The organism is Vitiosangium sp. GDMCC 1.1324, assembly GCF_003044305.1.
In the GTDB taxonomy this organism is placed as follows: Bacteria; Myxococcota; Myxococcia; order Myxococcales; family Myxococcaceae; genus Archangium.
In genome coordinates, this window is sequence record NZ_PZOX01000029.1 from 115344 (window position 1) to 173014 (window position 57671).

The following is a 57671-nucleotide window of genomic DNA, read 5'->3' on the forward strand; positions in this document are numbered from 1 at the left end:
CCTCCACGCCCGGTGTGCACGTCTTCCAGCGCGTCATGACAAGCTCGGGGGCGGGGTTCGGTCAGGCCACTCCGCCCGTGCAGATCAACATCACGCCGTAATCCGGCACCATGCGCCTCGGCAGGCCGGGCACCGAGCCCGGCCTCCGTTACAGAAAGGCGGGCGGCTCTTCACATGAGGCCTCCTGTCCTCCCTATACTTCGAGTGAAATCCGGGAGGATGCATGACGACGGGGTCTCACCCCCTGGTTCCCTACGACCAGGGGTTCCACTGGAAGGCCCACGCCGCCTACTTCGAGAGCCGGGGCATCGAGGCATGGACCGAGGGCGACATCCCCCACCGGGCCACCAACAACTATACCTTCGCCCGCCAGCACGGCCTCCTCCTCATCGAGCTCGTCCAGTCACTCATGGCAGAGGGCCGATGCGGCCCGGTCGAGCGCATCCAGGTGCTCGAGCTCGCCGGCGGGCTGGGAGACTTCGCCGCCAGGCTCCTGCTCGCGCTGAAGGACGATCTGGGCGAGGCGGGGCGCGCCCTGTTCAACCGCTTGAGCTACGTCTTCACGGACGTCTCCCGCACGTCGCTCGAGCAGGCCATCCGGCGGCCCGCGCTGGCCGGGCTCGTCGCCTCCGGTCACGTCATCCCCGCCTTCCTGGACGCCCGCGCTCCCACCTCTGCTCGCACGCTCGAGGGCGAGGCCCTGGCGCTGACGCCGAGGATCGTGGTGGCGAACTACGCCTGCTGCGTCCTGCCCACCAAGGTGTTCCGCAAGAGGGCCGAGGCGTGGCTCGAGCTCCACACGCGGGAGACCGCGGCTCCGGCCGAGTCCCCCTCTATCGAGGAGCCGGAAGCGCAGGAGGGTGCGGAGACGGACCCGTGGTGGCAGCTCGTGGGCGAGCACGCGTGGCTGCCCGTGCGCCTGGAAGAGACCCTCCGCGGCCCGCTGCATCCCCGCCTCCTCACGCAGGTGCTCGCCCACAGCCCCGAAGCGGAGGTGGCCTACCCGTACGTCTTCGTGGAGCTGCTGGACACCCTCCTCGAGCGGATGCCCGCGGGCGGCGCCTTCCTCTTCAGTGACTTCGAGGACAGCTCGTACGAAGGCCGCATCGGCTCGGGCAGCCGCATCCCGATCCTCTATGGGGATAGCCTCAACCACCCCGTCTGCTTCCCGCTCTTCGAGCCGCTGGCTCGCATGCGCGGAGATGATCTGCTCGTCAGCCCAGGGTGGCACGGCACGACCCGCACGGCGCTCTGGCGCCGCGGCGCCCCCCTCCCCTCTTCCGTGCGCGAAGTCTTCGCCCGCGGCTTCTGTCAGGGACATGTCGGCCAGGACCGGCTCGACTTCGAGGTGGCGGCACTGAAGCTGTCCGAGGCGGGCGACTACAAACGCGCCCTGCGCTTCTACGACCGCTGCCTCGCGCTGGATCCCCATGCCCTCACGCTCTACGAGCAGGCGGGAGCGACGGCGTTGGCGCTCGGCGACCTCGACCTGGCGCTGCGCTACTTCAGCGAGGGCGCCGCCCGAGACTCCCTCCGCGAGCACGACTTCGGGCTCCGGATGAGCGAGGTGTACTGCCGCCAGGGGGAGCTGCGCCGGGCCAGCGAGCTGCTCGAGACGTCCCTCCAGACGGACGAGGAGCCCATGACGTACCTCGCCCTCGGACAGGTGTACCTGGAGCTTGGGGAGTACGCGCGCGCCTTTCGGGCCTACACCCGCGCCCTGGAGCTCGACCCGCACCTCGAGGAGGCCAGACAGGCCCTCGCCGCGTTGCAGGTGGCCTGGTGCGAGGCGGAGCTGGGGCTGCGCGCCACGGCGGAGCGGTGGTGGGAGGACAAGGTCCGAGCACTCACGGAAGCAACCAAGAAGGAGCCGTCATGAGCAGGCGAGACAAGCGGGCGACCGGCACGCGCGTGGAACCCGAGCCCTCCGCCGGAGAGCCGCTGCCCGCGCTCCTGCGGAGCAGGATGGAGGCGTTCTGGAGAGAGGATCTCTCGGACGTGCGCCTCCACGTCCGGCCCGAGGTGGCCGCGCTGGGCGCCGCCGCGCTGGCCGTGGGCCCGGACATCTGGTTCGCGCCCGGGATGTGCGATCCGTCCAGCCCGCGGGGCCTCCAGGTGCTGGGGCATGAACTGGCGCACGTGCTGCAGCAGCGCGCCGGCCGGGTCCGGCCCCCACCGGGAGCGGGAGTCGCGATCGTCCACGACACCGCACTGGAAGCGGAGGCGGACCGGATGGGAGCCCACGCGGCCTCCTTCGTCATCCGCGGGCCCGATGCCCCTGAGGCTCCACCCCTCCCTCGCAGACGGGCGCGCCCTGCGCCAGCCAGCCCCCGGGTCGCGCAGTGCATGCCCTTCGGGGTGGAGCTGGAGTGCTCGAAACTCGAAATCGTGGAGCGCAGGGCCAAGAAGGGCACGGTCATCGTCGAGGACGGGAAGACGTTCAAGGCCGTCTACGAGGCGACCAGCGAGCAGCAGCCCGTCGTCGAGTTCGTGACCCAGCCCCCGGCCAACTCGGAGAAGGAGTTGGTGGAGAGCGTGGGCAACATGGTGGCCCTGGCACGGAAGTGGGACCAACAGATGAAGGCGAACGACGGATGGTTCACCTCTTCCGCCAGGCGCAAGACGGTCGTCGTGCAGACCGGGAACGCGCAGTGGGTCATCCGCAAGCAAGGGCCCATGGAAGTTCCCATCACGGGCATGCTCCAGATCACCATCGGCGTGCCCCTGCGCGCCATGCCGCTCATGTATCGGACGTTCGCGAGCGGAGACCAGCACCTCCACAACAACATCCGCCGGCACTGGGAGAACCTCCGGAAGGCGGCGCACGAGAACAAGGCCGCGGGCCCGGACGGGAGGCCGCTCTCCACGCTGCATGAAGACACCTGGGGATTCCTGCTGCTGGTGATGGACTACATCAACCGGGCGAACTCTCCCTACGGCAAGCCCTACGTCAAGGCGGTGTTCGACACCCTGGCCCGCACGGACTTCGCCACCATCTTCGGCCTCCTCCCTCCCGCCGAACAGCAACGACTGGCCACGGGGGATGGCAAAGACAAGGTCATGCGGGATGTGTGGATCAGGTGGCTCCTGGGGCTGCTGGTGAGGGATTTGAACGAGAGGGAAAAGCTGGCCGACAGGAAGATGGTCCGCTGGATAAACGTCTCCGATAAACCCAACGCCGCCATCAGAACCAACAGATTGCCGACACTCTGGAAGTGGCTGGAGAGCATGCCTCATGAGGATCTGTTCACGGAGAAGCACAGCAGCCACTTCCTCGGGCTCGGAGCGATGGGGAAGAAGGTGGACACCTTGAAGATCCTCGGGCGCGAGGAGAAGGCACCCATCATCGAGCTCAGGGCTCCCCTGGGCTCGGGCATCTCCCTGGATGAGTGGGTGCCCAAGGTGAGCGATTTCTGGCATCTGTACCAGCAGCTCCTCATCCCACCGCGCCCACAGCGCCCACTCCCTCCACGCCCTCCTCGTCCGCCGGCCGAGGCCGTGGCGGCCGCCATCCGGGCCCGAGAGGCGCTCGAGGCACGGGCCGACGCGAAGGCCGAGCAGGCCGCGAGGAACAGTCCGCAGCCGACACCCAAGGCCACTCCAGCGCCCCTCGGGTACACGACCCGCGTGGACGAAGAGCGCGAGCCCTCACGCCCGCCCGAGGCTCCCAAGCCCTTCGTCCGGACGCACTACCCCTCCGACAGGCCCCGCAGCTACTACGACCAGAAAGACCGCGAGAACTACGATTAGCACGACGGGTTCCACACACGGGTCCAGGTGAAGCCCGGCAGCGGCGGGAGGTTTCCCCTGGCCTGGGAGCTGGCTCTCGAGGAGCGGGCTCAGAGGCTCGTCTGGTGCGAGGAGGCCAACGCCAGGGCGGCGGCCCTCAGGTCCTCCAGCCCGGAGGCGGGGTCGAGGATGAAGGCACCGCCAATCCGCGCCATCCGCTCGCGCAGCTTCGGGCTGGTGAAGGCGCTGTAGAGGATGACGGGCACATCCGGGAGGCGCTCGCACAGCCGTGAGAGTGCCTCCAGGCCAGCATCGCCCAGCATGCTCGTGTTGCAGATGATGAGCTCCGGCACCTTCGCCTGCTCGGAGAAGAAGCTCTCGGAGAGCAACTGGACGGCATCCCGCGCGTCCTCGACCACGCCCACCTCGAAGCGCTCCTGCACGAGCATGTCGTTCATCAGCTGGCACCGCGCCCGCAGGTTCTCGATGAGCAGCACCTGCCCCTGGAACACCACCGTGCGCCTCCGGGACTCGCCCCGGAACGCTGCCCGGCCCATCCGCGACGATCCCCTGTTCTGGCTCACCACCGCGTTGGCTCCCATCACGGCCACTCCTTCCGTCCGATTGGCCGCGCCTATGAGCAGGAGTCGTGCCGCTCCCGTACTCCGCGCCATACCACGAACATCCCGGAATGACTAAGCATCCCTGATCAGTCTGACCAGTGCGTGGCGGGGAGAAACGCTACATGTGGCTTTCCGCTACAGCTCGTGACACCCCCGTAACGGCTCCAGGAGGGCCCGTCCCACGGCGGCGGAGTCCCCCCGCCACCGCACCGGCCCGGGCGGGACCTTCACGGGCTGGAGCCACTCCGTCCCGTTGCCACCAGCAACGGCTTCGGCCGCATCAGTTTCGCCGACAGTCGTGCGGTGAACTCCCGCGTCGCCCAGCGTGACATCAGGGCTGTGAAGTAATTGCCGAACCCGTGCACCACGTGCGACCGGTTCGCGTCGAAGGCCGCGAGGCCCACGCGCACCACGTCCTCCGCCGACGCCTTCCTTCCGAACGCCGCCGCTTCCCCTGCCCGGGCGAAGAACGGCGTGTCCGTCGCGCCCGGGCACAGCGCGAGCACTCGCACCCCGCGCTCGCGATACTCCGCCCACAGCGCCTCGCTGAACGAGAGCACGAAGGCCTTGCTCGCGGCGTACACCGCCATGAATGGCACCGGTTGAAACGCCGCCGTCGACGCGACCTGGATCACTCCGCCCTGCCTCCGCTCGAGATCGGGCAGGAAGACGTGGGTCAGCTCGACCAGCGCGCCGATGTTGAGATCGATCTCCTCGCGCTGCGTCTCGAGCGGCAGCTCCTCGAACGGGCCGTACATCCCGAAGCCCGCGTTGTTGATGAGCACGTCGATCACGAGCCCCTTCGCGCGCACGGCCTCCAACACCCGCTTCGCCGCGCCGGGCCTGGCGAGATCTTCCGCCACCACGTCGACACGAACGCCGTGAGTCTTCGTCAGGTCCTCCGCCAGCGTCCGGAGCCGCTCGGCACTGCGCGCCACCAGCACCAGCCGCGCCCGGCGCCGCGCCAACTCCTGCGCGAAAGCCGCTCCGATGCCCATGGAGCCCCCCGTCACCATCACTGTCTTCTCCGCGAAGTCGTACATGAGTCCTACCTCCTACGCCCATGATGCAAAGCGGCTTGATTCCCAGGAACGGGCACCCTTGCTAAGCTGTTTTCCAACCATGCAAAACGCCGTGCCGACCTGGGATGATCTCCGCGTCCTGCTCGCGCTCCATCGTCACCGGAGCTTCCTCGCCGCGGGCCGTTCACTCGGCGTCTCGACCTCCACCGCGGCTCGGCGCATCGAGGCCTTGGAAGCGGCGCTCGGGCGCACGCTGGTGCACCGCAGCAGCGCCGGCACGTCGGTGGAACCCGATGCCCTCGAGCTCGTTGCCCTCGCCGAGCAGCTCGAACACGGCCTCGAAGCCGCGCGACGCGACGAAGGCGACACCGAGCTCTCGGGCACGGTGCGCATCTCGCTCGGCGAAGGCTTCGTGCGTCCGGCGACGCAGGTGCTCTCGGAGCTACGCCGCAAGCATCAAGAGATCCACATCGAGCTCGTCTCGGAATCGCGCACGTCCGATCTCGCGAGACGCGAGGCTGACATCGGTATCCGCAAGGTGCGCTCTTCGTCGCCGGTGCTGATCGAGCGGGCGGTGGGTCGGCTGCGCTTCGCGCTCTACGCGTCGCAGAGCTACATCGAGCGGAGACTGCGCGGTGGGCAACTGCGCGCGGGCGACTTCGAGCGCCACGACTTCGTCGGCTACGACGGCACGATGCGCAAGCTGCCGCAGGAACAGTGGCTCCTCGCACAGGGTGCGAAGCGTTTCCCCTTCCGCTCGAACTCCGACTTCGCATTGCAGGAAGCGGCCGAGCGCGGTCAGGGCATCTGTCTGATGGCCGAGGCGCACGGCCGCACCGTCGACGGGCTGGTGCGGCTCGACGTCGATGTGGCGTTGCCTTCGGTGCCGGTGTTCCTGGTGTTCCACCGCGAGCTGCGGAACGTGCCGCGCGTGCGCGTGGTGGTGAACACGCTCGAAGCGGCGCTCCGTCACGGGCTGAGCTGAGCGCAGAACCGCGGGCGCTCCACTACAGCTCGTGACGCTCTCGCAGCGGCTCCAGGATGGCCCGCCCCACGGCGGCGTAGTCCCCTCCGAAGTGGTGGCCTCCCTTGAGCATCACGGACGTCGCGCCGGGTACGTCCGAGAGCAGCGGGCACAGGCTCTCGTCGGCCTCGTCACTCCCATAGACGCAGACGAGGGGAAGCCCGCCCAGGGCCTTCACCTCGGGGAGGATGGGGTCTCCCCCGCCGCCGCCCACCAGGTCCATCACATGCACCTCGAGCTCCGCCTCGCGGCCCGGGGCGATGAGGGCCAGGGAACGCACCGCCTGGCGCTGCTCGGGGTCGAGCCGGGCCACCACGGACGGAAGCACATCCGCCCCGCGCGAGTACCCCACCAGCACCACGTGCCGTTTGTTCAAGGCCGGCAGGTAGTGCGCGAGGACACGGCCCAGATCCTTCGCCGTCTGCTCGGGCGTGCGCCGAGTCCAGAAGTAGCGCAGCGAGTCCAGGCCCACCACCGGCACGCCCTCCGCGGCCAGCGTCGAGGCCACCTCGCCATCGATTCCCGCCCAGCCCCCATCCCCGGACAGCAGCACCGCCATCGCCTCGCCCGAATCCTTCTGTGCGGGCACTTCGACCAGCGGCAGATCCGACACGTCCACCAGGGTGCCTCCATCCGGAGCCTGGGTGGAGGAGACCACCGGACGCGGAGGCTCCGAGAGGCGGACCACCTCCGCCACGGCTCGCAGGAGCGCCACCTTCCAGGCCACCGGAGCCGACAGCTCATGCCCCACGCCCGGCACGGCATCCACCTCCGCGCCCTGCATGCCCTCGGTGAAGGCACGCACCCGCGCGGGAGCGAACACCTTGTCCCTCGCCCCCACCAGCCACCGCACGGGCCCGGGCAGGACCTTCACGGGCTGGAGCCGCTCCGCCCCGCCGTCCGGCGTGCGCTGACGCACGAGGCCACTCCCCTTACAGAGAGTGGCCGTCATCCGCACCTCCGGGACGAAGCCCAGCGCCACCACGCCTCGGAAGGTGCCCACGGGCGCCTCCACGAGGCTGGCGTACGCCAGCGCGGCCCCCAATGACTGACCCACCACCACCGGGTGCAGGTAGGCGGGCAGCCCCAGCTTCTTCTGGGCGAACTGGCTCAGCGCCTCCAGGTCTCCCGCGGGGTACCCACACCGCTTTCCCGCGCCCAATGACTTCACATACGCGGCCGTGTCCACGCCCAGCACCAGCGTCCCCTCCGACGCCAACATCCGGGCCAGCTCCTGCTCTCCCGCCGCCCAGCCGCCCTCGCCCGACAGGAAGAGGACGACACCGCTCGGCGCCCCCTCGGGCCTCACCACCGCCACCTTGCCGAAGCCGCCGAAGGACAACTTCTCTCCTCCTCCGGCCGCAGCATGGGCGCAGGATGCGAGCAACATGCACACCACGACGGCCAGGCTTCCGAGCTTCATCGCACCAACACTCCCGTGATGCCGCGCGACACCAACGCGGCCGTGCCCGCCAACACCCGCGGGAGTGCCAGCCCCCCAGGCGCCGCCAGGTAGCGCGGCGTCCACACGGGGTGGAACTTCTCCTTGAACTGCCGCAGCCCCTGGAAGTTGTAGAAGTGCTCGCCGTGGCCGAAGACGAAGGAGCCCATCCGGTGCCAGAGCGGCGCCAGGCTGTGTGACTCGAAGCCGGAGAAGGGCGCCATGCCCAGGTTGAAGTGCTGGTAGCCCTGTGCGTGCCCCCACAGCATCAGCGAGGTGAAGAGGTACTCCATGGCCCCGCCCGGAGCCCCCGGCCGGTAGCGCATCAGGTCCACCGACAGCTCCGCCTTCGACTCGGGCGCCCACAGGTTGGCGAAGCCCAGCAGCTCGCCCTGGTGGCGCACCACCGCCACCGGCCCCTCCTTCATGTAGCGCTCGGAGAAGTAGCCCAGCGAGAACCCCTTCTCCCGCGTGTTCTTCTCCCCGAGCCACGCCTCGGAGATGTCCCTCAGCCGGGGCAGGAGCTCCGGCACGCCCTCGCGCGGCACCACCTCGAAGCTCAAGCCCTCCTTCTCCATCTTGCGATGGCTGTGACGCAGCCCCCGGCGCTCGGGGACGTCCAGACGGAAGTCGCCCAGCGGCACCGTGGCCTCCTCGCCCAGCTTGAGCAGCGCCAGCCCCAGGTCCAGGTAGCGCGGCAGCGACGAGGGCCCCACCTGGTAGAAGCACGTCCAGCCGTGGTGCGCATCCACGAGCTCGCGGAAGCGCCAGGCCAGCTCCGTCCCCTCCTCCGGCGGACCCACGGGGTCTCCCATGGCCACCCACGTCCGTCCGGACACGCCGTACATGAGGACGGCCGTGCTCCGCTCGTTGAAGAGCAGCGCCTTGTCACCCACCAGGGCCAGGTGGCTCGTGGACTCGGGCGAGCGCTTCACCAGCGGACGGGCCCGCTCCAGCTCCTCCTCGGTGGGCGGCTGGAGGCGCGGGGACGAGGGTGCGAGCAACCGGCCCACGCCGTACACCAGCGCGACTCCCACCGCCCCCACGGAGGCACGCAGGAAGCGCGGCGCGTCCCCGTCGAAGGTGAAGCGCCACCAGAGATCGTTGCTGTAGTCCACGTGCCGGTAGGAGAAGAACCCGAGCCACACCGAGGCCCCCACCACGGAGCCGATGGCCATCAACCACGGAGGGCTGAAGCGCTCGGAGAAGAGCGAGGTGCGCCGGTAGAACTGCTCGCGGAAGGGGCCGAGCGAGAGCGCCAGCGCGAAGAGCAGCGAGGCCTCCTCGTAGTCGAAGCCCTTCACCAGCGACAGCACGCCGCCGCACAGCAGCAGCCCGAGCGCCAGCACATACGCCGCGTCGAGCCTCCGCTGAAGGCCCCGCCCGAGCAGCAACAGCGACACGCCCACGAGGCTCCCCAGCAGGTGGGACAGCTCCACGAGCGGCAGGGGCAGCAGCCGCTTGAGCACGAGGAGCCGCTCCTCCACGGTGGGAGTCGCGCCCGAGAAGAGCAGGATGGATCCCGCCAGCACGGCGCCCGTGGCGGCCACCGGCGGAACCACCGTCCCGAAGGAGGTCCGGGCGCCCTTCAACAGACGGGTCACCTGCTGCCGGCGCTGCGCCAGCTCGTTGCCCGCCAGCAGCAGCGACGCCATGACGAAGGGCGCGAGGTAGTAGATGGCCCTGTAGGCCACGAGCATGCCGAGCACCGTCGGCGTGGGGACGCGCGGCGTGAGGGCCGCGAGGATGATGGACTCGAACACGCCGAGACCTCCTGGCACCTGGCTGATCAGCCCCGCCACCTGGCCGAGCATGAAGAGCGCGATGAACACCGGCAGCGGCAGGCCGGCATCCGGGGGGAGCAGCAAGAACAGCACCAGGGCCGCGAGCAGCCAGTCCGAGCCCGACACGAAGAGCTGCGCCACGGCCATGCGGGGCGTGGGCAGCACCAGCGAGAGCCCGCGCACGGTGAGCGGCTGACGCCACCGGGCACAGACGCCGACGTAGCCCACCGCGAGCAGCAGCAGCACGAGCCCCAGCGCACGCAGCGCGCCCACGGACAGCAGGGGCAGGCCGTGCACCTCCACCGGAGCGACGGCGAAGGCGAGGCCTCCGGTGGCGAGCAGCCCCAGCCAGAGGGTGAGGCCACAGAAGACAGCCACCCGGGTGATGTCCCGCGCGGACATGCCCCAGGCGGAATACAGGCGATAGCGCACCGAAGCCGAGCTCAGCATCGCCACCCCGACGTTGTTGCCGAAGGCGTAGGCGATGAAGGACGCCAGGCCCACCTGCGGATAGGGAAGCCGCTGCTCCACGTACCCGAGCGCCAGGACGTCATACAGCGTCAGCAGCGCGTAGTTGAGGGCCGTGACGAGCACCGCGAGCGCGAGGCGCGAGCCGGGCAGGGCCGCGACACCGTCCGACACGTCGCGCCAATGGAAGGCCGCCAACTCCCGGTGAAGCACCCACGCCGCCGCGCCCAGCAGCACCGCGGGCAACATCGCGGAGAGAACGCCTTTGAGCTTCATTCCTGTCCCCCCTGCTTCCTGGCGTGCACTCAGTGCGGCGCGATCATCTCCCGCGCCATGTCCCGCAGCACCTCGAGCTCGAAGGGCTTGTCGAGCACCCGAGCAGCCCCCAAGCGCTCCACCTGCTCGCGCAGCTCGTCATCTCCAAACGCGGTGATGAGCAGCACGGGCGTGGTCCACGACTCGCGGCGCAAGCGGGCGAGCACCTCCACGCCCGAGAAACCCGGCATCCGCACATCGGAGATGATGAGGTCCGGAATCCACGCGTCCGACTCGTCCGTCAGCCCGGCGATGAGGGTCTCGATGAGCCCCGGCCCATCCTGGGCGACCACCACTTCGTACCCTTCGCGGGCCAGCATGCCGCACAGGAGCGCGCGCATCTCCGCCTGATCCTCGGCGAGCAGCACCTTCAGCGGACTCTTCACCAGACGCAACTCCCACCTCCTTCTTGGTCCTGGTTCGCGGATCATCTAGAGCAGGGTCCGTGCCATGGCCCTCTTCGAAGGGGAGATGAGAGGAAGACGCGCCGTTGCTCGGGCCTGGACAGGGCGGAATGCCCCAAACAGAGCCTCTTCTGGGGCATTCCGCCCCGAGCCCCGCCCTCATTTCAGACAGGACGCGGCGGCTCCACGAGCCTGCCCTCCGAGAGAACCAGGGCCTCTCGCCCGCCTGGAGAGAAAGCCGCCGCGGGCCGGAAAATCGGCCCTGGCGCGGCATCTGCAAACGGCTCGGAACGAATCCCAGCCGGGCGCTCGTGCCCGGCGGAAAGGAGCAACCGTGTCCTCACCCCTCTGTTCTCGCACTCCGGTTCGCGGCTTCCTCCTCCTGTCCTGCATGGCGTTGGCAGCCTGTGGACAGGCGAATGGCGCGCCCCTGGCCGCTCCCTCCACGCCCCGGACGGCGAATGCCCCCGTGAGCACCGCTCCCGCCTCCGTCCCCGAGGTGTCGGTGCCCTCACCCGGCTCGCTCGCGCCGCTCGTCGAGGCCGTGAAGGGAGCCGTCGTCAACGTCGAGGTGCAGTCACGCCCCCGCGTGGCGTCCCGGGAAGACCTTCCCTTCCCTCCCGGTCTGGCCGAGCGCTTCGGCTTCCCGGGCATGCCCCGAGGCCAGACGCAGGGGCCCGTGCAGCAGGGCCTCGGCTCGGGCTTCCTCATCGATGACAAGGGCACCGTCCTCACCAACAACCACGTGGTGGAGGGAGCCGACCACGTGCGCGTGAAGCTCGAGGATGGGCGCGCCTTCGACGCCGAGGTGCTCGGGAGGGATCCACTCACCGACGTGGCGCTGCTGCACCTCAAGGGCGCGCCGAACGGACTGCCCTTCGTGGCGCTCGGCGATTCGGACACGACGCGCGTGGGTGACTTCCTCGTGGCCATTGGCAATCCATTCGGCCTGGCCTCCAGCGTGAGCTCGGGCATCCTCTCGGCGCGCGCCCGCGACATCCACTCCGGCCCCTATGACGACTTCCTCCAGACGGACGCCGCCATCAACCCGGGCAACTCGGGCGGCCCGCTCTTCAACCTGAAGGGCGAGGTCATCGGCATGAACACCGCCATCATCCGCGACGCCACGGGCATCGGCTTCGCGGTGCCGAGCAACCTCATCCGCTCGCTCCTGCCGCAACTGGAGAAGGCCGGCGCGGTGCGCCGCGGCTGGCTGGGCCTCTCGGTGCAGGATCTCACGCCGGAGCTCGGCCGCGCCCTGGGGCTGAACGTGGACAAGGGCGCCATCGTCGCGAACGTCAACCCGGGCAGCCCCGGAGCGAAGGCCGGCCTGCACGACGACGACGTCATCACCGAGGTGGAGGGCAAGCCCATCACCTCCGCGGGCACCCTCACCCGCACCGTGGGCCTGCTGCAACCGGACAGCCGGGTGAAGCTCCACGTGCTGCGCGAGGGCAAGCCCCTGGACGTGCAGGTGACGCTCGGCACGCGGCCGGCGCTCGACGGCGAGCCCGAGGTCACTCCCCGCGACGGGAGCGCGGCCCCGGCACAGCAGCGGCTGGGATTGCGGCTCATGGAGGATCCCGAGGGCAATGGCGCACGCGTGGCGGCGGTCGAACCGGGCAGCCCCGCGGACAGGGCGGACATTCCGGCGGGCGCGCTGCTGCGGCAGGTGGGCAACCACAAGGTGGCGAGCGCCGCCGAGGCGGCCGACCTGCTGCGTTCGGCGAGCTCGGGCACCACGCTGCTGCTGCGCATCCAGCCGCCCAACGCGGATGTGACGCTGCTGCGCGCGCTGACGGTGCCGTAGCCCGGGGAGTCGGCGGGTGGACATCGGGGCATGACGCCTGGGAGCAGGCGCGAGGAGAGACTATACACGTCACCCCCCGCATGCTACTGGCCAGGTCATGCTCAGCCTTTCCCTCTTCGAGCCTCTCTCCATCCAGCCCGCTGATGAAGTGGCGGGCTGGCGGGTCGTCCGAACCTGGAGCCAGGACGCCTTCAGCATCACCTGGGTGGTCGAGCGATCCGGGGAGCAACGCCTGCTGCGAATGGCGCTGGGTTCGCCCATCACACCCGAGGGCCTGGAGATGGAGAAGTACCTGGAGCGCGAGGCGGGGGCGCTGCGGCTCGTGCAACACCCCAACATCATCCGCCTCTACGACGACGGGCGCTGGCCAGAGCCCGAGCACGGCTTCCGCTACCTGCTGCTGGAGTACGTGGAGGGCGTGAAACTCCAGAGCGCGAGGAACCAGGGCATGACGGCCCGGGACGCGGGCAACATCTTCTTGCGGCTCGCCAAAGCCATGGGCGCCATGCAGAACGTGGGCGTCAGCCACGGCGCCATCGGGCCGAGAAGCATCCTGCTGCGCGGCAACGGTGAGCCCGTCATCATCGACTTCACCTCCTCGGACTGGCCGGGCAATCCGCATCCCCTACCGTCCCGTCCCCTGGCCGGATTCGAGGGCACCGAGGGGGTCTTCCCGCGCGGCCCCACGGGCCCCGGCTTCGGGATGCCCATCATCCGCGGCAAGAAGTACCGCTCCTGAGCCCACCCACCCGGCTCTGGAGCACGAACCCCGCCGTGCCCTCAACGCCGCCAGACGTCCAAGGCGACGATGGGGGCCATGCGCCCCAGGACGACGGCCCCGGGCTTGGACTCCGGATCGTCCTGGGGCCAGATGTCATCGGCATTTCCCACCCACAGGCAGACGGGGCCCTCGCGGCCATCCGGCAGCAGGGCCTTGGTGTAGATGGCGATGACCCCATTCACCGTGTCGGTTTCATCCCGGAAGCCCTCCCAGAGGTAGCCGTAGAGCAGCGTTCCCACGGGCAGCTCCTGCGGGGTGTTCTCGCTCATCCAATCGCCCCGCTCCACCCGGCCGAGCAGGGGCCCCTCGCGGTAGACGCCGGTCTGCATGCGCTCTCCGGGCTGATGGATGTCGAGCGTGACCAGGTAGTGGCCGTATTTCATCTTCATCACGTCGAACATGAAGTGCTGGGCCTCCTCGGGGCAGCGTTCCCTGTACGCGGGGGGCTGGGGCTTGACCGGGGCGGCCGGACAACCGAAGCCGGTGAGGGCGCACAGCAGCGCGGTGAGCAGGGAGGAGCGCGGCGTATCGGGGGTGGAGGTGGAGGAGTCCTGCGGGGTGGAGGGCACGGGTTGGCTTCCTTTCGAAGAAGAGGCGGGCGCGGAAGGCGCCACCTCGGGTGCATGCTCGCGCGAAAGGAGCCCGGAGCGCGCGCCCCACGACAGCAGGGTCAGGAGCACCAGCCCCACCATCAGGGCCAGCAGCCACTTCATGCGCCTCGACGGGCGTAGAGGAGGTGAATCCGCGTCCCGACGCTCGGGAGGAGGCGGGGAGTCCACCGGAGGCGGGGGCTCGCCGGGCCCGGCGACCACCTCGGGTGCCTGGGACGACTCCTCTTCTTCCCGCTGCTCCAGCATCGCCTCTTCCGGAGGGATTTCCTCCGGCAGCAACAGGGATACCTGCCAGGCCTGGGACCTCCGCTCGCCCTCCGTCGTCTCCAGCGCATGCAGCAAGAGGTCGGCGGCCACGCCTCCCTCGAAGGGCACCTCCTTCTTCCAGGCCTCGGTGCGCGTGTACTCCATGAGCTCGGGGGGCAACAGGTGGAGGGCACCGTAGGGCACGCCCAGCGTCTGCGCGAGCGTCCCTGGCAGGCGCACGTTGCCGAAGTCGATGAGGAAGGGCCTGCCATCCTCGCGGCGGATGAGGAGGTTCTCCGCCTTCAAGTCCCGGTGGTACACGCCGCGCTCGTGCAGCACGCCCACGGTGCGCACCACCTCACCGAAGGTGCCCACCAACAGGGCGGCACCCGGGTTCGTCCTCCAGCGCCAGTGGTGCCAGTCATCGCCCTCCACCAGATCCGTGACGAAGTAGGGGTAGCCCTGCTCCGGGTGGGGCCAACAGTCCAGCGCATACACGCGCAGCAGGTTGGGATGGGGCGAGTACGTCAGCAGCGCCGCCACTTCCCGCGACATCCTCCAATTCCCGAGGCTTATGGAGAGGGGCCGCAAGGACATCTTCAGGGCGTAGAACATGCCGCCGCGCTCCACCTTGAAGACGCGCCCCGCGCCGCCCACGCCCAATCGCTTCACGATGCGCCAGGGCCCAATCATGTCACCAGGCCGGAGATGATCGGGGTGCAGGGCTTCCAGTCTCATGGCCGGACCTCCCGGAGCGCGACTCTGCCCACGCGGAGCAGCCGCCCGCCTTGCGCGTCCACCAACTCCAACAGGAAGAAGCGCTGACCACGCCCGGGCGCCTCCGTCTCCACCACGACGGCCGCCACCTCCCCGGGTTCGAGCAGGGGCTTGTCCATCCACACCCGACGCACGGGCACCTCGTCCCCCTTCACGCTGACGAGGCGCGCCGCACCGGGCGCCCAGGGCTTACGGCCCGGGAGATTCCGCACCTCGAGGAACACGAACGCCCCGTCCTTGGTCCGGGAGCCTCTGCTCTTGCGAACGTCGAGACCGCTGGCATCGCCCGGGAGTATCTGCGCCCGGAAGTCCGAGAACCGGATGCCGTTCACATCCACCTGCTCCGGCGGCACGGCGGCGGTCCCGTTCGTGCCACCTTCCAACGCCACGGCCGGCGCCGGGCGGCGCGCCACGTCCACCGCCTTGTCCACCTGGGTGGGCTGCGAGACGAGGGCGAGCACGGAGCGCACCGGCGCGGCACCGTCCTGGGAGCGCACCGGCACGCTCAGCTTCTGGCCGGGCTCGAGCGCCTGGGGCTCGTGGGTGGGGGACTCGGGCTGCGCCACCGCAGACGTCCCCATCAGAAGAAGCCAGAGTGAGCACCACGGTAGGAGTCGTGTCAGGGCGGATTACCTCCGCGGTCCACCCTAGCAGAGTCCTCGCTCGTGGCGACCGCTCCGGCAGCACGCCCTCACACCGCTCCAGACCGGGCACTCGTCATCATGACGAGCGAAGACAATGGAATATGTCGAATAATTCAATCTTCACTCGTCATCACGACAAGTGCTCCACACGGAATTGGATTTTCGCCGACCCGGCCGCCCATGCTGATGCCCCGAGCGCAGGAGGCAGCATGGCACAACCCTTCCGTATGGCATTGCTGCTCGTTCCGTTGGCGCTGGGGTGCGGCTCAACCTGGGACCGGCAGAGTGCTGTCGAGGTCCCCTTGCACCAGAGCGTGTGGGGGCTGCAGCCAAAGGGTCCTCCGTGCACACTCAAGAGAGAGGAGTGGGAGAAAAGCTGCAACCGCGTGAACTTCGGCAACCCGGAGATTTGCCCTCCGGGGTGTCCTCCTTCGGAACCAGCCAAGGGCCCCTAACGGAAGTGACCCCTTTCATGAGATGGCGCGTACTTTTCATCACCCTGGGCTGTGCGCTTCTCCCCTTCCCCGTGGTGGGGCTGGTCTTCATGGCCCTGCGCCAACCCCCTCCGCCCAAGCAGATGGGGACGAGGGCGAACCTCATTCCCGTGCTCTCTCTTCATGTATCGAGGTCTCTGCCAACCTACGGGCGACTCTGCAACACGGATGCGGACTGCGATCCGCAGCTCGGGTGCCTGTACATCCAGAGCGAGTTTTATTCCGAATGCACGGACAGCAGGTGCATGGATGATAAGGACTGCCCGGACGAATTCGCTTGCCTCGCCTTCAAGACCCGGGACGGGAAGGGCCTGGTCAACAGGTGCTCGCTCATCGGAGAGCGCAAAGAGGGGGAGCTGTGTGTACCCCTCGCGCGCAGCGTTCGTCTCGGTTGCGTGCGAGGATTGCTGTGTCAGGAGGGGTGGTGCGGCCGACCCTGCCAGATAGATGCTCCCTCGAGCTGCCCCACCGGTTCCTTCTGCTCGGAGGGAAGCGAAGGACTCCCCTCCTGCCTCCCCACCTGCGAGGGGCGCGCCTGTCCCGAAGGCCAGCAATGCACCCCGGATACAGGGGGGGCTTCTTTCTGCTCGCAAGTGTATGGCCCGGACTGCCGGAAGACGCCATGTCCCAAGGACCAGAGGTGCAGGCTCTCGTCACCTCCACAGCACCCCTGGGAAATACGGACGGAATGCAGGCAGCTCTGCGACTTCAAGAGCCCCTGTCCCGAGGGCTTCGTCTGCCTGCGTTACGAGTGCCGCAAGGCGTGCGACCCCCAGGGCCCCCCCACCTGTGGACCCGGTCTGGTCTGTGGCCAGTACAAGCCCTCGGACCCCTGGTTCTGCATGGGCGGCTGATCAGCCGTCTCTGGCACGGGCGGATAGGCTCGCGGTCTGGCCATCACACCCATCCGCCATAAATCGTCACAATACCCCCCCGCCGTATCACCCCGTGTGGGACCTGCCACGGGGAGATTTGGGAATGCGTCGTTGGGTGCGGATGACGGCAGTGGGTTGGGGACTGGCTTGTCTGGGGAGCGTGGGGGCTTCGGCGCCCGCTCTCGCGAACCCTGATGTGAGTGGGAACGGCCCTCCGCCCGCCCCGGTGGTGGACGGAGGAGCCGTCTCCCGGCCGGGCACCGAGGAGCCCTTCCTCGGCGTCATCATCCCCAATGACTCCGTGAATGTGAGCTCCCGCTTCGACTCACGTCTGGACAGGCTCGAGGTCGAGGTCGGTCAGTCCGTCCACGCGGGCCAGGTGCTCGCGAGGCTCGACACGCGCTCGCTGCAACAGCAGCTGTCCGCCGCCGAGGCCACCCTCCAGGGCTCTCGCGCCGAGGAGCAGGCCGCCTCGCTCGCCCTCTCCGAGGCCCGTGCGAAGAAAGGCCGCTACTTCACCCCCCGCTCGCTGGAGCTCGGTGTCTATTCCCAGGAGGAGCTGGACAAGGTCCGCTACGAGGAGAGCACCGCCAACGCCCGCCTGCAGGCGGCCCGGGCCACCACGCTGGAGCGCCAGGCCCAGGCGGCCGAGCTGCGGCAGAACCTCGGCGATGCCACGCTCGTGGCGCCCTTCGATGGGGTGGTGGCCGCGAAGCTCTCCAGCCCCGGCTCGCGGCTCCCCGCGGGAGCGCCCGTGCTCAAGCTGCTCGGCACCGGCGGCTGGAAGGTGCGCTTCGCCGTCCCCGAGGAGCAGGCACGGGAGCTTCAGCCAGGCTCATCCCTGGAGGTGAACGTCCTCCAGAGGGATCTCTCGCTCCAGGGCCAGGTGGAGAGCGTCGCGCCCGAGGTGGACTCCGCGGCCCGCCTGGTCTTCGCCACCGCCACCTTCAACCAGCCACCACCGCCCGAGGTCTCCTCCGGCATGGTCGTCCACGTCCGTCCGGGGCCCACGCAACAGCTCGGCGCGCAGGGCAAGGGTGGCTCCGCGCCGACGGGGGCAACGCCGTAACATGGAAGCCACTCAACGAACCACGGAAGCCACGCAGCGCAGCCGCATCTTCCGTGAGGAAGCGCTCCGCCACCACGAAGGCGCTCAGGACGAGGGAGACATCCTCCGCATCTCCCCCAAGTGGACCCGGTGGACATACTGGTTGCTGCTCGCCCTGGTCGTCTCCGCGGGTCTCTATTCCATCCTCGGCACCATTCCCGAGTACGCCTCTGGCCCCGCGGTGGTGAAGGTCGAGGGCCGCAGCGATCTCACCACCCAGCAGCCGGGCATCGTCGCCTCGGTGGAGGTGAAGCCCGGACAGCGGGTGGAGGCGGGGCAGCCGCTGGTGAGCTTCCTCTCCCAGGAGGAGACCTCCACCCTGGAGCGGATCGAGCGCGAGTTCGAGCTGCAGCTCGTCCGGGTGCTGCAGGATCCATCGGACGAGGCCGCGCGTCAGGCCCTCACGTCGTTGCGAGCCGAGCGCGAGCTGGCCCAGGCCCGGCAACAGGCGCGAACGCTGCGGGCACCGCAGGCGGGAGTCGTGAGTGCCCTGCGCGTGCGACAGGGCCAGTACGTCAACCCGGGAGAGAGCGTGGTGTCCGTGGTGGGTGACGACGTGCACGTGACGCTGGTGGCGCTGCTGCCGGGCGGGTACCGGCCGAGGCTCGAGCCGGGCAAGCCACTGCGCGTGGAGCTCAACGGCTTCAGCCATGAATACCAGACGTTCAACATCGAGTCCGTGGGAGATCAGGTCATCGGCCCCGCCGAGGTCCGCCGCTACCTCGGAGCGGACAGCGCGGATGCCGTCCAGCTCTCGGGCCCCATGGTGCTGGTGAGGGCGCGCATCGACTCGCCGACCTTCACCCTCAAGGGCAAGACGTTCAACTACTTCGACGGGATGCTGGCCCAGGCCGACGCACGCGTGCGCTCGGAGCGCATCCTCGTCACGCTCATTCCGGGCCTGAAGGGAGCACTGGGACATGAGGACTGAGGCCGTTCGGCATCCGGGGCTCACGGAGCGATTCCCCGCGTTCCGCAACCTGCGCGTGAAGGGCCGTGAGCGCCGGATTCCCCTCGTGCGTCAGCTCTCGGAGATCGAGTGTGGCGCCGCGTGTCTCTCCATGGTGCTCGGCTACCACGGCAAGCCCGTGCGCCTGGAGGAGGTCCGCCAGGCGATGGGCGCTGCGCGGGATGGGGTGTCGGCGCTCGACATCCTGCGCACGGCGCGCAGCTTCGGGTTGCGAGGGCGCGGAGTCTCCGTGGACGACGAGGTACTCACCTATCTGCCCGCGGGCACCATCCTCCACTGGCAGTTCTCGCACTTCGTCGTCTTCGAGAGGCTGGGGCGGGACGGCGTCCACCTGTTGGATCCAGGCCATGGCCGGCGCAAGGTGTCGCTGGAGCGCTTCCGCCAGTCCTTCACGGGCGTGGCCCTGCTCCTGGAGCCCGGGGAGAACTTCGAGACGGGCAAGAAGCCCCAGGCCCGCTCCGCCGCGAAGTACGCGATGCAGGTGCTCCAGCAGTCCCACGTCCTCCAGCGCATCATCATCGTCTCGCTCATCCTCCAGCTCTTCGCACTGGCGGTGCCGGCGCTGACGGGGCTCATCATCGACCGGGTGGTGCCCCGGGGAGACACGCACCTGCTCATGGTGGTGAGCCTGGGATTCCTCTCCCTGGCCGGCTTCCAGCTCCTCACCTCGCTCATCCGCAGCCACCTGTTGCTCGAGTTGCGCACGCGCATGGACTCGAACATGACGCTCGGCTTCCTGGAGCACCTGGTCGGCCTGTCCTACGCCTTCTTCCAGGTACGCGCCGCGGGCGATCTGATGCAGCGGCTCAACAGCAACGCCACCGTGCGGGAGATCCTCTCCTCCAGCACGCTCTCCGCCCTGCTCGATGGCGCGCTGGTGATCATCTACCTCGTGCTGCTGTTCGTGGTGAGTCCCTCCATGGGGGTCATCGTCCTGGGACTGGGCGCCCTGCAGATCCTCGTCCTCCTGCTCTCCACGCACCGTCAGCGCGCACTGATGTCGGAGAACCTGGAGGTCGAGGCGAAGAACCAGAGCTACCAGATCGAGATGCTCACGGGCATCCAGACGCTGAAGGCCTTCGGCGTGGAGCACCAGGCGGTGCAACGCTTCTCGGAGAGCTTCGTCAACGTGCTCAACGTGTCGCTGAAGCGGGGCCGACTGACGGCATGGGTGGACGCGCTCACCGGAACGCTGCGGCTGGTAGCGCCGCTGGTGCTACTCACCTTTGGAGCGCTCCAGGTGTTGGCGGGGAAGATGACGCTGGGCACCATGATGGGACTCAATGCGCTGGCCGGGGCGCTGCTCGTGCCGCTGGGCAACCTGGTCACCACCGGCTCCCAGCTCCAACTGCTGCGCAGCTACATCGAGCGCATCGACGACGTGTTGGACGCCGCGCCCGAGAGGGACGCCTCGCGCCCGGGCCGTCAGGTGAAGCTGAAGGGGGGCATCGAGCTGGAGCGGGTGTCCTTCCGCTACGCGTCCACCTCCCCGCTCGTCGTGCAGGATGTGTCGCTGCACATCGAGCCCGGCCAGTCCGTGGCGATCGTCGGCCGCTCGGGTGCTGGGAAGACGACGCTGGCCAACCTGTTGCTCGGTCTGTACCTGCCCTCCTCCGGGCGCGTGCTCTTCGATGGAGAGGACCTGACGGAGCTGGATCTGCACTCGGTCCGCGGCCAGGTGGGTGTGGTGCCCCAGGAGCCGACCTTCTTCAGCTCCACGCTGCGCGGCAACATCGCCATCACCGACACGTCCGCCCCGATGGAGCCCATCATCGAGGCGTCCCAGCTGGCCCAGCTCCACAACGACATCATGGCCATGCCCATGGGCTACGACACGCCGCTGGTGGACCGGGGCGCATCACTGTCGGGAGGACAGCGGCAGCGGCTGGCGTTGGCCCGAGCGCTGATGCAGAAGCCGGCGGTGCTGCTGCTGGACGAGGCCACCAGCTCGCTCGACGCCATCACCGAGAGCCGGGTGCAGCAATCGCTGACCTCGCTCCAGTGCACCCGCGTCATCATCGCCCACCGACTGAGCACCGTGGTGGACGCGGACCTCATCCTGGTCATGGACGAGGGCCGGCTGGTGGAGTCCGGCAAGCACCAGGAGCTGCTCCTGCGCGGTGGCATCTACTCGGAGCTGGTGCGCGCCCAGGTGCACAAGTAGGGCTCGCGGCCAGACAATCCCAGACAAGGACTCGGTTGTTGGCATCGCCACCGGTGAGCACTCCGCACCGGTGGCGATGTGCTTTTTCGTCACGAAATACGTCCCGCCGACTCCACCCAGGAGAACCGCGCCCGAACGGGCGCCCTACCCTGGAGCCGACACCATGAAGAAGGAAATGATCATCAGGGCCTGGAAGGATCCGTCCTTCCGCGCCAGCCTCTCCGACGAGGAGCGTGCGACGATCCCCGAGAGCCCCTCCGGCAGGGCGTTGACCGAGCTCGACGAAGGGGAGCTGAACGCAATCGTTGGTGGCAAGGCCGTGGACCTGCAGCCCTCCACGGGGTGTACCGGTCCCGTCCGGGCGACGTGCGGAATCGTGCTGTGTTCACCCGCTGAATAGCCGTGAATCCCCTCCCCTGGCGGCTGCTCCATCCGGAGCAGTCCCGCCAGGGGTTTTTCTTTTACAGACATCAGGCTCCAGTCCGCGACACCAGTGGTGCCGCCATTTTCGTCACAAGCCGCCCCCACCGAGTCCATCCAGGCGGACCACGCTCCGGCCCTAGGTGACATCCATGCAAGTGATTGCTCCTGTCTTTCCCTGGAAGAAGGCGACGTTCCTCCATGAGCGGGCCACCACGAAGGGAGGGGACTCCCTCTCCCCTCCAGGGAGCAACCCGGCGCTCGAGGAGGCCGAGCGCCGTGTGAGCGCCTGGCGTCAGCTCATGTCCGGAGATGATGAGACCCTCGACGAGCGGCTGAAGAGCGTCGGGCTCGACCGGGAGGAGTTCCTCCAGTTGTTGCTCCGCGCAGAGGGTCCGGAGGAAGGTCCCGAAGACAGTGGCCCCTGGGTCTCCCTCATCGAGGAGGTCATCGAGCAGCGGCATGCCAGGGAACCGCTCCCTCCCTCGCTCCAGGCCCCCGCGGGTCCGGGGCAGCCTGGACTGTCCTTCTCCGGAGTCCTCCACCCCTTCATCCGGATCGCCGCCGCGAAGCTGCGCACCGTCGTGGCCGCGCTTCAGGCCCGCCATGGATGGGAGCAGTCCCTGCTCTCACCCGAGGCCGAGGCCACCTTGCTCGAGGGGCTCGCGCGGCGGCTCCAATTCCTATCCACCCGGACCCTCATCCTCGAGCTCAACGTGGCCCGGGTGCTGGAGTTTCTCCCGGGCCACACTCCGCAGGAGCGCTTCCACCATTTCTCCACCGTCCACTTCCAGGATCCCCGGGTGCTCGTGGCCCTGCTGGAGGAGTATCCGGTGCTCGCCCGGCTCCTGGCCACCAGCACCGAGCGCTGGCTCGCCGTGAGCCTGGAGCTCCTCGAGCGCATCGCCACGGATCGCGAGCAGCTCGGCCAGGCCTTCCTCGGGGGCGAGGACATTGGATTCCTGGCGAGTCTCCAGACGGGTGTGTCGGACCTCCACCGCGAGGGCCGCAGCGTCGTCCTGCTCCGGTTCAGCTCCGGCCTGCGGCTCGTCTACAAGCCCAAGTCGCTCGCGGTGGACGTCCATTTCCAGCAGCTCCTCCAGTCCTTGAATGCCTGGGGGGCACGCCACCCGCACCGTGTGCTCACCGTGGTGGACCGTGGCGCCTATGGCTGGGTCGAGTTCGTGGACACCTCGGGCTGTGACTCGCGCGAGGCCCTCCAGCGCTTCTACTGGCGCCAGGGCAGCTCGCTGTCCCTGCTCCACCTGCTCGCGGCGGTGGACTTCCATCTGGAGAACCTCATCGCCGCTGGCGAGTACCCCGTGCTCGTGGACCTGGAGGCGCTCTTCCATCAGCGGCTTCCCCTGGAGATGGGGGAGTCCGCCTTCCAGCAGGCCTGGGCCCAGCTCGATCGCTCCATCATCTCCGTCGGCATGCTGCCCATGCTCATCTTCGGCCGAGGTGGACGTGCCGGTGTCGACATGAGCGGACTGGGAGGCGAGGCCGGGCAGCTCTCGCCCACGGCCGTGCCCATGGTGGAGGACGCGTTCAGCGACACCATGCGCATGGTCCGCCGCCAGGGCCGCACCTCCGGCTCCAGCAACCGACCCCAGCTCCAGGGCCAGCCGGTGGACGCCGCGGACTTCACCGAGGACATCGTCCAGGGCTTCGAGGAGACCTACCGGCTCCTCCAGCACCACCGCGAGGCGTTCGGGGCGGCCCTCCAGTCCTTCGCCGGCGTGGAGGTCCGCCACATCGTGCGCGCCACCCAGCGCTACACCCTCCTCCTCCAGGAGAGCGTCCACCCCGACTTCCTGCGCGACGGCCTCGAGCGCGATAAGGTGCTGGACAACCTCTGGGCCGAGGCCTCCTTCGTGCCCACGCTGCGGCAGCTCGTCCCCTACGAGCATGCGGACCTGCGGCTCGGGGACATTCCCCTGTTCACCACGCGCCCCGGCCAGCACCACCTGTGGAGCAGCACCGGCGAGTGCATCCGCGACTACTTCGCGCGGGACTGCCTGTCGGAGGTGCGGGAGCGGCTCTCCCAGATGGATGAGAGGGATTGTGCCTGGCAGGTCTCCCTCATCCGCAAGTCCATGGTCTCCCTCGACAAGAGCCGGGACTCCGCGCGTCCCATCGCCCGCGCCGAGCGCCCGCCTTCCCTTCCACCCGCCACGCGCGAGGACTGCCTCGCCGCCGCGACCGCCATCGGTGAGGACCTCACGGCCAAGGCCATCCGGGGAAGCACGGACGTGTCGTGGATCGGCATGAGCCTGGAGGACCTCGGGAGATGGCGCTGGAGCCTCGCGCCCATCGGGGGCGATCTGTACGAGGGCATCGGCGGGCTCGCCCTGTTCCTCGCGTTCCTCGCCCGGGAGACCGGGCGCGCGGACTTCGAGGAGCTCGCCCGCTCCACGATGGAGACGGTGCGGGAGGACTGGCGCAACTTGGGCCTGAACGAGGCCGGCGTAGGCGCCTTCGTAGGCCGGGCCTCTTCCGCGTATGTGCTCGGCCACCTGGCCTCCCTCTGGAAGGAGCCGGCACTGATGGACGAGGTGCTCACCGGCCTTCCCGCCCTGGAGTCGCTCATCGACACCGACACGCGGTTGGATCTGCTCAGCGGCTCGGCGGGGTGCGCGCTCGTCCTGCTCGGGCTCCACGCCCGGACGGGGGACTCGCGGCTGCTGGACGCCGCGAAACGCTGCGGCGAGCGGCTCCTCGTCACCGCCCAACCCATCTCAGAGGGCGGCGTCGGCTGGAAGGGCTCCGCGGGAGCGCGGCCCCTGGCGGGTTTCTCCCACGGAGCGGCGGGCATCGCGTACGCGCTCCTGGAGCTGGCCTCCGCCACGGGCGATGGACGCTACCGTGAGCTCGCGATCCAGGCGCTCACCTACGAGCGCTCGCTGTTCGTTCCGGAGCGCGGCAACTGGAGGGATCTGCGCGAGCAGGAGGAGGGCCAGCAGGGCGCCGACACCGGCTTCATGCTGACGTGGTGCCATGGGGCCCCGGGCATCGCGCTGGGGAGGCTGTGCTCGCTGCGGCACCTGGACGGAGTGGAGGTGCGCGCGGAGCTCGAGACGGCTCTCACCACGACCCTGCGCGAGGGCTTCGGCGGCAGCCACTGCCTGTGCCACGGAGACCTGGGCAATGTGGAGCCGCTGTACCTTGCGGGAGAGGTGCTTGGAGAGCCTCGGTGGATTCGCGCGGCCCTGGAGCGCGCGGCCCGAGTCATCCACCGGGGACGCGAGCGCGGCTGGCTCTGCGGACTGCCCCGGGGCACGGAGACGCCGGGGCTGATGATGGGCCTGGCTGGCATCGGTTATGGACTGCTGAGGCTCGCGGCCCCGGAGCGCGTGCCCTCCGTGCTCACGCTCGCGAGGCCCTGAAGAAGTATCGAACGAGCGTTCGCTCCCCGCTTCACTGGAGAACAGCCAGGCAGCGGAGGGAGTGCCGCACCGTCGCACGTCACCCGCATCCCTTTCGCGCTTTTCCCTGCACCCTGTGGCCCGAGGACCACACGCCCCCTGTTTTCGAGGGAACTCCTCCTGGCACGGGGATCGCAATGAAAGACGGGCAGGAGACCATCATGAAGAAGCCCCTCAAGTCCCTCGCCTCGATACGTCACGCCATCAAAGGAAGCCTCTGCGTTCTTGTCCTCGCGGCGGCCAGTTCATCAGCCGCCGAGAAGCCCACCTCATGCGGGGACCTCGAGAGCCGGATATACCGCATCACAGGGCGCGGGCTGGCGTGTGAGAAAGCCAAGGAGGTGGCCCAGGCCTATGACCAGATGCTGAGGGACAAATCGAGCTTCCCCAGCACAAGTGACCCCATGAAAGTGCAGGGGTTTTCCTGCCGGACTCAATCGCGCGGGTATGAGAGTTTCGGGGTGCGGTGCACCAAGGGCAGCAAGGTCATCACGTTCGACTGGGGCGTGTAAGACGCTCGCGAGGCCCTGACTCAGCGCCGCGCCGCCACGAGGGCCCGGAGGAACGCCAAGCTCCGGCGCACCCACCGGGCCCGAGACTTCCGGCGCCCGTCCAGCAGCGACTCCAGCGCCGTCCCCAGGCCCACCAGCACCGCCGGCTGCAACCTCGCGGCGGCGTGCTGGCAGAACAGCTCCTGCTTCGGCGTGTCCAGGGACACCAGCACCAGGTCCGGCCGCGTCAGGGCAATGCGCTCGAGCAGCCTGTCCACCCACGGGCCCCGCCCATCTCCGGGCACGCCCGGCGCGGCCACGCCCACCGCGAGCAGCCCGTGCCGCTCCCTCAGCGCGCACGCCGCCCACTCCGCGACTCCCGGCCGCTCCGCCACCACGAGCACCCGCCAGGCCCTCGCGCTCGCCAGTCCGGCCAGCGCCCGCAGCCACTCCGCGCCCGGCATCGCCTCCTTCAGCGGTGAGCCGATCACCCGGGCCACGCGCACCAGCGCCGGACCCCCGGCAAGCGACAGCTCCGCCCGGGCGAGCGACTCGCGCAAGGCCGCATCGTGCTCCGCCCGCGCCACCTGCTCCACGTCCGGCGTGAGGACGTACCCGCCCTGGCCACCGGACACGAGTCCCTCGATGGACCGCAGCACCTCGTCCAGGCGCCCCAGGTCCACCGGCACGTGGCCGATGCGCACACGCGGGAAGGCCCGTCCCGGCTCCCGCTCAACAAGCTTCCTCGGTGCTGGAAGCAACAGCCCGCTTCGCGGCGTCTCCAGCCCCACAACCCCGTTCATCACCCGCCTCCTCCTGGCGCCCTCGATGGGCCGAGACAGTGGTGTCACGCACCACGATCTGCCAGGGGGGTCTGACGCATCCGCTGCCCAGGGGCTGACGACGGGTCACGCCCGCCCCCGGGGCTCTACCGCTAGAGATCTGGCGGTGGTCGGACACCCAGGTGGCACGCGCGCAGCGCCAGCTGGGTCCGGTTCTCCGCTCCCAGCTTCCGGTACAGCTGGGTCACGTGCGACTTCACTGTCCGCTCGGCGATCTGCAGGTGCGCGGCGATCTTCAGGTTGTCCGCGCCGCCGGCCACGTACGCCAACACCTCGCGCTCCCGCTGCGTGAGGGTGAGCAGGACGCTCGCCGTGGACGTGGCCACCGGCGGGTGCTCGAAGTCGTTGCGCAGCAACTGGACGGGGAAGAGCTTCTCCCCTCGCACCAGGGCGTTGACCGCCGTGCACACCGCGTTCGTCGTCAGGCTCTGCCGGAAGAGGTAGCCCGAGGCCCCCTCATCGAAGCATTGCGAGATGAAGTCCTGGGCGTTCGCCGAGGACAGCACCAGCATCCGGACCTCCAGCCGGCGCTTGCGCGCCTCGCGCAGGAGGTTCAGCCCTTCGGTGGCCGAGCACCCCATGTCCGTGTCGCCATCCGGCTCCACGTCCAGGATGGCCACCTGAGGTGGATCCGTGCCGATCCCGTCAAGGAGCGTCCTGACGTCCCGGGTCACCCACAGGACGTGCAGTCCTTCTCCTCGCAGCCCATCGGCCAGGCCCTGCCAGGCCGCCCACGGTCCTTCCAGCAATCCAATACGAACTTCCGCTTGATTCGATGCCATGCGAGGGCCCCCCAGCCGTCATGGCGCACTTATTTTTCTGAGACGAATTGCATCCGGTCTCGGCAACACCCGGCGGCTCGAGATGTGGGTCGGGCACGTAGTGCCACAAGGGTGTTCGTCCTACCGGCCAGCACCAACCACAACCAGTTGACGTTTTTGCTCTTCTGAGCCGCACCTCCACCGTCTACTGGAAAGATTTGACCCAACAATACCACCGGCACACCCACCGTGCGACCGGGGCTGCCCACGAATGTCCATGGGAATGGCACACGTCCAGTCCCAATCCACGCCAATTTGCCGCTGATTGTGCACGGTCATACCCAAGGCCTCGGGAGCTGTTGGCTGGTGGGCGATTCCATGCGCCAGAGGAGGACGGTTCAGCGGACAGGGAGCGGCCTTGGAGGGTGCCTTGTGTGACCACATCGCCGCTCTACCCTGATTGTAGGGGCCGCACTCCAAGCGGAGGCGGCCTGAACACAAGGAGGAAAGTGTCATGGCGGATCTTCCAGTGCGTCGTGGAAGCGGGGCGTCGTCATTGGGGCGGTGGACACGAGGGTTCGATCCGTTCGAGCGGATGAGGGAGTTGATGGGGTTTGATCCGTTCGAGCAGATGGGCCGCATGGTGAGCGGGGGCGAACAGACGTGGAACTTCGTCCCGGCCTTCGAGGTGAAGGAAACGAAGGACGCCTACATCTTCAAGGCGGACCTGCCAGGCGTGAAGGAGAGCGATCTGGACATCACCCTGACGGGGGATCGCATCACCATCAGCGGGAAGCGAGAGACCGAGCAGCAGGACGAGTCGGATCGCTTCTATGCCTACGAGCGGAGCTACGGCTCGTTCAGCCGCTCGTTCACGCTGCCCGAGGGTGTGGACGTGAATCAGGTCAACGCAGAGCTGAAGGAAGGCGTGCTCAACCTGCGCCTGCCCAAGCTGCCCGAGGTGCAACCCAAGCGCATCCAGGTAGGCACGAGCGAGACAGGCAAGCAGGGCAAGGTGAAGGCCTGAAGCAGCCGTTGAGGAAGAGGGGTGCCCTGACGGGGGCTGGAGATCTTCCAGCCCCTTCGTCATTCGAGCGCCCGGCTGGTCAGATGGCGCGCTGCCACAGCTCGCGCAGGTCTGCGGGCAGCTGGCCGATGACGTCTTCGATCTCTCCCTCGGAGACCTGATCCCTCACCGCGGAGAAGACGGCGCGGATCTTCTTCTCGGCCTCGAATGCGTCCAGGCCGAGGTCCTCCGACACCATCTTGATGAAGCCGTCCTTGCCGAACTTGTGGGCCGGCTTGCCCATGTGCCGCTCGCAGCGCACCAGCAGTTCCTGGAGCTTGCCGGGCAGCTGGGCTTCCAGGTGTGCCGCCTCCTCGCCGATGAGCCGCTGCTCCAGCACGCAGAGCACCGAGACCGCGGCACGTTCCGCCTCCTCCTCGTTCATCGAGCCGATGACCTCGAGGTTCTTCAAGAAGTTCTTGTAGGTCTGATTCCGCCGGGTCTCCCGCCGCTGCTCGCGCCGGGCCTGCAGGTCGACCCCCGAAGCCCGCCGCGACTCGCCCTGCTGCTCCGTCCCCTGAGTGTTCTGGTTACTCTCCGTCCCCCCGGGCCGATCCGTGTCCGCCATATGCGCCTCCGTCGGATGTAGGTGGTTCCACCGCTCTCTCCATGACCTTGACCACGCCCACCTGGGGCGTGCAGAGGGGGTGGCGCGATGGGGTGCCCGCCCCGGTGCCTGCCCAGCCGGTAGGGCGGCCCCCCGAGTGCGGCACGACGGGAGGCATCCCCCGGGCGCGTTCCGGGTAATCTGCCGGGAGAATGGATTCCGCCGCTTCTCCGAGCCTCGAGGTCGCCACACCTGAACGGGTCGCCCTGTCGCTGCCCGTGGCGGGCATCGGCTACCGGTGCCTCGCCTATCTGGTCGACCTGTGCCTCCTCTTCCTCTTCTGGGTGGTGGCCTACTTCACCTTCACCCTGCTGGTGAGCGACGTGCTCGGCTTCTTCCAGGGACTGTCCGGCCTCGCGCGGACGCTGCTGGTGGTGGGGGTGTTCGCCACGCAGTGGGTGTACTGGACGCTGGCCGAGGTGCTCATGGGCGGGCAGACGCCGGGCAAGCGCCTCGTCGGCATCCGGGTGGTGCGCGTGGATGGCTCGCCCGTGGGCGTGCTGGAGAGCGCGGTGCGCAACCTGGTGCGCGTGGTGGACTCCATTCCCCTCATCTACGCCGTGGGGTGCCTCAGCGTGCTGCTGACGCGCCAGCACCGGCGGCTGGGAGACCTGCTGGCCGGCACCCTGCTCGTGCGCGAGGAGCGCATCGACCTGGACAAGTACACGGCCCCCACCGCCGGAGCACAGGCCCTGCCCTCCCCGGTCCGCACCGTGCGGCTGACCCCCGAGGACATGGAGCTCGTCCTCTCCTTCCTCACCCGGGCGCCCCAGCTCGAGCCGGCGGCCCGGGCGCGTCTGGGGACGAAACTGGTGGAGCGGTACGGGGGCCTGGACGAGGCGGAACGGGCCTCCGTGCTCGCCTCGCCCCAGACGGCCGAGGCCTTCCTGAGGGCCCGCGTCCAGACGGAGCGTTGAAGTGGCCACGCCCCTGCCCGCCTTCGTCACCCGCCGCCGCCCCGACTGGGATGCGCTGAAGGAGCTGCTCACCCGTCAGCGTGCCGGCACCCTACGCCTGGAGGAGCTGCGCACGCTCGATGTGCTGTACCGCCGGGCGGCGTCGGACCTGGCGCACGCGCAGACCTTCTACGCGGGCACGGACGTGCACCGCTTCCTCAACCAGCTGTGCGGTCAGGCGTACGCCGCCATCTACCAGCCGCCGCGCGAGCGTCTGACCTCCACCCTGGCCTTCTTCCGCCACGACTTCCCACGCACCCTGCGCGCCAATGGCGCTTTCGTGGCCGCCAGCGCGGGCCTCTTCCTACTGGGCATCCTGCTCGGAGCGGTGGTGGTGCTGCTGGAGCCTCGGGGCGCGGAGCTGCTCGTCCCCGAGCACCTGCGCGACTTCATCGCCCGCAAGGAGATGTGGACGGACGGAATCCTCTCGGTGTCACCGCCCAACGCGGTGGCCTCGGGCATCGCCACCAACAACCTCACCGTGACGATCGTCACCTTCGCCTCGGGCCTCCTGTTGGGGCTGGGCACGGTGTTCGCACTGCTCAACAACGGCGTGCACCTGGGCTCGGTGGCCGCGTTGTGCGTGCACGAGGGCATGGGCCCCAAGCTGTTCGACTTCATCGCCGCCCACGGGCCCGTGGAGCTGTCCATCATCGTCATCGCCGGTGGCGCGGGGCTCATGGTGGGCCAGGCCCTCATCGACCCCGGCGAGCTGCCCCGAGGCCAAGCCCTGGAGCAGCGCGGGCGCGAGGCCGTGAAGCTCGTGCTCGGCTGCGCGCCCTTCCTCGCCCTCATCGCCGTGGTGGAGGGCTTCATCTCCCCGGGCAACTTCTTCCCCTCGTGGGTGAAGGGCCTGCTGGGGCTCGCGCTGGGGGCCTTCTTCTGGCTCTATCTGCTGCGCGCCGGCAGGGCTGGGAGCAACGCCGGAGAGGCAGCCTGACCCTCGGCCGTGGGAGCCAGCCGGCGCGGTGTCAGGACTTCGCGGAGCATCGCGTCTGCTTTGCCATAGCTGATGGGGATGTAGCTCAAAGGCAGAGCACCTGCTTGATAAGCGGGAGATAGCGGTTCGAGTCCACTCGTCCCCACTTCAAAGACAGACACGCGAGTCGCTCAACAGCAGAGCACCGGCATGACTCGCCGGAGATCAGGGTGCGACTCCCTGCTCGCGTAATTCGGGGTCATCGTCCAACAGGAAGATGCCGCCATCGCAAGGCGGAGATCCGGGTGCGATTCCCGGTGACTCCACTTCACATTCTTCGGGCTGGCCGCCGGGGCGGAATCGGGCTTTGCACGCCTGATGCGCCGGGTTCGACTCCCGGTCGGTCCATTCGCTACGCCCAGAAGGCCAGCAGGGCGCCCGCGGCGGTGGCCACCACGTTGACGGTGTCGTTGCCCAGCCACGAGAAGCCCCGAAGGGGCCGGGTGGGCTGGCCGCAGCGGTGCACCCGGCGCTCGGTCTCCCGGGAGCAGGCGTCACACCAGCGAACGTCCTGCACCGTGGCGCCCAGGAGGCTGTCGACCAGCGAGCCCGCCACACCGGCCAGGACGAGCCAGGGAATCAGCGTCCACCGGGTCCCCGCGAGCACAGCCACCAGTCCCACGAAAGCGGCGCCCGCGGTGGCGGCCAGCAGCCCGGCCCCCGACACGGCGCCGGACGTGCCCGGAGGAACCTGCCGCAGCGTGGTCACCAGCCGCGGCGGCGAGCGTGAGAGCACCCCCAGTTCAGTGGCCCACGTGTCCGCGTTGGCGGCGACCAGGGCACCCAGCATGGCCAGGGCGTAGCGCTGATCTCCGGTAGTGGCCAATAGCACCGCCGCCAGCGCCGCCACGCCGCCGTTGGCCAGCGCCTGACCCAGGTCGCGAGTCCCCGTCTTGGCGTACTCCTCCTCGACACCCGCCTTCCGGGCGCGGAATGCCTTGGACAGCGCACTGGAGGAGATGAAGAAGCCGAGCAGGGCCGCGGTCCCCACCGCCCCCGCCAGCCCGAAGACGGGCGTGCCAATGAGGATGGCCCCCAACACGCCGCTCGGGCTCAGCGAGCCTCGCGCCCACGACGCCACCCCGATGGCCAGGGCCACCACCGCGCCCAGCCCCAGGCCCAGCGCATGCGCGGGCGGAACCAGGTAGAGGACGGCCCCCGCGGCCAGCGGCACCCAAAGGTTGTCCCGCCCCTTGTTGCCGAGCGCCTCGGCGCAGGTGGCCACCACGGCGCATAGCGCGGCCAGCGGCACCTTCGGCATGTCCGGCGCGAGGCCCGGCATCCACGTCAGCGTGGCCAGCACCGCCACGAAGGTGCCAGCGCACATGGCCAGCGAGCCCTCCAGGCTCTTGTGCTCCCCGCCGAGCGTCTCGTAGCGGTGGCGCCCGAAACGCCGGCCCACCAGCGAGGCCAGCGCATCCCCCACCGCCATGGCCATGACTCCACCCGCCGCGGCCGCGGGCTTGTCCCACGCCAGCCACACCAGCACCGAGAACGCCACCGGGAACCAGACCGTGCCCAGGTTCTCGGGCTCGACCTCCACCGACTTCAGCAGACGCTTGCGATGGATGATCCAGTTGCCCACCGCCGCCGTCACCGAGGGCACCACGGCCAGCGCCCGGCTCTCGAAGAGCCCCAGCGCGCCGAAGATCCAGAAGCCCACGCTCACGTGGATGATCTTCCGTGAGAGCTCGCGAGACAGCCCCAACCTCAGGGCCAGCTCCCCCGCGGCCACACAGACGCCGATATACCCGTAGGCCCAGAGAAGCCCCTGGATGTCCTGACTCATGGGGCCGGAGTGTAGTCGAACCGCCTACCCCCAGGCGATGCCACCGGGGCAGCGGCCAACCCGGGCCTACCGGCTCCGGGCCGGCAGCACCGTGGCCTCATGCACCGGCGCGCCTGCCTCCAGCGCTTCAATCCGCTTGCGCTGACGGTGGCGGAGGATCTTCTCGTACGCCACGTTCAGCTCGCGCATCTTCGCCTCCGAGCCGCCCCGGTCCGGGTGCCGCTCCAGCGCCAGCTCGCGGAAGCGCGCGCGCACCACGTCGGGCGGATCCAACGGCGACACCCCCAGCACCCGGTACGGGTCCTGCTCGTCGATCGCCGCCAGCCACGCCTCCAGCCGATCCTTCACCGCGATGAAGCGCTCGTCCGCCTCGGTCTTCTCCTTCACCGGGTGCGTGCGCATCTTCGCGTCCGCGCGGAAGACGTCCGTGTAGGTGCTCGACACCCAGCGGTGGCACGAGCCGCACCGGAAGTACTTGACCCGCGGCCCCGAGTGGCCCGTCATGCGCACACCGCAGTGGGTGCACTCGACCTCCACGTTGTCCAGGGTCCGCCAGTTCGTCGCAGCCGCCGCGCTCATGGGTTCTCCCACCTCGCTCCGCTCAGGCGCTACAGGCCTGTAGCGGGTGTCAAGGTCCCACGATCCGATCTCCCGTCAAGAAATTAGCAACCGGACGGTAGTGGGAGGCCCTCCTCACACGGAGCGTCCGGGCGGGAGCATTTCACGGTAAATCGGGGGGATGCTCGAACGGACCATCGCATTCCTCGGCGCCGGCAACATGGCCGAGGCGCTCATCAAGGGGCTGCTGCGCGCCGGCACCGCGCGGCCCGAATCCCTCATCGCCACCGGACGCCGCGGCGAGCGGCTGGAGGCGCTGCAACGCACCTACGGGGTGCGCACCACGCTGGACAACCTGGCCGCCGTTCGCGAGGCGGACGTGGTGGTGCTCTCCGTCAAGCCCCAGGCGCTGGACAAGGTGCTCGTCCAGGTGGCCCCCGAGGTGGACCCCCACAAGCTGGTCATCTCCGTGGCGGCGGGCGTGCCCATCGCGGCCATGGAGCGGCGGCTGGGCGCCGGGGCGCGCATCATCCGCACCATGCCCAACACCCCCTCCCTGGTGGGCGCGGGCGCCTGCGCGCTGTCCCGCGGCGAGCACGCCAGCGACGAGGACCTGGCGGTGGCCACCCGCATCTTCCAGTCCGTGGGCACCACCACCGTGGTGGACGAGAACCTCCTGGACGCCGTCACCGGCCTGTCCGGTAGCGGCCCCGCCTACATCTTCCTCGTCATCGAGGCGCTCTCGGACGCCGGCGTGAAGGTGGGACTCCCCCGCTACACCGCGCTCAAGCTGGCCGCGCAGACCGTGCTCGGCAGCGCCCAGCTCCTCATCGAGACGGGCGCCCACCCCGGCCAGCTCAAGGACCAGGTGACGAGCCCCGGGGGTACCGCCATCGCCGGCCTGCATACCCTGGAGGCAGGCGGGCTCCGCACCACCCTCATCAACGCCGTGGAGGCCGCCACCCGCCGCGCCAAGGAGCTGGGGGACCAGTTCCTGGAGAAGTCCTAGGGCTGGCCTATACTGGGGGAATGAAGATCACCCCGCTCGATATCCGGCAGAAGCGCTTCGAGACGGCCCTGCGCGGCTTCTCGAAGCGCGAGGTGGAAGCCTTCCTGGAGCTCATCGCCGCTGAGTTCGAGGAGGTGGTGAAGGAGAACATCTCCCTGAAGGAGGAGCTCAAGCGCACCCAGCTCAAGCTGGAGCAGCACCTCGAGCGCGAGCGCACCCTCCAGGAGACGATGGTCACCGCCCAGCGCATCAGCGAGGACATGAAGGGCGCCGCCAAGAAGGAGGCGGAAATCATCCTCGCGGACGCCGAGCACCAGGCGGAGAAGATCGTCCACGGCGCGCACCAGCGGCTGGTGCAGGTGGTCGAGGACATCAACGAGCTCAAGCGCCAGCGCGCCCAGTTCGAGTCCCAGGTGAAGTCCGTGGTGGACGCGCACCAGAAGCTGCTGGAGACGTTCAGCGGGCGCACCTTCGCCGACAAGGACTACGCCCGCGTCGAGGACAACGTGGCCTACCTCACGCAGAAGAAGGCGCAGAACGCCGAGTAGGTCATGGCCGCCGCCTGGCTCAAGGAAGTCCCCGGCGCGCTGGAGCTGGCCGTGCTGGTGCAGCCCCGGGCCTCGCGCACCCGCGTGGTGGGCGAGCACGATGGGATGCTGAAGATCCAGCTCGCCGCCCCGCCCGTGGATGGGGAGGCCAACGCCGCCCTGCTCGAGTTCCTGGCGAAGCAGCTCGGTGTCCCGAAACGGCAGGTGACGCTGGTGGCGGGTGACGCCTCGCGTCGCAAGCGGGTACGAGTCGAGGGGCTTGGCGCGGCGCAGGCCGAGGCTGTTATGTCTGGGGGCACCTGAGGCTCCCATGCGCCACCTGCTCCTGCTCCTGACGCTGTTGCTGTCGCCCCTCGCGGTGGCGCAGGAGGACCCCGTAGGACCTCGGCACGAGGCCGGCCACGCCAACGGGGGCGCGGAGCCCGCGATGGTGCCCTCGTCCCGGCCCGCGGTGGTGGTGGGAGAGATGGCCACGCCGCGCTTCCGCATCCTCTACACCGCGAAGGCCGAGGGCTCCGCGCGCCAGCTGGCCGCGAGCATCGAGTCCCTGCGAGACAGCTTCGTGGCCGTGCTGGGGCGGGACTGGCCGGGGGTGACGGAGCTGCGGGTGGGCGTGGGCCGCGACGAGTTCGAGGCGCTGGCGCTGCCCGGGGGTGCGCCTCCGGGCTGGGCGGTGGCCCTGGCCTATCCCTCGCACCGCATCGTCCTGCTCAACGCGCTGACGCTGGCGGAGCCGGACGGCATGGTGACGCTGCGGCACGAGCTGGCGCACGTGGCTCTGGGACAGCTGGCCAGCAACTGGCCGCGCTGGTTCCAGGAGGGCCTGGCGCAGAACCTGACGGGTGAGAACTTCTCCATGACGCACTACACGGCGCTCTTCCGCGCGGTGACGCAGGAGAAGGTGTTCCGCTTCGAGCACCTGTACGACGCGTGGCCGGACCGGCCGGCGGACGTGGAGGTCGCCTACGCGCAGAGCGCGGCCTTCGTGGCCTGGCTGTCGGCGCGGTACGGGCCGGAAGGCATGGGCCGGCTGGTGGACGAGGTGGCCACGGGCCAGCCCTTCGAGCAGGCCTTCGGCAAGGCCTTCCACTCATCGCTGTGGGTGGAGGAGACGGCGTGGCGGGACGGGCTCGCGGCGCGCTACGGCTGGCTGCCGCTGACGACGAGCACCTCGCTGCTGTGGCTGGGCACCACCGCGCTGGTGGTGGCGGCGTACGTGCGGCGGCGCAAGCAGAAGGAGGCGCGCTTCGCCGAGATGGAGGCGCAGGAGGCCGCCGAGGAGGCGTCGATGCGCGCGGCCCTCGAGGCGGAACTCGCCCTGCGGCGCGCCCTGGTTCCACCTTCGCTGCCGCAGCCCTCGGGGACGGCGGAGCAGGCCGGGCCCGCGGACGTCATGGAGCCCGCGGACGTCATGGAGCCCGCGGACGTCACGGAGCCCGGAAACGGCGCGGAGTCCGCGGATGCGATGGCTCCCGAGTGGCACGAGCCGACCTCTCCGCATGGCCCGGAATTCGAGGACGAAGAGGAAGCTCCGAGCCGTCCGATCAAGCCGACGGTGCACTGAGCCGGAGGTGCGCGCTGGCCGCGAGTGGGAAAAGAGCTGCCCACTCACGCGACCGCGGCACCCACGCTGCGCCCAATTCATCGCCGCTCGCGCAAAATCTACAGCCCGCGCGAGCACCTGGGTTTCGGGAGCCGAGCCAAACGGCTGAATTCACTGTCCGCCCATTCCGCGCGAGCGCTGGCAACTGACTTGCTTAAGACGGCGCCACGAGAGCGGAGGACAGTGGCATGGCGGAGCGCGCACGGCGGGCAGAGGGAGTGGCGAGGGTGTTCGCGGGGCAACCCGAGCGGCTCGCCGCGGCATGGCGCCGGGTGCGCTTCGCCGAGGCGCGCAAGGACGGGATGCCTCCGCGCAACCAATTGGACAGTGTGGTGGAGCCCTTCATCCGGGAGGTGGGCCGGAGCCTGGCGGGCAAGGAAGGCAGCCCGTGGAGCCGGACGCGGGCGGTGCTGAGGCTGGCGCCGAAGCGCGGGGCGCGCGCACTACACGAGGAGTTCTCGGCCCTGCGCCGCTGCCTGGTGGATGCGGTGGAGACGCTGGGTGGGGGCGACGCGGAGCGGGCGGTGGTGAACCAGGCGCTGGACGAGGCGGTGGACTCGGCGGTGGCGATGATGGAGCGCCTGGCCCATCCGACGGCGCCGAGGCCCCGGGTGCTCTTCGCGGGCCTGGTGGTGCAGTTCTTCGAGAAGCCCGGAGCGGCGGCGCGCGAGAAGCCCGCCGCGGGGGGTGGGCGGATGGCGATTCATTGAGTTGAGGGGGGTGCCGACCCGTCCGGCTTGATGCCTCCAACCATGGGAGGTGTCCGAGAGCCGGCGGTTGAAGGGGGCGTGCTGACGGGCGAATGGGGGGCCCGAGGCACGAAAAGGGGGCGTGTTCCCGCGCGGGGGTGCGGTGAGCGCGCAAGGAGTGGCCGCCGGGGGCCGCGTGGTCGGGGGTCCACGACGAGCTTCCTCGACGGCCGGGCGGGTCGGCGTTGTTTTCTGGGCGGGCGCGTACGTCAGTGCGCGTCCGCCCACGTCTTTCCGGCACCCACTTCCACCTTGAGGGGCACCTTGAGCTGCATCACCGCGTTCATGCACCTCCGCGCCAGCTCCTTCACGGCCTCCACCTCGGACTCGGGCGCCTCGAAGAGCAGTTCGTCATGCACCTGCAGCAGCATCCGCGTGCGCAGGCCCTGCTTCTCCAGCTCCGCGTCCACCGCCAGCATAGCCTTCTTGATGAGGTCCGCCGCCGTGCCCTGAATCGGCATGTTGATGGCGGCACGCTCGGCCGCCTGCACCACCTGGCGGTTCTTCGCGCTCAAGTCTCCCATGGGCCGGCGCCGCCCGAAGAGCGTCTCCACGTACCCCTTCTCACGCGCCACCCTCACCGTCTCGTCGAGGTAGCGCTTGATGCCGGCGTAGCGCGTGAAGTAGCGCTCGATGATGTCACGCGCCTCCTCCTCGGGGATGTTGAGGCGCGTGGACAGCCCGTAGGGGCTCAGGCCGTAGGCGATGCCGAAGTTGACCGTCTTGGCCACGCGGCGCTGGTCCCTCGTCACCTGGTCCTGCGCCACGCCGAAGATCTCCGCCGCCGTGCGGCTGTGGATGTCCTCGTCTCGGGCGAAGGCATCGATGAGGACCGGATCCTCGGCGATGTGCGCCAGCAGCCGCAGCTCGATCTGGCTGTAGTCCGCGGAGACGAGCTGGTGGCCCTCCTCGGCGACGAAGGCGCGGCGGATCTCCATCCCCAGCTCGGTGCGGATGGGGATGTTCTGCAGGTTGGGATCCGACGAGGACAGCCGCCCCGTGGCGGTGGCCGCCTGGTGGAAGGTGGTGTGGAGCCGCCCGTCCTTCGCCACCAGCTCCGGCAGCGTGTCCAGGTAGGTGCTCTTGAGCTTGGACAGCGAGCGGTACTCGATGATGGCGCGCGGCAGCGCATGCACCTCGGCCAGCTTCTCGAGCACCTCCTGGTCCGTGGACGGGCCCGTCTTGCCGCGCTTGAGGACGGGGAGGTTCAGCTTCTTGTAGAGCACCTCGGCCAGCTGCGGGTTGGAGCCCACGTTGAACTCGGTGCCGGCGAGCTGGTGGATCTCCTTCACCTTCGCCTCGCAGTCGGCCCCCACCTTCTCGGAGATCTCCCGGAGGACCTTCACATCCACCTTCACGCCGTCCGACTCCATGCGCGCCAGCAGCGGCACCAGGGGCAGCTCCAGCTCCCGCGCGAGCTTCGCCAGCCCCAGCGGCTCCAGCTCCTGCCACAGCCCGGGAGCCAGCCGCCGTGCCACCTCCGCCCGGGCCGCGTACGCCACGGCCACCTCCTGGGGCGCGAAGTCCTTCAAGGGGCGCGCCTTGCGGCCGGTGGTGACCGGCAGCTCGGGCAGGTCCACCTGGAGCCGCTCGCGGGAGAGGAACTCCAGGCTGTGGTCCCTCCGCGAGGCATCCAGCAGATAGCTGAGCAGCTCGACGTCGTCCTCCCCTCCCCTCAACCGGATGCCCTCGCGGTTCAGCAGCAGCCAGAGGGCCTTGAGGCCGTGCCCGCCCTTCTTCACCGCCGCGTCCTCCAGCACGCCCTGGAAGGTCTGCTTGAAGTCCGCAGGCCGCACCTGCTCCACGCCGAGCCCCTCATGGCCCAGCGGCACGTAGCGCGTGGTGCCGTCCTTCAGCGCCACCCCGAGCGCCACCAGTGACGCGGCGAAAGGCAGGCCCTCATAGACGGGAATGAGCGTCACCTCTCCCGCGTCGCGCACAGCGGAGGCCAACGCCTGGAGCGCCTCCTTCGTGGTGACGAGCTGCGTCTCCGTCACCAGCTTCGTGGGCTCCTTCGCCGGCAGCTCCTTGAGCAGCGCGGAGAACTCCAGCTCGGTGAAGAGCTGGCGCAATTGTTCCTCGTGCATGGGCCGGCGCTTCAGGTCCTCGATGGACGCCCCCAGCTCGAGGTCCGTGCGGAACGTCACCAGATCTCGCGCCCGCAGCAGGCTTTCGCGGTGAGACTCGAGGGCTTCCCTCATCTTCGGCTTCTTCACCTCGGAGAGCCGCTCGAGCAGCGCGTCCACGCCGCCGAACTGATGCAGCAGCTCCACCGCCGTCTTCGGGCCGATGCCCGGCACCTTGGGGACGTTGTCCACCGCGTCGCCGATGAGCGCCAGATAGTCGCGCATCTGCCGGGGCTCGATGCCCAGCCTCTCCTTCACCTCGGCGGGATCCGTGTAGCGATCGTTCTGCGGATCGTAGAGGTGCACGTCCTCGTCCACGATCTGCACGAAGTCCTTGTCGCCGGTGACCACCAGGACGCAGAAGCCCTCGGCCTTCGCGCGCTTGGACAGGGTGCCGATGACGTCATCCGCCTCCCAACCGGCCACCTCCAGCACGGGCAGGTTGAGCCCCTCCACCACCCGGCGGATGAAGGGGAACTGCTGGGCCAGATCCTCCGGCGTGGCCTGCCGGTTGGCCTTGTAGTTGGGGTCGATCTTCTGACGCTCGGCGCGGCTCTCCTTGTCGAAGGCGAGCGCGACGTGGGTGGGGTTGAGCTCCTTGAGCGCCTTGAGCACCTGCCGGGTGAAGCCCAGGGTGGCGTTGGTGGGCACGCCCTGGCGGTTCGTCAGGGGAGGAATCGCGTGATAGGCGCGGAAGATGAAGCTGGAGGCGTCGATCAGGACGAGGCGGGGCGCACCGCTCGAAGGGCTCGGGACCATAGGCCCCCGGCCTTAACCGAGCCCCCCGCCCCCTGTCCATGCCATGCAGCGCTCCGGGAGCGAACCGTCAACGCTCCCGGGCGCCCGGACCTCAGCAGCCGTTCTCCTTCTTCATCGCCAGGACCTTCTCCTCGAGCCCGTCGCCCTTGACGGCGAAGTCCAGCACGGCATCCAGATCCTCGCAGGCCTGGGCGCTCTTGAAGGCCTTGAGGCCGCGCGTGGAGCACCGGCCCACCTGCGAGTTGAGATCCGTGTTGCCCGCGTAGAACTGGAAGCCCAGCTTCCAGATGCGGCAGGCGCGGCGCTGGTCCCCGCGCTCATCCCAGTACTTGCCTCGGGTGATCGCCTTGGCGGCCATGTCCTGGTGGATGTTGCGCCGGTAGAAGGACGGCCGCGAATCCACCAGATCGCCCATCAGCCGCTTGTCCACTTCTAGCGCCTCCAGCAGGGGATCCGCGGCCTTCTCCACGTCCTCGTTCTGCAGGTGGCCCTGGCCGATCTTGAAGAGCTGGTCCACGTTGCCCACGTCCTGGAGCATCTTGTCCGCATCGCCGTGGTACTGGGCCAGCTCGTAGTTGGAGCGCAGCTTCTGCAGGGTGATGACGGCCTCGTTGCCGCGCCCGGCCCAGTAATCCATCATCGCCGCGACCATGAGCTTCTGGGGGAAGCGCTGCTTGAAGACCTCCTCCACCTGCTTCTTCGGATCCGGCGCCGCCTCGTCCTCGAAGAAGATGTCCGACACCGGGCAGCGCCAGGGCGCGGCGTTCGGGTCCAGCTTCTTCCGCGCGATGAGGAAGTCCAGGTAGAGCTTGTCCTTGGGCCGCCACTCGGTGCGCCCCAGCCGCTTCTTCCTGTCGAGCACCAGGGTGAAGCCGATGGGCGGCTCCAGATCCTCCCGGCTCATCTTCTGGCAGGCGAAGCCCATGTAGAGAGTGCACCGGGGCACGGCGGCGCTCCACTGATCGTCGCGCAGGTAGCGCTTGCAGTCGTCCTCGGAGCGCTTCATCACCTGCGCCACCGCCTCCTGCACCTTGGGCTTGGCGCGACGGAAGTAGGCGCTGTCCTTGGGAATCTTCTTGAAGAGGTCCAACGCATCCTCTTCCTTGAGCCGGCCGAGCGCCTTCAGACCCTGCGAGAAATAGTCGGCGGCCTCCTTCTCCAGCTTGATGCGGCGCATCAGACTGTTGGCCTCGGCGTTGATGGGATCCACGTCCAACGCCTTCGAGCAGGCCGTCTCGGCCCGGCCCCAATCCGGCTCGCTGCCCATCTCCATGGAGGAGTAGGAACGGCACTGGCTGAGGAACTCCTGCACCTGCTCCGCCGGGTTCGGGGGTGGCGCGCCCTTCTGGGCCTGCACGGCACCACCACCCGCCGGGCCTTTGGTGCGGCCACTGCCCAGGGTGCTCTTGACGATGCCCGCCACCAACAACAGGCCGACCACGCTGGCGGCCACCACCATCATCAGCCGCTTGCGCGAGGCCGGAGCGCCTCCGGCCGCGGGAGCCTCGTCGGCCTCGGCCGCCGCACCACCCGCCCCGCGCCGCGAGGGCACCTCGGAGCGCCCACGGCGCGCCGGCAGGTTGGCACCTCCGCCCGCGCTCTCGACCAGCACCTCCACCATGCCGAAGGTGATGACGTCTCCTGGCTGCAGCTCCACCTGCTGCGTGCCCATCGGCTCGCCATTCACCAGCGTCCCGTTGGCGCTGCCCAGGTCGCGCAACAGCGCGCCACCGTCGGGCGTCGCCTCCACCTCGGCGTGCTTGCGGCTCACCGAGTCGTCATCGAGGACCACCGAGGCGGGCGCCTGGCGGCCCACGATCAGCTTGCCCTTCACGGGGAACTTCTGGTTGGCCCAGGGCCCGGTGAGCCCCTTGAGGATCAGGCCCCCACCCTCCCCGTCCTCCGCCGCACCAGCGGGACTCGCGGGCCGGGGACGCTTCGCCAGCGCGGACGGGCCTCCCGCGCCTGGAGCCGGCCGCTTGACGGCGGGCATGGCCCGGGTGGCGCGAGGAGGGCTATCGCCCACCGCCCGCTGTCCTCCCGTGGCCGCCCGGGGCGCAGACGCCTTGAGCCGCAGCTCGTAGTCGCCCAGCTGCACCTGGGACTTGGGCGTGAGCGGCGTCATGCCGGTGATGCGCTGGCCGTCCACGAACGTGCCGTTGGCGCTCCCCACGTCCTCCACCATCACCTTGCCGCTCTCCACGACGAAGCGGGAGTGGCGGCGCGACACACCGCCCTCGGCAAGGACCAGGTCATTGGTTCCTTCCTGGCGGCCGACCTTCAGCTCACTGGAAAACTCGTGCTCGCTCTCGCTGCCGTCGGGATGACGGACGACCAGGGTAGGCATTGCGGCGTCAGTCCTCGCGGAAGATGCTCATGTTGACGGGGATGCCCTTGCGCTGCAGGTCATCGTAGAACTTCGGCACGAAGCCGCTGGCGACGTAGCGCCCGCGCACCTTCCCGTCGTCCGTGAAGCCTTCCTGCTTGTAATAGAAGATGTCCTGGAGGGTGACGATGTCCACCTCCATGCCGGCGACCTCGGTGATGAAGCAGATCTTCCGCGTCCCGTCCGAGAAGCGCGTCTGCTGCACGATGATGTGAACGGCGCTGGCGATCTGCTCGCGGATGGCCTTCACCGGCAGCTCCATGCCGCTCATCAGCACCATCGTCTCCAGCCGGGCGATGGCGTCGCGCGGCGTGTTGGCGTGCAGCGTGGTGAGCGAGCCATCGTGGCCCGTGTTCATCGCCTGAAGCATGTCCAGCGTCTCGCCCGCGCGGCACTCGCCCACGACGATGCGGTCCGGCCGCATGCGCAGGCAGTTCTTCACCAGGTCGCGGATGGTGATGGCGCCCTTGCCTTCCAGGTTGGGCGGGCGGCTCTCCAGCTGCACCCAATGGTCCTGCGGCAGCTGCAGCTCGGCGGCGTCCTCCACGGTGACGATGCGCTCGTCCTCGGGGATGAAGGAGCTGATGATGTTGAGCGTCGTCGTCTTGCCCGAGCCCGTGCCGCCCGAGATGACGATGTTCTTGCGTGCCTTGACGCACATCTCCAGGAACTCGGCCATCTGCGCGGTGACGGTCTTGAACTTGATGAGGTCCTGGATCTTCAGCGAGTCCTTCTTGAACTTGCGGATGGTGATGCAGGGGCCCTTGAGCGCCAGCGGCGGGATGATGGCGTTGACGCGGCTGCCGTCCTTGAGGCGCGCGTCCACCAGCGGGCTGGATTCGTCGATGCGCCGGCCGATGGGCGCGACGATGCGCTCGATCACGCCGAGCACCGCCTGGTTCGAGCTGAACGTCTTCTCGGAGAGGACGAGCTTGCCCTTGCGCTCGATGTAGATCTGGTTGGCGTGGTTCACCATGATCTCGCTGATCTCATCCGACGCGAGGAACGCCTCGAGGGGCCCCAGGCCCAGCGCCTCGTTGATGACGTCGGTGAGCAGCTCTTCCCGGTCCACCTCGGGCGGGAGCTCTCCGTCCGCCTCCATCTGGTCGATGATGTCGCGGATGGCCTTCTCGGTGCGCCGCCACAGCTCGTCGTCGCCGAGCCGGTCCATGTCCATGCGGCGCAGGTCGAGGTACTCGATGAGGCGGTCGTGGATCTCCTTCTGGAGCCGGGTGTAGGCCTCGAGCCGGGGGTCCACGCGCTTCTTGTTCTTCGCGAGCGCCGAGGCCAGCGAGGCCGGCATGCGCGCGTTGGCCGCGGGCTGGGGCGGCGGCGGTGGGGGCTCCTCTTCTTCGTAGGCGCCCTGCCCGTCGTCTTCGTAACCCTGGTCCTCCTCGTAGTACTCCTCCTCGGGAGGCGCCGTGCGCGTCATGCCTCCGGAGTCCTCGAGAGGCTCCACGTTGATGATGTAGTCTCCGATGAAGATCTGATCGGCCGGCTTCACCACCTGCGGCCCGGCGATCTTCTTGCCGTTCACGAAGGTGCCGTTCGTGGACTTCATGTCCACGACGATGAGCTTGCCGTCCTTGGCGACGATCTTCGAGTGGTACTTGGAGACGTTGCCCTTGGCGAGGACGATGTCGTTGCCAGCCAGGCGTCCGATGGTGATCTCGTTCTTCTCGAACTCGATCTGCTCGGTACCTCCGCCCTTCTCCTCGAGCGTGACGAGAAACATGTGCCGGATGCTACCAAGCACGCCCGTCCCCTCAAAGAGGAGGCTCGACGAGGAGGCCCGAAGCAGCGAGGCCGGCGCCCATCCCCCGGGGGGGACGAGGCCGGCCTCGAGCAGCCAGGCAACCGCGCGGGGGCGGTGCTCAGTCGAAGATGTTGAAGTTGACCTCGGAGCGGGCCTGCTTGTAGCGGCTCTTCACGTCCTCGATGATCGTCCGGATCTTGTCCGAGTCCGGGTTGACGATACGGGGCGTGACGAAGATGACCAGCTCGCGCTTGGTGGAGTCGAAGGCGCGGCTCTTGAAGAGCTCGCCGATGATGGGGATGTGACCCAGGCCCGGCAGCTTGGAGACGGCCTTCTGCTCGTCGTGGCTGAAGACGCCCGACAGGACGATCGTCTCGCCGTGACGCACGGTGACGTTCGTCTTCACCTTGCGCGTGCGCATGCCGGGGATGGCCGCCGAGCCACCGAAGGAGACGGCCACCGAGGTGTCGATCTCACTGGCCTCGGCCTCGATCTCCGTCTGGATGTTGCCGTTGCGGTCCGCGGTGGGGCGCAGGTTGAGGATGACGCCGTAGGGCTTGTACTCCACGGTGAACTGGTTCTGGGTGATGAGGGGGATGGGCACCTCGCCACCGGCGAGGAACTCGGCCTTCTCACCGCTGGCGCACACCAGCTTGGGCTGGGCGAGCAGCCGGCCGTAGCCATCGTTGGCCTGGAAGCCCACGGAGAAGTCCGCGCCGCCGTTGATGGTCATGATGCCGCGGCCCGAGCCGAAGGTACCAGGGAACAGATCCTGGTTGATGGTGGCCGTGGCCGCCACGCTGCCGGTGATGTCGGTGGGATACTTGATGCCGTAGCGATCCTTGGAGTTGCGGCGGATTTCGACGAACTGCACCTCGGAGAGGATCATCCGCTTGATGCCGACGACGAGCAGGTTCTCCACCTTCTCGCCCACCGCCTTGACGATGAGCTCGGCCTTCTGCAGGTCCTGCTGGCTCTCCACGGAGCCCTCCAGGAAGATGGTGGAGCCCACCACGTTGGCCTGCACGTTGCGCAGGCCCGCCTTCTGGAAGGCCGCCAGGAGGTTCTGCGCCACCAGCTTCTTGGCGTTGGGCGCCACCTTCACGAAGCTCTTCACGTTCGGATAGAGCGACACCACCTGATCGATGCGCTCGGCGTCCGAGGCCGTGTACGCCTGCCCCTCCAGGTAGATGCGCTCACCCACCGTGCGCACGGTGACGCCTTCGATCTCGCCCAGCAGCTTCTTGAGCTCGGCGCTGATCTCACCCAGGTCCTGCTTGCGCACGACGATGATGTAGTTGACGCGCTGGCCCGAGCTCTTCCAGACCAGGAGCGTCGTCCTGCCCTCGGCCGTACCGCTGATGAGGATCTGGTTGCCTCCAATGGCCTTCACCTCGGCCACGTTGGGATCGCCCAGGGCGATCTTGGAGGTACCGGGAACGGTGAGCACCTTCTGGGCGCCCACTCCGAGGTTGATGGTGCTGCTCTCCTGAGCCCGCGCGGTGCCCGCCGCGAACAGGGCCAGCAGGGCGCCGAGCGCGGCCACCTGCGTGAAGCGTCCAAGCATCGTGAGAGTCCCTTCGCGTTGCATCCGAACTACCCCAGTTTGTCGTGCTGCCACCACATGGCCCAGAAAGTTCCCAGCGCGATCGCCACGCCATACGGAATGTGGCGCCGCGGCCCGCTCACCGCGCCCTCGTGCATCAGCCGGACCCGCACAGCCCACCGCCGCACCATGTCGCCCAGCGTCTCCCAGACGGCGCCCTGCCACAGCAGTGTCACCACCGCCTGAAGCGCGCCCACCAGGGAGATGAAGGCCGCCGCCGCCATCACCGCGGGAAAGCCCAGCACCGCACCCACGCCCGCCATCAACTTCACGTCCCCCCACCCCATCTTCCCGCCCAACGCCGCCGGCACCAGCAACAGCGCCAGCCCCGCCCCGGACACCACCCCACTCACCAGCCCCGTCTCCAGGTCGCCCACGCCCTCCGCCCACAGGCGCACGCCCAACGCCAGCCCCACCAGTGGGTAGGTGACGACGTCCAGGATCTGGCGGCGCAGGACGTCCGTGGCCACCGAGATCACCAGCGCCACTCCCAGCACGGTCCAGAGCGCGATGTGAGAGGGAGTCATCGAAAACCCCGCCCCCTCGGAAAGAGAGGAGGGACGGAGTTTGGGAATAAATCAGGGAGGGCCGCTCTCCGTCAATTGGCGAACAGCCCAACCTCCTGAAATAGCGGCACCGCGCTCACTGGTAGGTGAGCCGCACGCGCTCGCTGCAGATGAAGTACTCGTCGCCGTCCTCGACCTTCCGGCGCTTGATCCGCTGCTTGTTGAACCAGGTGCCGTTGGACGAGCCCAGGTCCTCGATGAAGAAGTCATCGCCCTCGCGGACGATGACGGCGTGCTCACGAGAGACCTTACCGGAGTTGATCATCAGGTCGCAGTGCTTGCCACGGCCGATCACGAACCGGTCCTTGGAGATGGTCTGCGGCTCGGCATTGTCCATGGAGAGGATGAGCACGCCACCGGACGGCTCGTCCATGGGCTCATCCCCCATGGGCTCGTCCTCCTCGGGCAGCGGCTCGTCATCGCCCATGGGCCCGTCCTCGGGAGGCATGTCCATGCCGGAGTCGTCGGAGTCCTCGGCCAGCGACTCCTCGTCGAGCTCCTCGCGGGGCTCGCTGCTCTTGCCCTTGATGAGGCGCTCGAGCTCCGCGGCCGTCTCCAGGACGCGCTCGGCTACCTCGCGACGGGCGGGATCGTTGTCCAGGGTATTGGCGGGAGGACGCTCCTCGGCGCGAGCGGAGGCCCGCTGCGGGGCCGGGGCGGGAATCGGCGTGTCGTCCCGGGGCGGCGGAGGCGAGGCCTTGGCGGAAGCACCCCCGTTGACGGGCTGCAGCACGGGCGGGGCGGCCTTGACGGCGCCCGGGGCCGGAGCGGCGGCGCGCGGCGAGGCAGCGGGGGCAGGCGCCACGGCCACCTCGGGCCGGCCTGTCCGCGCCACCTCGAGGAAACCATTGAGGCGCGCGTACATGAACAGCGCCTGGTTGATGAGCGCGTCGCGATCCGAGCCCATCTGCTGAGCCATGTCTTCGTAGGTCTCCCACAGGTGGTCGGCGATGCCTACCTTGCGGGCGGGGCGGGAGTTCTGGTCGATCATCAGTCTTGACTCGCTAATCCAGGAGTCCCGGACGATAGCAGAGCCGTCCAGGGACGCGAAATCACCGGTAGGGGACCAACCCCTGGCTATTGGCCACGCTTGCCTGGACGTTGGACAGGTCCACCTGGAGGATGCCGTTGGCCGAGGGGTAGACGATGTAGGCGTAGTCCTTGGCCGAGTCGCCTTCCCCCACGTGCGCACGCACCACGGGCCCCGGCAGCCGGAAGGGCACGAAGTCCGCGTAGTTCACGGTGTCCACCGTGATGACGAACGGGAAGAAGAAAGACTGGGTGGTGACCACGTAACGGGCCCCTCGCGCGATGCCCTCCGCCAGCCGGCCGACAGTGAGCTTCACCGCCGTGCCCTCGGTCTGCCCCTGATAGCCCGGCGGGTGGAAGAAGTACGTGCCGGTGCGCGAGAACTCCTCTTGCACCCCCACGCGCTTGATGAACGACTCGGTGCTGCTGATGAGCACCAGCGGCTTGGAGCCCCCCGCCCGGACCTCGAACTGCGTGTAGTTGGCGCAGGCCTCCGGGATGGGGCCCGAGGGAACCAGGGTGAACCTTCCGCTGGTGGCCGACGGCTGCACCGAAGCCACCTGCAGCTCGTCGCCGCACGGCTGCTGCCCTACCCCGCCCGGAAGCAGGACGATGATGTCCCCGGGCTGCACCACCTGCTCCCCCGAGGGCCCCGGCGTGTTGGGCACCTCGAAGGTCGAGCTCTCCGTGTCCCGCGTCAGGGAGGCCATCCCGGGCAGGATGCTCTGGTACAAAAACGCGTACGTCTGGTCACGGGTGACGCCGTAGGTGACCTCGAAGTTGACGGTCCCGTTGGTGCCACCCGGGTCCAGCTGGTTGCCCTGGGCGTCGACGTACACGACCGTGGCCGAGGCCTGGTTCACCGTCGAGACGGTGCCGTCTTCCGCGGTGACGTTGTTCGCGTTCGTGTTGAAGGGGACCAGGTTCACCGCGTCGAAGAAGAGGATCTGCCCGTTGGAGAGCGGCACGATGCCCAGCAGGGGCACGGTGGGGGAACGTTGATTATGGGACGAGTCATAGGGCTCACCCGTCTGGCGGCTCAGGTACGTATTCGTGGACAGCGACAGGCCCATGGGCAACCCGGACCCCGCGTTGATGGGCAGCATGGGGTAACCCGTGAAGTCCTTGGACAACTCGCCCGTTGCGGTCTCCACCGCCAGCACGCCCGTACACTGGGACTGACCGCCGCAGCTGGACGCATCGAGGACGCCGAAGATGCGCTGGCCCGCCGTCAGCGCCCCCACCGTCTCGTGGGTGACGAGCTGGAGCACCTGGGCTCCGAATTTCAGCTCCCGCACCTCCTTCGTCCCCAGCTTCACCCAGTAGCTCTTCCCGGACGCGGACGTGGTGCTGCTTGCCGGAGTGCGCGTGGACACCGCGAGCTCACCGGCCTGGGGCATCACCAGGATGGAGGTGATGGCCACGTTGTCGAAACTCACGTCCACCACCGGCTGCGCCGTCAGGCCCGGCACGGGGTCCTCGGTACTCGTGGCGCCCTGGGTGAGCTTGATGAGTTCCTCCGGGCCCGGCAGCTGCACCTGCCACAGCCGGCTACCGGAGACCTCCTGGGTAGCGAAGTAGAGCGTGCTGCCCCCTTCCTGACCCTCCGGCACCTCGGCCGCGAGGGCCGCGAAGGCCGTCACCGGACCCGCGGACTGGCCCTGGGTGAGCACCTTCGTGTCCAGCCGCACCAGCTCTGTCAGGCGCTCGGAGGCCGCGGATACCACGGAGATCTGCGTCGAGCCGCTGCTGCGCGCGTACACGTAGGAGCCGGTCTTCTCCAAGCCCCCCGCGTCGTAGCGCACGTCCCGCGTGAGCCGCTGGGGCCGCGGCAGCACCGGGATGGAGAGCGGCTGGAGGGGGTTGGGAGCGCGGACGAACCGCCGCTGCGACGCGTCCACCGCGAGCTCGAGCACCCGCAGCTCGTTGTTGTCCGTCGAGGTGACGAACAGCAGATCATTCACCAGGGCCAGATCGAAGGTCCCCGCCAGCCCCGCCGACTGGACGGTCTCCTGCGTCTGGGTGCAGGCGGACAGGAGCGCCCCGGCCACCACCAACACTGACACCATGAAGCGCTTCACTGCTGAACCTCCTGGCACGTCGAGGACGCCTGGTCCTGCCGGGCGCCCAGATGAGCCACCAGCCGGGCCAGCTGTGGACTGTTCAGGTCCGAGATGTCGATGACCGACACGCGCCCGTCACCGAAGTTGCTCACGAAGACACGGGCCGCGTTGCCCTGCTGCTGCACGGCGAGCCCGAAAGGCTGCGGCGACGTGGTGCCGCTGATCTGTCCCACCGACACCTGCGCCACGACCTGGCCCACGTCCGGGTCATAGATGGCCACCACGCCGGCGGCGCTGCAGGACACCAGCACCAGCTCGCTGCGAGCCGAACCCCGAGGCACCAGCGCCACCTCGGTCGGGCCATTGGGCAGGGGGATGGCGCCCACCACGGTGAGGCTGGGGCTGTCCGACTCGAGGCCCGCCACGTTCACCGTCACCAGCGAGTCCGGCGTGCGCACGGCCATGTACAACCGCCGGGGACTCGAGTCCGAGGCCGCCACCTTCGCGGTCAGCGCCATGCCGCGCGCCTCATCGGCGGCGAAGCCCAGGTCCAGCCCGGGGTCGAGCACCTGGGCCGGGGTGTCTGTCTCTGGCACGGGCTTGCGCAGCGCGCGCAGCAGGAAGCGCCGGGCCTGCGTGCTGTTCGCCGGGCCCCGGCCGGAGACGAACACGTACCGGTCGTCGGCGATCACCGAGTTGCCGCCAGCCAGGGGCAGATTGGTGATGCTCAGGGGGTAGAAGTCCCCGGCCGAGACGCTCGGCGTGTCGCTGGGCAGGCCCACCACGTACGACTCGCGGGCCGTGGCGGAGTTCCCCGACCCGGCGGGCGAGTCCGCAAGGTTCAGGTGCGTCACCCACACGGAGGAGCCCGAGGGATCGACGGAGACGCCGAAGGGCGCGGGCGCGCGTGGCAGGTCCGCCGTCTGTCCCGACAGGTTATGGGTGAGCGACAACGCATTCTCGGCGCAGTTTTTGCTTGAGGTGCCCACGCAGGACAGACGCGTCGGATCCGACCCGTCGATGTCGATGTAGTGGACGAAGTCACCATCCGCGCGGGCGGGCACGAAGAGCCGGGGCGTGGCGCCCTCCTTGAGGGCCATCTCTCCCGCGTAGCTCTGGATGAAGAGGGTCGACTGCGACGCGAGGTTGAGCTGCTCGAACTTGGCCGGCAACAGACCGAGGTCCGTGTTCGTGTACGAGCCGATGGGCTGCAGGCTCCCGGCATCGGTCTTACCATCGCTATAGATACCGGGACCCATACGATCCAGGTCGACCGCCATCAGGGTGCCCTGGTCATAGCACCGGTCGTAGTTGGCGCTCGCCACGTAGAGGATGCCGTTGGTGGAGCCCGGCACCGAGCGGTACACGATGCCGCTCGGAAAGATGAAGCGATCCGACGGCGGAGGCCGCTCCGCGGTTTCGGAGCACGCGGCCAGGAGGAGCGCGAGACTGAAGAGAAGGGGGCGCATGTTGAGGGGGGCGGAGTGTAGGAACCGCTCCGACGCCGGGCAACTACAAAGGTCCCCGGCTATTCCCTATCCACCATACGCCCCCCGCTCTGGCTGGCCCCTCTCCAGGCGGGATCAGACCTCCGACTGGATCTTCGAGAAGTCGGCTACTTGATTGAAGAGCGTGCCGATCTCCGTGAGGAGCCGGATGCGGTTCTCGCGCAGTTCCCGGTCCTCGGCCATCACCATGACCTTGTCGAAGAAGGTGTCCACGGTGGGCTTGAGGCCGGTGATCTCCTGGAGGGCGCCGGAGAAGTCATCGGCCTTGACCCGGTCGGACACGCGGGTGCGCGCCTGGAGGTAGGCCGAGTGGAGCTGGCGCTCGGCGTCGTCGGTGAGACGCTTGGAGTCGACCTCGCCCCGGGAGACGTCCTTGCCCTGCTTCTCGACGATGTTGACCACGCGCTTGAAGGCCACCGCGAGGGGCGCGAAGTCCGCCTGGCCCACGATGCTGGCGAGCGCCGTCAGCCGCTTGTGCGCGGCCACGAGATCGTCGTAGCCGGCCGACAGCACCGCCTCCACCACGTCCGTGCGGTACTGCTCCGTCCACAGCGCCTTGAGGCGGCCACGGAAGAAGTCGAGCACCTGCTCGCGCGGCGAGGGCTCACCGGCCTTGCGCTTGACGTTGGCGATCTTCGGCCCGAGCTGCTCGAGCGCCGCGTCCACGGCCTGGGACAGGGAGAAGCGATAGCTGCGGCCCAGGACGATGCGGATGATGGACAGGCACGCGCGCCGGAGCGCGAACGGATCCGCCGCGCCGCTGGGGCCCTTGCCGATGGCGAAGATGCCGCACAGCGAGTCCAGACGATCGGCCAGGCCGATGAGGGCACCCGGATCCTGCGTGGGCAGCGAGTCCTCGGCGGTGCGCGGCAGGTAGTGCTCGAAGATGGCCAGGGCCACCGCCTCCGGCTCACCGCCGGCGCGGGCGTACTCGCGGCCCATGACGCCCTGGAGCTCGGGGAACTCGCCCACCATGCCGGTGACGAGGTCCGCCTTGGCCAGGGTGGAGGCACGCTCGATGGTGGACTTGAGGTCACCCTTCCCCGCCCACCCGGCCAGCTTCACGGCCAGGGAACGGAAGCGCTCCACCTTCTCGGCGTAGCTGCCGAGCTGGCCCTGCCACACCACGCGCGCCAGCTTCTCCGTGCGGGCCACGAGCGGCGTCTTGCGATCTTCGTCGAAGAAGAAGCGCCCGTCGGCCAGGCGAGCCCGCAGCACGCGCTCGTAGCCGCGCAGGGAGAGCTTCACGTCGCGCACCGGCGTGTTGGACACGGCGATGAAGCGCGGCAGCAACTTGCCGTTGCCGTCCACCACGGAGAAGTAGCGCTGGTGGCTCTTCATCTCCTGCACGAGCACCTCGGGCGGCAGCTCCAGGTGCCGCTCCTCGAAGGAGCCCACCACCGGGTTGGGCAGCTCCACGAGGTTGGTCACCTGGTCCACCAGGGACTCGTCCTCCATGAGCTTGCCGCCGGCCTGCTGGGCCGCCACGCGCACCTTCTCCAGCAGTTGCGCGCGCCGCTTGGAGATGTCCGGCACCACATTCGCCTTCTCCAGGGCCGCCTCGTAGTCCGAGGGCTTGGAGATCTCGATGGCCGCGGGCGACAGGAAGCGGTGGCCGTAGGTGGTGCGGCCGCTCTTCACGTCGCCGAGCACCACCGGCAGCACCTCGCCGCCCAGCAGGGACACCACCCACTGCACGGGCCGCGCGAAGGCCTGGTCCACGTCACCCCAGCGCATCGTCTTGCGGAAGTTGATGCCGTGCACCGCCGTGTGGAGGATGTCCTTGAGGATGTCCGCCGCCGGACGGCCCTTCTCCTCCACCTTGGCGCCCAGGTACTCGCCCTTGGGCGTCTGCACGCGCAGCAGCGCGTCCACCGCCACCTTCTGGCTCTCGGCGAACTTCTCCGCCGCCTTGGTGGGCTTGCCGTCCTTGTCGAAGGCCGCCTTCACGCTCGGGCCGAGCACCTCCCGGGTGATGTCCTCGCCCCGCTCCGTCACGTCCCTCACCCACACCGCCAGCCGCCGCGGCGTGCCGTAGGTGCGCACCTCGCCGTGCTTCAGCCGCGCCTCGGCCGCGCGCTCGGTGATGATGCGCTTGAGGTCCTCGAGCGCCGGGACGATAAACGACGCGGGGATCTCCTCGGCGCCGATCTCCAGCAGCAGATCACTTGCCACGGGCCACCTCCGCCTCGGCGGGCTTGTTGAACGTCACCGTCTTCCAGTACTCGCTGGCCAGCTTGCCCTCGAGCACCGGCGGCTGCTCGCCCACCGTCCACGGCATCTTGAGCAGCGGGAAGCCCAGCTTCTCGCGCATCTTGAGGTAGCCCTCGGCGCACAGGCGCGCGTTGTCACGCACGCGCTTGATGAAGTTGGCGCGCTCCGTCACGGAGATGGCACCGCGCGCGTCCAGCAGGTTGAAGGTGTGCGAGCACTTGAGCGCGTAGTCGTACGCGGGCAGCGGCACCTCGCGCTCGATGAGGCGCTTGCACTCCTTCTCGTAGGAGTCGAACAGGCTGAAGAGCATCTGCGGGTCCGACTCCTGGAAGGCGTACCGGCTCATCTCCACTTCGTTGGCGTGGAAGACCTCGCGGTACTTCACTCCCTTGACCCACTCGATGTCGTAGATGTTCTCCACGTTCTGCAGGTACATGGCGATGCGCTCGAGGCCGTACGTCAGCTCCGCCGACACGGGCCGGCACTCGAAACCGCCACACTGCTGGAAGTAGGTGAACTGGGTGATCTCCATCCCGTCACACCACACCTCCCAGCCCAGGCCCCAGGCGCCCAGGGTGGGCGACTCCCAGTCGTCCTCGACGAAGCGGATGTCGTGCTCGAGCGGATCGATGCCGAACGCGCGGATGGAGTCCAGGTAGAGCTGCTGGACGTTCTTGGGCGCGGGCTTGAGGATGACCTGGAACTGGTGGTGCTGGAACAGGCGGTTGGGGTTCTCGCCAAAGCGGCCATCGGCGGGGCGGCGCGAGGGCTGCACGTAGGCCACGTTCCAGGGCTCGGGGCCCAGGGCGCGAAGGAAGGTGGACGGGTGCATGGTGCCCGCGCCCACCTCGAGATCATAGGGCTGGGAGATGATGCACCCCTGCCGGGCCCAGTGGTTCTGGAGGGTGAGGATTAGATCCTGGAAGTACATGACGCCGCGGACCCTAGTGATGGGGTCCGGGAGCGTCAAGGACAGCCCTCACTCCGCGTGATCTTCCCACAAGGGGAGATCAGAGAGTCGCACCGTCATGTTCATGACCTGACCCGGCTTGATGGGAGCCGAGAGCCTGCGGCTGTCGCCATCCGGGTCCACCACCCGAAGCTGATAGACGTTCACGGGCAACGCCACCTTGCGCAACGGGGTAGTGCCGAGCTGGGTATCACCATCGAACACTGCGGCACGGGGGATGGTGGTGAGCGTGAGCCAGCCAAACTGCGCCCTCGCCGCGCCCCGGGCGGTGCGGGTGTCGATGACCTCGGGCTCGTCAAGGGCCTCCTCCAACCCGGCGGACGATTTCGTCTGGGCACGCGACTTCGTCTGGGCGCCCGGTTTCGCCTCGGCGGATGGTTTCGCCTCAGCGGAAGGTTTTGCCTGGGCGATCGGACCAGGCATGGGCTCTGAATCCGCCCCGGCCTTGGACGAGACCTGCTTCCGCGTCCGCGCGGAGTCGGCCCTGGTGGGCTCGGGAGCGGAGGCAGCGGGCGCCTCCTGCTTCTGCTCCACGGGTGGAGGCTCGGGCTCCGGCGGCTGGACAGGCTCCGCTCCCGCGCTCGCGACCGCTGGCGGCGGCGTGGGCGGCTTGGGCAATGGCAACGCCTCCGCCGGAGGCGGTCCTTGAGGCAGTTGCTTCCCCTTCAGTTCCTCGAGCACGGCGGCATACAGGGGCGTCAGCAGGGCCCGCGTCGGCGGGTGGTAGACGGCGCCACCGATGGCCGCGAGCAGGAGCAACAGGAAGAGCCACCCTCCCCTGCCCTTGCGTGGCTTCTCCGCCGGTGCCAGGGCCGTTCGGGAGGGCTGGGTGCGCGAACCCGGCTCCTCGGGCTCGTCCCCGGCACTGGCGGGCCGGGCCATGGCCATCTTGCGGACCGGCTGGGTCTTCGCGAGCGGATCCTCGTCGGATTCATCCGGCTCGGGAGCCGGGGCCATGGGGCGGGAGATCGGCCCCCGCCCACCCGGTGTCCGCGAGGGTGTGGCCACAGAGGGAACGGAACCCGAGGTGGGCCGGCGCGCGGCGGGCTTCGGTGGCGGTGCCGCCTGCCCCGAGACCGGCTTCGCTGTGATGCGCGTGCTCTCCGAGACCGGGCTGGCGGACCGGGGCACCCGCTCCGTGGGGTGCTCCTGACCGGGCATTCCGAGCGGCGTGCCCTGCCTGGCACCGGGCTCGCTCTCGGACCCCTGGGCGCTCTCCAGCAGCGCGCGCGTCTTCTGGATCCTCTCCTCGAAGAGCTGGCGCATCACCGCGGCCATCTGCTCCTCGTGGAAGAGCTCCGGGCCGCATGCGGCCTCGATGGCGCGGGCCATCTCGCGGCCCGAGGGGAAGCGATTTGCCGGCTCCCGCGCCAGCGCGCGCAGCACCACCTGGGCCAGAGGCTCGGGCACGCGCGGGTTGATGCGCGAGGGCGAAGGCACCTGTGCTTCGGCGACCTTGAGCATCACCTCGCCATCGTGGGATCCGGAGAACAGCCGGCGGCCGCACAGCAGCTCGTGCAGGAGGATGCCGATGCAGAAGAGATCGCTCCGACCGTCGAGGTTGTCGAAGCCCTGCACCTGCTCGGGGGACATATAGCCGGAGGTGCCCTTCACCGTGCCCACCTGCGTTCGGCCGAGCCGGCCCTTCGCCTTGGCGATGCCGAAGTCGATCACCTTCACGTGGCCATCGAAGGTGACCATCACGTTCTTGGGCGACACGTCCCGGTGCACCACCGGCCTGGGCTTGCCCGAGGGGTCGGTGAAGTGGTGTGCGTAGTGGAGGCCGAGGCACGCATCCCGCACCGCACGGGCCGCGAAGCCCAGAGGCAACGGGCGCTGCTGCTTGGTGGAAGCCTGGTGGATCTGCTCCAGGTTCTGCCCGGCCAGGAACTCCATGGCCAGGTACAGCACGCCGTCCTCCTCGCCGAGATCGAAGACCTGGCCGATGTTCGCGTGCGAGAGGGCGGCGGTGATGCGCGCCTCGTCCAGGAACATCTTGACGAAGTGCTCGTCCTTCTGGACGTCGGGGAGGATCTGCTTCAGCGCGACGAACTTGCGGAACCCACCGGGCCCCGCCGTGAAGGCGAGGAACAGCTCCGCCATCCCGCCTACGGAGAGGCGGGTGACGATCTCGTACTTCCCGATGCGGCGTCCGCGATCGAAGTCGAGACCCATGTCTCCCTGGGCCCGCTGGTTGGCCATGGGTTGGCGATTCTAGCGGTTGGGTCGCGACGGGTCGACAAAGCTGCTCACACCTCCGGGCCGCGGAGCCACCAGGGCAGCGCGCTGGCCACCGCGTCGAGGCCCGGCAGGCCCGTCACGGCGCCGAGGTGCTCCACCACCCGGGAGCCCACGGCACAACTGAACGCGGCCAGGGACTCCAGGTCCTCGCGTGAGGCCCCCGCCAGCTCCGAGGCATTCGCGTACCGGCGCGACAGCCCGCGGAGGAAGCCCGCCATGAAGCCGTCCCCTGCTCCGGTGGTGTCCACCACGCGAACCTGTGGCGCCGGCACGCGCACCACCTCCCCCCGCCAGAGGAAGACGGCGCCCGCCTCGCCCCGAGTCACCACGGGCAGCGTCACGCCCAGCCCCGCCAGGTACCGCAGCGCCTCCTCGGGAGCCGTATGGCCGGTGGCGAAGGCCACCTCCTCCTCGGAGAGCTTCACCACCGAGCACCGTGGCAGCAATTGCCCGAGCAGCGCGCGCAGCACCTCCGGGTCCTCCCACGCGTGGAGGCGGAGGTTGGGATCGCAGCTCACGATGCGCCCCGCGGAGCGCGCGGTGTCCACGGTGCGCAGCATCGCCGCGCGGGCCTCGGGCAGCTTCAGCGAGTTCGTCCCGAAGTGCACCACCCGCGCACGCCCGAGGAAGGCCGGGTCCACATCGCGCTCACTCAGCAGGAACTCGGCCGAGCGCGTGCGGAAGTACGTGAAGCTGCGCTCGCCCCGCGCGTCCAGCGAGATGAAGACGAGCCCCGTCTTCGCCTCGGCCGTCTGGCGCAGGTGGCTGACGTCCACGCCCTCGGCGGCGAGGCGCTCGCGCAAGAAGTGGCCGAACTCGTCCTCACCCACGACGCCCACATAGGCCGAACGGCCCCCCAGCCGAGCCACGCCGACGGAGACATTGGCCAGGGAGCCGCCGATGGCCGGGCGCCACGCCGTCACGTCGCGCACGCCCCGGCCGGACTCCGCCGGGAGGAAGTCCACCAGGCACTCCCCCACACACACCACGTCCATGCACAGCCTCCCGGAAGCCGCCCGTCAGTCCAGCCCCACCTGGGCCATGAAGTCCACGCTCTTGAGGCGGCGGCCGAGGTGGTGGGCGATGAAGACGTTGAGCACGCCCCTCGCCCGGGCGCGGAGCTCCGGCGGCAGCGGCGTGCGCTGGCCCTCCTGCAGCGCGCGGAGCCCGGACAGCAGCTCGGCGGGCACGGCCACCGCATCGCGCGCTCGGCCCGAGCACGGCTCGCACACCGCACCGCCGTGGGCCTGATCGAAGCGCGGCCGCCCGCCCGGCGAGCCACCACACAGCGAGCACGAATCGAAGCGCGGCATCAACCCGGCGTGGGCCAGCGCCGACAGCTCGAAGGCCAGCA

45 protein-coding genes and 4 tRNA genes (2 of these 49 cut by a window edge) are annotated in these 57671 nt (G+C 69.0%); 24 read left to right on the top strand and 25 right to left on the bottom strand.

Going from position 1 to position 57671, the window contains the following annotated elements; genetic code table 11:
* From DAT35_RS50470 to DAT35_RS50480, 3 genes are all read left to right on the top strand, one after another.
* Window positions 1-101, top strand: partial view of an NBR1-Ig-like domain-containing protein gene (locus tag DAT35_RS50470; RefSeq protein ID WP_158502221.1) — the end only. Its footprint begins 1666 nt before the window's first position; only the last 101 of its 1767 coding nucleotides appear in the window; its start codon lies off the left edge, out of view; it ends in the stop codon at window positions 99-101.
* Window positions 102-223: 122 nt separating this feature from the next.
* A complete protein-coding gene (locus DAT35_RS50475) occupies window positions 224-1879 on the top strand; it encodes a tetratricopeptide repeat protein (RefSeq protein WP_108076653.1) in 1656 nt (551 codons plus the stop codon).
* Window positions 1876-3750, top strand: coding sequence for a DUF4157 domain-containing protein (locus DAT35_RS50480; RefSeq protein WP_108076654.1), 1875 nt, complete (start codon window positions 1876-1878; stop codon window positions 3748-3750). The genes DAT35_RS50475 and DAT35_RS50480 overlap by 4 nt, the downstream gene beginning before the upstream one ends.
* 89 nt (window positions 3751-3839) lie before the next feature.
* Here DAT35_RS50480 and DAT35_RS50485 read toward each other — a convergent pair whose 3' ends face one another.
* Both DAT35_RS50485 and DAT35_RS50490 read right to left on the bottom strand, forming a co-directional pair.
* Window positions 3840-4331, bottom strand: coding sequence for a response regulator (locus DAT35_RS50485; protein ID WP_233262193.1), 492 nt, complete (start codon window positions 4329-4331; stop codon window positions 3840-3842).
* A gap of 248 nt (window positions 4332-4579) precedes the next feature.
* Window positions 4580-5395 (bottom strand): SDR family oxidoreductase, encoded by an 816-nt coding sequence (locus tag DAT35_RS50490; protein WP_108076656.1) that lies wholly within the window; start codon window positions 5393-5395, stop codon window positions 4580-4582.
* A 79-nt stretch (window positions 5396-5474) separates the two neighbouring features.
* Between DAT35_RS50490 and DAT35_RS50495 the strand changes: the two genes are divergently transcribed.
* Entirely contained in the window at window positions 5475-6359 is an 885-nt protein-coding gene (locus tag DAT35_RS50495) for a LysR family transcriptional regulator (RefSeq protein WP_108076657.1), read from the top strand.
* 22 nt (window positions 6360-6381) lie between these two features.
* Here DAT35_RS50495 and DAT35_RS50500 read toward each other — a convergent pair whose 3' ends face one another.
* Genes DAT35_RS50500 through DAT35_RS50510 form a run of 3 tightly spaced genes read right to left on the bottom strand, consistent with a single transcriptional unit; the run spans window position 6382 to window position 10792 of the window.
* Window positions 6382-7821, bottom strand: a complete 1440-nt coding sequence (locus tag DAT35_RS50500) for an AcvB/VirJ family lysyl-phosphatidylglycerol hydrolase (RefSeq protein ID WP_233262191.1) — start codon at window positions 7819-7821, stop codon at window positions 6382-6384.
* Window positions 7818-10367, bottom strand: a complete 2550-nt coding sequence (gene mprF, locus DAT35_RS50505) for a bifunctional lysylphosphatidylglycerol flippase/synthetase MprF (protein ID WP_108076658.1) — start codon at window positions 10365-10367, stop codon at window positions 7818-7820. Before mprF ends, DAT35_RS50500 begins: the two co-directional genes overlap by 4 nt.
* Window positions 10368-10396: 29 nt before the next feature.
* Window positions 10397-10792 (bottom strand): response regulator, encoded by a 396-nt coding sequence (locus DAT35_RS50510; RefSeq protein ID WP_233262192.1) that lies wholly within the window; start codon window positions 10790-10792, stop codon window positions 10397-10399.
* A 352-nt stretch (window positions 10793-11144) separates the two neighbouring features.
* Here DAT35_RS50510 and DAT35_RS50515 point away from each other — a divergent pair, with 352 nt between their 5' ends.
* Window positions 11145-12620: a trypsin-like peptidase domain-containing protein gene (locus DAT35_RS50515; protein WP_369946431.1), complete on the top strand. Its 1476-nt coding sequence runs from the start codon at window positions 11145-11147 to the stop codon at window positions 12618-12620.
* Between the two features lie 97 nt (window positions 12621-12717).
* Window positions 12718-13359, top strand: a complete 642-nt coding sequence (locus tag DAT35_RS50520) for a protein kinase (protein ID WP_108076660.1) — start codon at window positions 12718-12720, stop codon at window positions 13357-13359.
* A gap of 41 nt (window positions 13360-13400) precedes the next feature.
* Here the strand turns inward: DAT35_RS50520 and DAT35_RS50525 are convergent, their stop codons facing one another.
* Together DAT35_RS50525 and DAT35_RS50530 are read right to left on the bottom strand one after the other, a co-directional pair.
* A complete protein-coding gene (locus tag DAT35_RS50525; protein WP_108076661.1) occupies window positions 13401-14996 on the bottom strand; it encodes a protein kinase in 1596 nt (531 codons plus the stop codon).
* Complete coding sequence (locus tag DAT35_RS50530; protein ID WP_108076662.1) at window positions 14993-15616, bottom strand: DUF2381 family protein; 624 nt, start codon at window positions 15614-15616, stop codon at window positions 14993-14995. The genes DAT35_RS50525 and DAT35_RS50530 overlap by 4 nt, the downstream gene beginning before the upstream one ends.
* 1535 nt (window positions 15617-17151) lie before the next feature.
* Between DAT35_RS50530 and DAT35_RS50535 the strand changes: the two genes are divergently transcribed.
* From DAT35_RS50535 to DAT35_RS50560, 6 genes are all read left to right on the top strand, one after another.
* Window positions 17152-18117: an efflux RND transporter periplasmic adaptor subunit gene (locus DAT35_RS50535; RefSeq protein ID WP_108076663.1), complete on the top strand. Its 966-nt coding sequence runs from the start codon at window positions 17152-17154 to the stop codon at window positions 18115-18117.
* A gap of 1 nt (window position 18118) precedes the next feature.
* Complete coding sequence (locus DAT35_RS50540) at window positions 18119-19087, top strand: HlyD family efflux transporter periplasmic adaptor subunit (protein WP_108076664.1); 969 nt, start codon at window positions 18119-18121, stop codon at window positions 19085-19087.
* Window positions 19077-21290: a peptidase domain-containing ABC transporter gene (locus DAT35_RS50545; protein ID WP_108076665.1), complete on the top strand. Its 2214-nt coding sequence runs from the start codon at window positions 19077-19079 to the stop codon at window positions 21288-21290. Before DAT35_RS50540 ends, DAT35_RS50545 begins: the two co-directional genes overlap by 11 nt.
* A gap of 163 nt (window positions 21291-21453) precedes the next feature.
* Window positions 21454-21690 (top strand): mersacidin/lichenicidin family type 2 lantibiotic, encoded by a 237-nt coding sequence (locus tag DAT35_RS50550; RefSeq protein ID WP_108076666.1) that lies wholly within the window; start codon window positions 21454-21456, stop codon window positions 21688-21690.
* 172 nt (window positions 21691-21862) lie between these two features.
* A complete protein-coding gene (locus DAT35_RS50555) occupies window positions 21863-25096 on the top strand; it encodes a type 2 lanthipeptide synthetase LanM family protein (RefSeq protein ID WP_108076667.1) in 3234 nt (1077 codons plus the stop codon).
* A 200-nt stretch (window positions 25097-25296) separates the two neighbouring features.
* A complete protein-coding gene (locus DAT35_RS50560) occupies window positions 25297-25647 on the top strand; it encodes a hypothetical protein (protein WP_146210215.1) in 351 nt (116 codons plus the stop codon).
* 20 nt (window positions 25648-25667) lie between these two features.
* Here the strand turns inward: DAT35_RS50560 and DAT35_RS50565 are convergent, their stop codons facing one another.
* Window positions 25668-26429, bottom strand: a complete 762-nt coding sequence (locus tag DAT35_RS50565) for a WecB/TagA/CpsF family glycosyltransferase (RefSeq protein WP_108076669.1) — start codon at window positions 26427-26429, stop codon at window positions 25668-25670.
* A gap of 131 nt (window positions 26430-26560) precedes the next feature.
* Window positions 26561-27250, bottom strand: coding sequence for a response regulator transcription factor FruA (gene fruA / locus DAT35_RS50570; protein WP_108076670.1), 690 nt, complete (start codon window positions 27248-27250; stop codon window positions 26561-26563).
* Window positions 27251-27743: 493 nt separating this feature from the next.
* Here fruA and DAT35_RS50575 point away from each other — a divergent pair, with 493 nt between their 5' ends.
* On the top strand, window positions 27744-28256 hold the full coding sequence (locus tag DAT35_RS50575) for an Hsp20/alpha crystallin family protein (RefSeq protein WP_108076671.1): 513 nt from the start codon (window positions 27744-27746) through the stop codon (window positions 28254-28256).
* A gap of 79 nt (window positions 28257-28335) precedes the next feature.
* Here DAT35_RS50575 and DAT35_RS50580 read toward each other — a convergent pair whose 3' ends face one another.
* Window positions 28336-28863 carry a DUF2267 domain-containing protein gene (locus DAT35_RS50580; protein WP_108076672.1) on the bottom strand — a complete coding sequence of 176 codons (528 nt, stop codon included), beginning with the start codon at window positions 28861-28863 and terminating at the stop codon, window positions 28336-28338.
* 191 nt (window positions 28864-29054) lie between these two features.
* Between DAT35_RS50580 and DAT35_RS50585 the strand changes: the two genes are divergently transcribed.
* The 6 genes from DAT35_RS50585 to DAT35_RS59550 all read left to right on the top strand — a co-directional run bounded on the left by DAT35_RS50585 (window position 29055) and on the right by DAT35_RS59550 (window position 31185).
* Entirely contained in the window at window positions 29055-29819 is a 765-nt protein-coding gene (locus tag DAT35_RS50585; protein WP_108076673.1) for an RDD family protein, read from the top strand.
* A 1-nt stretch (window position 29820) separates the two neighbouring features.
* Window positions 29821-30798, top strand: a complete 978-nt coding sequence (locus DAT35_RS50590) for a stage II sporulation protein M (RefSeq protein ID WP_108076674.1) — start codon at window positions 29821-29823, stop codon at window positions 30796-30798.
* Between the two features lie 74 nt (window positions 30799-30872).
* Window positions 30873-30943: transfer RNA gene (locus DAT35_RS50595), tRNA-Ile, on the top strand.
* Window positions 30944-30957: 14 nt separating this feature from the next.
* Window positions 30958-31028: transfer RNA gene (locus DAT35_RS50600), tRNA-Val, on the top strand.
* A 4-nt stretch (window positions 31029-31032) separates the two neighbouring features.
* Window positions 31033-31103 (top strand) — tRNA-Ala (locus tag DAT35_RS50605).
* Window positions 31104-31116: 13 nt separating this feature from the next.
* Window positions 31117-31185 (top strand) — tRNA-OTHER (locus DAT35_RS59550).
* Between the two features lie 4 nt (window positions 31186-31189).
* On the opposite strand, the gene DAT35_RS50610 is transcribed toward DAT35_RS59550, so the two are convergent.
* On the bottom strand, window positions 31190-32626 hold the full coding sequence (locus DAT35_RS50610; RefSeq protein WP_108076675.1) for a DUF92 domain-containing protein: 1437 nt from the start codon (window positions 32624-32626) through the stop codon (window positions 31190-31192).
* Window positions 32627-32692: 66 nt separating this feature from the next.
* Window positions 32693-33205 carry a J domain-containing protein gene (locus tag DAT35_RS50615; RefSeq protein ID WP_108076676.1) on the bottom strand — a complete coding sequence of 171 codons (513 nt, stop codon included), beginning with the start codon at window positions 33203-33205 and terminating at the stop codon, window positions 32693-32695.
* 160 nt (window positions 33206-33365) lie between these two features.
* On the opposite strand from DAT35_RS50615, the gene proC reads away from it, so the two are divergent.
* The 5 genes from proC to DAT35_RS50640 all read left to right on the top strand — a co-directional run bounded on the left by proC (window position 33366) and on the right by DAT35_RS50640 (window position 37054).
* Window positions 33366-34193, top strand: a complete 828-nt coding sequence (proC, locus tag DAT35_RS50620; RefSeq protein ID WP_108076677.1) for a pyrroline-5-carboxylate reductase — start codon at window positions 33366-33368, stop codon at window positions 34191-34193.
* Window positions 34194-34213: 20 nt separating this feature from the next.
* Window positions 34214-34741, top strand: coding sequence for a DivIVA domain-containing protein (locus tag DAT35_RS50625; RefSeq protein ID WP_108076678.1), 528 nt, complete (start codon window positions 34214-34216; stop codon window positions 34739-34741).
* Between the two features lie 3 nt (window positions 34742-34744).
* Window positions 34745-35044 (top strand): DUF167 domain-containing protein, encoded by a 300-nt coding sequence (locus DAT35_RS50630; RefSeq protein WP_108076679.1) that lies wholly within the window; start codon window positions 34745-34747, stop codon window positions 35042-35044.
* Between the two features lie 7 nt (window positions 35045-35051).
* Window positions 35052-36305, top strand: coding sequence for a peptidase MA family metallohydrolase (locus DAT35_RS50635; protein ID WP_108076680.1), 1254 nt, complete (start codon window positions 35052-35054; stop codon window positions 36303-36305).
* A 227-nt stretch (window positions 36306-36532) separates the two neighbouring features.
* Window positions 36533-37054 carry a hypothetical protein gene (locus DAT35_RS50640; RefSeq protein WP_108076681.1) on the top strand — a complete coding sequence of 174 codons (522 nt, stop codon included), beginning with the start codon at window positions 36533-36535 and terminating at the stop codon, window positions 37052-37054.
* Window positions 37055-37302: 248 nt separating this feature from the next.
* Here the strand turns inward: DAT35_RS50640 and polA are convergent, their stop codons facing one another.
* From polA to recO, 13 genes are all read right to left on the bottom strand, one after another.
* Entirely contained in the window at window positions 37303-39978 is a 2676-nt protein-coding gene (polA, locus tag DAT35_RS50645) for a DNA polymerase I (RefSeq protein ID WP_108076682.1), read from the bottom strand.
* A 91-nt stretch (window positions 39979-40069) separates the two neighbouring features.
* Window positions 40070-42325 carry an FHA domain-containing protein gene (locus DAT35_RS50650; RefSeq protein ID WP_108076683.1) on the bottom strand — a complete coding sequence of 752 codons (2256 nt, stop codon included), beginning with the start codon at window positions 42323-42325 and terminating at the stop codon, window positions 40070-40072.
* A gap of 7 nt (window positions 42326-42332) precedes the next feature.
* Window positions 42333-44099, bottom strand: a complete 1767-nt coding sequence (locus DAT35_RS50655) for an ATPase, T2SS/T4P/T4SS family (RefSeq protein ID WP_108076684.1) — start codon at window positions 44097-44099, stop codon at window positions 42333-42335.
* 139 nt (window positions 44100-44238) lie between these two features.
* On the bottom strand, window positions 44239-45687 hold the full coding sequence (locus DAT35_RS50660) for a type II and III secretion system protein family protein (RefSeq protein WP_108076685.1): 1449 nt from the start codon (window positions 45685-45687) through the stop codon (window positions 44239-44241).
* 29 nt (window positions 45688-45716) lie between these two features.
* Window positions 45717-46253: a prepilin peptidase gene (locus tag DAT35_RS50665; RefSeq protein WP_108076686.1), complete on the bottom strand. Its 537-nt coding sequence runs from the start codon at window positions 46251-46253 to the stop codon at window positions 45717-45719.
* Between the two features lie 115 nt (window positions 46254-46368).
* Window positions 46369-47283, bottom strand: coding sequence for an FHA domain-containing protein (locus DAT35_RS50670; RefSeq protein ID WP_108076687.1), 915 nt, complete (start codon window positions 47281-47283; stop codon window positions 46369-46371).
* 61 nt (window positions 47284-47344) lie between these two features.
* Window positions 47345-49402: a hypothetical protein gene (locus DAT35_RS50675; RefSeq protein WP_108076688.1), complete on the bottom strand. Its 2058-nt coding sequence runs from the start codon at window positions 49400-49402 to the stop codon at window positions 47345-47347.
* On the bottom strand, window positions 49399-50853 hold the full coding sequence (locus tag DAT35_RS50680; protein WP_108076689.1) for a YncE family protein: 1455 nt from the start codon (window positions 50851-50853) through the stop codon (window positions 49399-49401). The genes DAT35_RS50675 and DAT35_RS50680 overlap by 4 nt, the downstream gene beginning before the upstream one ends.
* 114 nt (window positions 50854-50967) lie before the next feature.
* Complete coding sequence (gene glyS, locus DAT35_RS50685; RefSeq protein WP_108076690.1) at window positions 50968-53067, bottom strand: glycine--tRNA ligase subunit beta; 2100 nt, start codon at window positions 53065-53067, stop codon at window positions 50968-50970.
* Window positions 53057-54037 (bottom strand): glycine--tRNA ligase subunit alpha, encoded by a 981-nt coding sequence (gene glyQ / locus DAT35_RS50690; protein ID WP_108076691.1) that lies wholly within the window; start codon window positions 54035-54037, stop codon window positions 53057-53059. Before glyQ ends, glyS begins: the two co-directional genes overlap by 11 nt.
* Before the next feature lie 48 nt (window positions 54038-54085).
* Window positions 54086-56278, bottom strand: coding sequence for a serine/threonine-protein kinase (locus DAT35_RS50695; RefSeq protein ID WP_199243250.1), 2193 nt, complete (start codon window positions 56276-56278; stop codon window positions 54086-54088).
* Window positions 56279-56325: 47 nt separating this feature from the next.
* Window positions 56326-57312, bottom strand: coding sequence for a carbohydrate kinase (locus tag DAT35_RS50700; protein ID WP_108076692.1), 987 nt, complete (start codon window positions 57310-57312; stop codon window positions 56326-56328).
* A 24-nt stretch (window positions 57313-57336) separates the two neighbouring features.
* Window positions 57337-57671, bottom strand: partial view of a DNA repair protein RecO gene (gene recO, locus DAT35_RS50705; RefSeq protein ID WP_108076693.1) — the end only. 400 nt of this gene lie beyond the right edge of the window; the window shows 335 of its 735 coding nt (coding positions 401-735); its start codon lies beyond the right edge, outside the window — the gene reads right to left on this strand; the stop codon is at window positions 57337-57339.

What these genes read in the sequence shown, in the direction of transcription:
- DAT35_RS50475 (WP_108076653.1), top strand. Translation starts at nt 224, where the DNA reads ATGACGACGGGGTCTCACCCCCTGGTTCCCTACGACCAGGGGTTCCAC.
- DAT35_RS50480 (WP_108076654.1), top strand. Translation starts at nt 1,876, where the DNA reads ATGAGCAGGCGAGACAAGCGGGCGACCGGCACGCGCGTGGAACCCGAG.
- DAT35_RS50485 (WP_233262193.1), bottom strand. Translation starts at nt 4,331, where the DNA reads ATGGGAGCCAACGCGGTGGTGAGCCAGAACAGGGGATCGTCGCGGATG.
- DAT35_RS50490 (WP_108076656.1), bottom strand. Translation starts at nt 5,395, where the DNA reads ATGTACGACTTCGCGGAGAAGACAGTGATGGTGACGGGGGGCTCCATG.
- DAT35_RS50495 (WP_108076657.1), top strand. Translation starts at nt 5,475, where the DNA reads ATGCAAAACGCCGTGCCGACCTGGGATGATCTCCGCGTCCTGCTCGCG.
- DAT35_RS50500 (WP_233262191.1), bottom strand. Translation starts at nt 7,821, where the DNA reads ATGAAGCTCGGAAGCCTGGCCGTCGTGGTGTGCATGTTGCTCGCATCC.
- mprF (WP_108076658.1), bottom strand. Translation starts at nt 10,367, where the DNA reads ATGAAGCTCAAAGGCGTTCTCTCCGCGATGTTGCCCGCGGTGCTGCTG.
- DAT35_RS50520 (WP_108076660.1), top strand. Translation starts at nt 12,718, where the DNA reads ATGCTCAGCCTTTCCCTCTTCGAGCCTCTCTCCATCCAGCCCGCTGAT.
- DAT35_RS50525 (WP_108076661.1), bottom strand. Translation starts at nt 14,996, where the DNA reads ATGAGACTGGAAGCCCTGCACCCCGATCATCTCCGGCCTGGTGACATG.
- DAT35_RS50530 (WP_108076662.1), bottom strand. Translation starts at nt 15,616, where the DNA reads ATGGGGACGTCTGCGGTGGCGCAGCCCGAGTCCCCCACCCACGAGCCC.
- DAT35_RS50535 (WP_108076663.1), top strand. Translation starts at nt 17,152, where the DNA reads ATGCGTCGTTGGGTGCGGATGACGGCAGTGGGTTGGGGACTGGCTTGT.
- DAT35_RS50540 (WP_108076664.1), top strand. Translation starts at nt 18,119, where the DNA reads ATGGAAGCCACTCAACGAACCACGGAAGCCACGCAGCGCAGCCGCATC.
- DAT35_RS50545 (WP_108076665.1), top strand. Translation starts at nt 19,077, where the DNA reads ATGAGGACTGAGGCCGTTCGGCATCCGGGGCTCACGGAGCGATTCCCC.
- DAT35_RS50550 (WP_108076666.1), top strand. Translation starts at nt 21,454, where the DNA reads ATGAAGAAGGAAATGATCATCAGGGCCTGGAAGGATCCGTCCTTCCGC.
- DAT35_RS50555 (WP_108076667.1), top strand. Translation starts at nt 21,863, where the DNA reads ATGCAAGTGATTGCTCCTGTCTTTCCCTGGAAGAAGGCGACGTTCCTC.
- DAT35_RS50560 (WP_146210215.1), top strand. Translation starts at nt 25,297, where the DNA reads ATGAAGAAGCCCCTCAAGTCCCTCGCCTCGATACGTCACGCCATCAAA.
- DAT35_RS50565 (WP_108076669.1), bottom strand. Translation starts at nt 26,429, where the DNA reads ATGAACGGGGTTGTGGGGCTGGAGACGCCGCGAAGCGGGCTGTTGCTT.
- fruA (WP_108076670.1), bottom strand. Translation starts at nt 27,250, where the DNA reads ATGGCATCGAATCAAGCGGAAGTTCGTATTGGATTGCTGGAAGGACCG.
- DAT35_RS50575 (WP_108076671.1), top strand. Translation starts at nt 27,744, where the DNA reads ATGGCGGATCTTCCAGTGCGTCGTGGAAGCGGGGCGTCGTCATTGGGG.
- DAT35_RS50580 (WP_108076672.1), bottom strand. Translation starts at nt 28,863, where the DNA reads ATGGCGGACACGGATCGGCCCGGGGGGACGGAGAGTAACCAGAACACT.
- DAT35_RS50585 (WP_108076673.1), top strand. Translation starts at nt 29,055, where the DNA reads ATGGATTCCGCCGCTTCTCCGAGCCTCGAGGTCGCCACACCTGAACGG.
- DAT35_RS50610 (WP_108076675.1), bottom strand. Translation starts at nt 32,626, where the DNA reads ATGAGTCAGGACATCCAGGGGCTTCTCTGGGCCTACGGGTATATCGGC.
- DAT35_RS50615 (WP_108076676.1), bottom strand. Translation starts at nt 33,205, where the DNA reads ATGAGCGCGGCGGCTGCGACGAACTGGCGGACCCTGGACAACGTGGAG.
- proC (WP_108076677.1), top strand. Translation starts at nt 33,366, where the DNA reads ATGCTCGAACGGACCATCGCATTCCTCGGCGCCGGCAACATGGCCGAG.
- DAT35_RS50625 (WP_108076678.1), top strand. Translation starts at nt 34,214, where the DNA reads ATGAAGATCACCCCGCTCGATATCCGGCAGAAGCGCTTCGAGACGGCC.
- DAT35_RS50630 (WP_108076679.1), top strand. Translation starts at nt 34,745, where the DNA reads ATGGCCGCCGCCTGGCTCAAGGAAGTCCCCGGCGCGCTGGAGCTGGCC.
- DAT35_RS50635 (WP_108076680.1), top strand. Translation starts at nt 35,052, where the DNA reads ATGCGCCACCTGCTCCTGCTCCTGACGCTGTTGCTGTCGCCCCTCGCG.
- DAT35_RS50640 (WP_108076681.1), top strand. Translation starts at nt 36,533, where the DNA reads ATGGCGGAGCGCGCACGGCGGGCAGAGGGAGTGGCGAGGGTGTTCGCG.
- polA (WP_108076682.1), bottom strand. Translation starts at nt 39,978, where the DNA reads ATGGTCCCGAGCCCTTCGAGCGGTGCGCCCCGCCTCGTCCTGATCGAC.
- DAT35_RS50650 (WP_108076683.1), bottom strand. Translation starts at nt 42,325, where the DNA reads ATGCCTACCCTGGTCGTCCGTCATCCCGACGGCAGCGAGAGCGAGCAC.
- DAT35_RS50655 (WP_108076684.1), bottom strand. Translation starts at nt 44,099, where the DNA reads ATGTTTCTCGTCACGCTCGAGGAGAAGGGCGGAGGTACCGAGCAGATC.
- DAT35_RS50660 (WP_108076685.1), bottom strand. Translation starts at nt 45,687, where the DNA reads ATGCTTGGACGCTTCACGCAGGTGGCCGCGCTCGGCGCCCTGCTGGCC.
- DAT35_RS50665 (WP_108076686.1), bottom strand. Translation starts at nt 46,253, where the DNA reads ATGACTCCCTCTCACATCGCGCTCTGGACCGTGCTGGGAGTGGCGCTG.
- DAT35_RS50670 (WP_108076687.1), bottom strand. Translation starts at nt 47,283, where the DNA reads ATGATCGACCAGAACTCCCGCCCCGCCCGCAAGGTAGGCATCGCCGAC.
- DAT35_RS50680 (WP_108076689.1), bottom strand. Translation starts at nt 50,853, where the DNA reads ATGCGCCCCCTTCTCTTCAGTCTCGCGCTCCTCCTGGCCGCGTGCTCC.
- glyQ (WP_108076691.1), bottom strand. Translation starts at nt 54,037, where the DNA reads ATGTACTTCCAGGATCTAATCCTCACCCTCCAGAACCACTGGGCCCGG.
- DAT35_RS50695 (WP_199243250.1), bottom strand. Translation starts at nt 56,278, where the DNA reads ATGGCCAACCAGCGGGCCCAGGGAGACATGGGTCTCGACTTCGATCGC.
- DAT35_RS50700 (WP_108076692.1), bottom strand. Translation starts at nt 57,312, where the DNA reads ATGGACGTGGTGTGTGTGGGGGAGTGCCTGGTGGACTTCCTCCCGGCG.